Origin of the sequence: Opacimonas viscosa, assembly GCF_024199005.1 — a bacterium.
In the GTDB taxonomy this organism is placed as follows: domain Bacteria; phylum Pseudomonadota; class Gammaproteobacteria; order Enterobacterales; family Alteromonadaceae; genus Opacimonas; species Opacimonas viscosa.
In genome coordinates this window covers 1-57,671 of the sequence record NZ_JANATA010000012.1, presented here as the reverse complement: position 1 = coordinate 57,671, position 57,671 = coordinate 1, and the positions used below count along the sequence as shown (strand labels likewise).

Below are 57,671 nucleotides of genomic sequence, written 5' to 3'. Positions count from 1 at the left end.
TTAAAGAAAAATAATACTTTGTTGGAGACAACCATGGATTTCTCTCATGCACCCAAAACTCAAGAATACCTTGCTCGTTTAACTGCGTTTATCAACGAACATATCGCTCCTATCGCGGATGATGTGTATGAATTTATGCATACCCACAATGCCCATGGTGATTGGCGAAATTGGCGGTTACATCCACAAATTGAACAACTCAAACTACTCGCCCGACAAGAAGGTTTAGCCAATTTATTCTTACCAGATGCTGAATACGGTCAGGGGCTGACGACTTTGGAGTACGCACCACTTGCCGAAGAGATGGGCCGATATTTGTTTGCTCCTGAGATTTTTAATTGCAATGCACCAGATACTGGCAATATGGAAGTGCTATACCATTTTGGTACGGATGAGCAAAAAACCACTTGGTTGATGCCTTTATTGAAGGGGGAAATCCGCTCTGTTTTTGGTATGACCGAACCCGATGTTGCCTCAAGTGACGCCACCAATATGCAAGCTCGGATTGATTTTGATGGTGATGACATTGTTATCAATGGAACCAAATGGTGGTCGACAGGGCTAGGCCACCCAAATGCAAAAGTTATTATTTTTATGGGACTATCTAACCCTGAAAACGACCGTCATGCGCAACACTCTATGGTCATTGTTCCGTTGGATAGTCAAGGGTTAACGATAAAACGTATGTTAACGGCTTATGGCGATTATGATGCTCCTTATGGGCATGGTGAAATGGTTTTAGATAATGTCAGAGTCCCCAAAGAAAACCTGATTATGGGTCCGGGCAAAGGTTTTGCTATTGCCCAAGGGCGTCTCGGTCCAGGTCGAATTCATCATTGTATGCGCTCTATTGGTATGGCAGAGGAAGCTTTGGCACTAGGTATTAAACGCGCATTGTCGAGAACGGCATTTGGTAAGCCTCTTACCGAGCTAGGTGGTAATAAAGAACGCATCGCTATGGCTCGGATGAAAATTGAACAAGCTCGATTATTAACCCTACAAGCTGCCTGGAAAATTGATCATTTAGGGGTCAAGAATGCAATGACAGATATCAGTGCTATCAAAGTTGTCGTCCCACAGATGCTCCAAGAAATTATTGATATGAGTGTACAACTTCACGGCGGTGGTGGTATGTGTCATGATTTTCCGTTAGCGCGATTTATGGCCGGCGCTCGGAGCTTACGACTTGCCGACGGCCCTGATGAAGTGCACATGGCAATGGTTTCACGTTTAGAGCTAAAAAAATATAAATAAGGGACGCCATGACACAGCCTAATTCGGTACTCGATAAAGCCCGCAATGTGCGTCCCGGTGAAGAATTACCGTTAGTTACACTGACACCATGGTTGACCAAACATATCGGGTTATCAGGAACACCATCCGTCACTCAATACGCAGGTGGGGCATCGAACTGGACCTACTGTTTAGAGTATCCAAAGCAGTCTGTTATCCTACGCAGGGCCCCTGCTGGTACTAAAGCCAAAGGCGCCCATGACATGGGGCGTGAGTATCGCCTACAAAACGCGATTAAAAACGTGTATCCCTTGGTGCCCAAAATGTTGGGGCACTGCGCAGATGACGATGTTTTGGGTACTGAGTTTTATGTCATGGAAAAACTCTCGGGCATCATTCCACGAAAAAACATGCCCAAAACGCTACAACTTTCCACTCGCCAAGTAAATACCCTCTGCACCAACGCTATCGATGGGCTAGTTAGCTTACATCAAGTGGATTATAAAGCTGCAGAGCTTGATAAATTGGCCAAGGGCAGTGGTTATGTAGAAAGGCAAATTTCAGGTTGGTGTAACCGCTACAGCAAAGCCAAAACCTGGAATGTCCCAAGTGCAAACGGTATCATGAAGTGGTTAACCGCAAATATGCCAACTACGGAAACCATCTGTTTAACTCACAACGACTACCGCTTTGATAATCTAGTTTTAGATCCTTCTGATCCGACCCAAATCATAGGGGTGTTAGACTGGGAATTAGCGACCTTGGGGGATCCGCTAATGGATTTGGGCAATACCCTAGCCTATTGGGTCCAAGCCGATGATGACTTTATTGCCACCAGTACACGCCGTCAGCCCACTCATTTAGAGGGGATGTTGACACGTAAAGAAGTCATCAAATATTACGCTAAAAAAACCGGAGCTGATGTTAGCAATATTGCTTTTTATGAAGTCTATGGTTTGTTTCGCCTAGCCGCAATTGTATTACAAATCTATTATCGCTATCATCACAAACAAACTCGTAATCCAGCATTCAAACACCTGTGGTTCTTTACGCAATACCTTCTCCACAGATGCCGTAAAATCATTCGTCAAGCAGGATAATAAGAATAATGACAAGACAAAATATACTCATCACTGGTGCCAGTTCTGGTTTGGGCAAAGGCATGGCTATTGAATTTGCAAAGTTAGGGAGAAATCTCGCGTTATGTGCCAGAAGAGTCGAACGCCTTACCGAACTACAAACTGAACTGTTGGCGATTAATCCAAATATTAAAGTGTTAATTAAAGCACTTGATGTCAATGACCATGACGCTGTCTTTTCTGTTTTCAAAGAATTTGATGCAGAAATGGGTGGACTGGATAGAATTATTGTCAATGCAGGGATGGGCAAAGGTGCCTCTATCGGTACTGGGTATTTTTATGCCAACAAACAAACTGCTGAGACCAATTTCGTAGCAGCTTTGGCGCAATGCGAAGCCGCTATGGAAATATTTCGAGCTAAAAATGCTGGTCACTTAGTAACTATATCATCTATCAGTGCAGTAAGTAGTTATCGTCGAGCGATGACCGTCTATGCTGCCACCAAAGCCGCGCTATCTTCAATGTCTGAAGGTTTGCGAATAGATCTGCTGGGCACACCAATCAAAGTGTCTACCGTACATCCCGGTTTCATTCGCAGTGAAATCAATGAAAAAGTGAAAAAAGTCCCTTTTATTGTGGATACCGAAACAGGTTGTAAAGCCATGGTAAAAGCCATCGAAAAAGAAGGGGAAAACTCTTATGTGCCTACTTGGCCATGGGCATTTTTACAATGGTTCTTGCGGATCGCTCCTAAATCTATACTCAAAAAAATGAGCTAGGAGCCAGACATGGAAGCATCAGTTTTTACTGAAATTTTATTACCAGCAAGCCTCGTGCTCATTATGTTCGGTATGGGCATGACCTTGACGGTAGCGGATTTTCAACGCTTATTAATCACACCAAAAACCGTATCCGTTGGCTTACTAGGTCAGTTGATCGGTTTACCCTTGGTTGCATTTGGTTTGGCCCTGGCCTTTTCCTTGGAGCCACACATTGCGATTGGTTTGATGATTTTAGCGGCTTGTCCTGGTGGTACTTCATCCAACCTGCTAAGTCATATCGCCAGAGCGAATATTGCTTTATCGGTCACCCTCACCGCAGTGACATCTGTGATTTGTATTATAACCACCCCCTGGCTGATCCGTTTTAGTATTGATTATTTTGCTATTACTCCGGATGAAACATTCTCACTCATTAAAACCTCATTAAGTCTTCTGGTTATCACACTGATTCCAATCGGCGTGGGGATGTTAGTGCGTAAATTCGCTCTAAACTTTGCGCTTCGTTCAGAGAGTTTTTTTAAGCATTTGTCGACGTTTTTCTTATTTTCTATGATTGCGATTATTGCTTACAAAGAACGGGAAATTCTCTGGGAAGCTTTCCCTAATATATTTATGGTCACGCTTAGCCTAAATATTATAGCTACGGCTATAGGCATTATGTTTGCCAAACTCAGTCGCTTAAATGTCCAGGATGCATTAACTATCGGGATTGAAGTAGGCACACAAAATGCCACAGTAGCGATACTTATCGCGGTCACATTTTTGGCTAAACCTGAATACTCAATAGCTGGCGCTGTTTATGGCGTTGGTATGTATATAGGTGCATTTGGTCTTATTGTATTGCGTAAAAAAGGGTGGCTTGGCTTCAACGAATAAGGCACTAAGGATAGTAAAGCGGTTCTTGATATTGGGACTTGATCTTTATTGACTATCAAGTAATGTTAAATAGTCTTTCTTTTATTCTGTGAGTCTCTTTTGTTCCGATTTCAGCTTACCACTTTTCTATTTGTCGGATTGATTTGCTGTTACTGTGCATTGACTCAGCCAGTGTTTGCAGGTGAAAGTCGTCCTGCTAATTCTGAAGCAAAGAATGTTTACCCATACATTCCAACCGAGCAAAAAAATAACAATAACCCCCCAGAAGAAGACTTAATACCTTCCTATAGCCGTGTGGCATTAGAAAACGTGATCCACAGTGCTCTAAAAACGTTTGTCACACCGGGAGTAGCAGTTGCTATCGTCCACCAAGGTGAAATCATTCATCAAGGAGGCTATGGTTTACGCCAGCAATCTGCGCCAGAAACAGTAAATCCCTATACCTACTTTCGTTTAGCCTCGTTATCCAAGGCATTTACCGCGGCTAGTGTCGCTAAATTAGTGGATATGGGTAAACTTGACTGGCAGGACAAAGTCATCGAATACCTACCTGAATTTACACTTTACAATAAAAAAGTCACCAATAGTTTCACAATATTAGATCTCCTCACGCATCGTTCTGGGTTAGTTTCTGGGGCCGGTGACAGTATGCTGTGGCCTGAGCCTACTGGGTTTTCTCGACAAGAAATCATTCACAACCTCCGTTACCTAACACCAAAGTTCTCTTATCAAAAGACGTACAGCTATTCCAATGCGTTGTATATCACAGCAGCAGAAATTGTCGCAAAAATAACAGGTGTACCATGGTCACAATTTGTCGATGAACAGGTATTTCAGCCACTCAACATCCAATGCTATGCTGGCGCGATGCCGCAGAGCTTACTGCGTAATGTGGCGTTGCCCCACGGACACAATGACACCCGAGGTATTTATCCTATTCCGCGTAATGCTATTACCGGTAAAGAAATTGTCTCGGCAGCGGCAGGTGGTGTCGTGTGCAACGCAAATGGCATGGCTCAGTGGCTAAAAGCACTGTTAAATGAAGGTAAAACAGCGCGTGGCGAAGCTTTATTTTCACCCTCGCAATTACAAAAAATGTGGCAGCCACAAACCCAAATGCCTATTTATCCTCGCAGTCGATTGATGAATAATACGACCCAGAAATTTTACGGAATCGGTTGGCGTATTGAGGATATCGACGGGTATGCACTCATCTCACATACTGGGACTTTATCAGGATTTCAAGCTTATGCAGCGATGATCCCAGAATTAGAACTCGGTGTTGTCGTGTTAAATAATGGGTCAAATTATGGTGTGCGCTCCACCATCGTCCAAACGATACTCAAAGCATTTATTAACGCGGATATTACTAAACATGATAAGGGGGAGAGTATTGATACTCGCAACTGGGAAGCCTTTTTTGTTAAAGCACAAAAAGAAGCTGAACAGCGCTACCTAAAAAGAACGTACCCTGAACCAAAAGGAACAGGTAAGACACTATTCTCACCCGAAGCATATGCGGGTTACTTTGCTGACCAATGGTTTTCAGGTCTATTAATTGATATGGATGAACAAGGACAGCTGCGGATCACATCCGAAAAAATGTCTTCACTTACAGGACGCTTAGAGCCATTTGCAGAACACACATGGATTATTCGTTGGGACAACCAAAATGCTGCCCAAGACGCATTTATTTATTTCAAAGCTGAACGCAATAATATCGTCTCTTTCACATTACACCCCTTTCAAAATAAACTAGAGGATGATCATGAGTGGCGAGATATGGTATTTTATAAGTAGTACCACTCTAAAATGTAACAACGTATCTAGAGAGTCATTCTTGATTCAATAAAACAAGGAACTGTTTTTATTCATGCTCACTTATGTAGCGCTTTTCTCTGACTGCTTTGCGAAAGTAAAACATAGCAATTCGCTCATGCGTATTTTTTACGCCTTGTTAACCTTGGGCAGCATTTTTGCATTTCAAGCAACGGCAAAAACCACCATATCTTTCCCTGAGGATGCGCTCATCCCGAAATCGGTCCAAACCAATATTGCACTCTCATTAGCGAACTATACCGGCTACCCTGACTGCTCTGCTGTAACGCCGTTAAATGCCCAAAGGCAACAACGGGTACTGGGTAAAATCATACTTGAGGCATTTCATAGTGATGGCTTATTTGCGACCCAAATAACACAACTCGAATTAGAACATGCAAGTAATTGCCAGAATTGGCAAGCTGAGGCCATTAACATCGAACCAGCTTTACTGCAGAAAGTGACCTTTTCGGACAGCTTGATAACTTCTGACGACCCCGTGCTCCAAGCGCAGATAAAAGCATTTGAAGCGATGCTAAATCGGCCGTTTCAGCAATCAGAATATCAAGGATTTATTGATAATATTTACACACAGGCTATCGCTCGTGGTTACTTTGATATTGAGCTAAATGAACAGGTTGTTGCCGTCATTGACGGAGGACGAGCGGTAACTGTCACGTTCAATATCAAACTAGGACAGCGCTATAACATCCAAGAGATCAAATTAATCAACACCACTATCAATCCAGAATTAATCTTTGATCTGATAAAGTTTGCGCCGGGTGATGCATACAGTATTGGCCAACTAAACACCCTGACCAAAGCATTACAACAAACCCAATATTTTTCGCAAGTCTCGATTCGGCCTGATATTGCGTCACGAAATACCCAAAATCATACCGTAGATATCCATGTTAATGTCACCGAAAAAGAAAAGCACTGGATTGATCTTGGGGCTGGAATATCAACCGACGATGGTTTGCGCACATCACTCACATGGACTCGTCCGAGATTAAATGATGCGGGCCATAGTTTGCGTGCTTATGCCCAGTTATCTGTACCTGAACAACAAGCGACCTTTACTTATAAAATCCCTTTTGCTGATACCAACAAAGATTATTTAGGGCTGCAAGCGGGTGTGCAAAACATTGACCGTAATGATACGCAAAGTTTGACCTCGTCGATTGGGGTACAGCGCTACTTTGCTTGGGGGGATAATGAATGGCAGCATAATTTATTTACCCGTTATGAATATGCTGAATTTCGCCAAGGCTCTGCATCACGCAACTATTCTGAACTCCTATTTTTCGGAGCTAGTACGACCTTGTTAAAAAGTGATAATCCACTCTACCCGACCCAAGGTACACGAAAAACAATCACATTCGCGACAACTCAAGATAGCTTGTTAAGTGATCAAACACTGTATAAATTCTCTGCTAGAGGCAAATGGCTGGTCCCTCTTGATGCGACAGATAATCGTCCTGCTTTTAGCTGGCTCAGTATTGTAGATTTTGGCATGGTGGCAGCGGATGATTTTTTTACTGTCCCTTCAACTATTCGCTTTTACGGTGGGGGAGATCAAAGTATTAGAGGCTTTGCTTTCCAGGCACTTTCTCCAGTGGATGCTACAGGAGTTGATACCGGAGCAGAACAGATAATAAGTACCCAACAAGAAGTTTTCACAACGCTTAACGATGACTGGCATATTGCATTTGGAGTAGATGCCCTACGTGCACGTACATCATTAGACACTATCCAAGCATATAGTGCCAACATCGGTGCACATTGGCGTTCACCGGTTGGCCCAATCCGCTTTTATGTGTCTAGGGGACATAGCGACCTAGAAAATACGTGGCGCGTTCATTTGCTGATGGGGCCATTATTATGAGTTCACCAACAATCCACAAGACTCCTATTTGGCGCCGTCTACGATTCAGTCTCATGGTGTTGGTTAGCACAGTAATGATCTTACTAGCCATAATGGTGGGTTTATTGAATTCCGAGGCAGGGACAAAATGGCTCGTCAGTACTGCCAATAAAATCCCAGGCTTACACATTAAGAATGTCACAGGTACGATATTTTCTGAGCTAGAGATAGCCTCTATGCGTGTTTCCACAGAAATACTCGATATAGCCGTTCAAGACATCGCACTCGGCGTGGAGTTATCATGTATATGGCAAAAGAGGATTTGTCTAAGTAAAACTGAGATAGGCTCCATAAATGTCTTAGCAACAAGGCTTCAAGCCAGCACTGCACAAGAAAAGCCCCAATCATCGTTAACGCTGCCGTTGCCGATTCAGCTTCCTGAGATAAAGCTTGGTACATTGATTTTTTCACGCTTGGATAAGTCGCAATTACAACTGTCTAACTTGAATCTAAAACCTATCCTTATCTCCACGTCAGAGACAACGCATTTACTCCATTTATCTGATATTGATTTACATCTTGAAAGTTTGAGTATTCTTCTCCCTCCTTCCGCTAAAAATGCAAGCGGGGCGCCGACCCAGAACACAGTATCAAATACCTATAAATCGATCGATCCCCCCCAAGACTTGACGAGTTCTTTTGATTTGAGCCATTATTTACAAACAGTCACAGGTCAAATTCAAAACGCGCAAACACATATTTATACTCATGTAGATAAGCTTTTTAACTTGCAAAAAGCATACAGCTCAACGTTACAAAATATACAGCTACCTGAACTCCAAATACCCATTAATTCAGTAGAGGTAGCGTTATTGGTTGATAGCATCAACATTATGCAACATGACCAGTCTCCTTTGTTAGAGCATTTGACCGTCAAGTTAGATCTCATACTCAAACAGATAAAGCCCGGTCAAACAGAGATCTTAATCCCCACATTTACTGGACAACATCAGGATTTCGCTTGGACGGTAAACGGTTCAATCAACGACCTCTACAACCATGAATTGACCTTTGATGCTCAGTGGTTTTCTCCAGAAGTCGTCTCAACAAAAATGGTAAACCCGATTGAGCATGTCGTATGGAAATCGTCGGGATTTATTTTGAATCCAACGATTAATATCGCTACAACCGGCTTAATCAACACCAACGTCAAAATAGCAGGAGATTTACGCAAAGCACATGTTCCCTTGGATATGAGTATCAACTGGGCACCTTTTCAATACTCTTATCAGAATATACAGGTTGCACTTGGAGCAGGTTTTTTACGTGCAAATAGTCACGAAAATACGTTCAGTGCTGCTTTCGACATTCCGCTAAAAACATTGGTATTTACTGACACACAGTCCCATGATGCAACCCCCGAAATTCAACTAAATGATATTTTTAGTCGCTGTGCTATCACGCTAGAACTCACCCAAATGACTAGTCAAGATTGCTCCCTAAATTTTGCCAGCAACCCTTATAACATTCAGATTTCAGGTACCCCTGATACTGGAATACAGGTCGAAACGGCGTTGCAAATTGACGATATTGCCGCGCTCACAGAATGGGTATTCAATGGTAAAAAATTGAGCCAACACCTCACTGCACATGCTGTTGATGTACGTGAAGATAGTGCGTTGAAATTATCCACAAATACAACAATTGGCAAAGATAAATTGCAGCTAACAGCCATGGTTACACTTGACGGCGTAGTCGCACAAGGTATGGCTATAGATGACTTCAATACTGCGCTAGAGGTTTCTGCAGATGTCAGTAGTCTACGTGCTAACTTAGGTCAGACCCAAGTCCAACTTGCTCTGCCTAAAACGCATTTACACATTACCCTTGCCCCTAGCCTATTTTCGCTAGACTACGCTCAAGGGCTATTACAGACTTCTGCTCTGGATATATCGTTAGCGTCTGCTGCGTACAGTACTTCTCAAAACCAGGCAAGCACCACTACTCATCTGATTCCTCTTGGCACAATCCAATTTGCGCCACTGACGTTGTATAGCTCAGAACCAACCCTAATGACACAACTCAGTGTTGATGCACTCAACTTACAAAGTATGTTCGATTTTGTGCAACGGGTAGTACCCTCTCCTATTTTAGCAAATCTACAAACAGATAGCGTGATGACGCTTCAACTCAATGCCTCGCTCTTAGCGAAACAAGCTCTCAAAGTTCAGCTTGGGGCTAATTTATCACAAAGCACTTGGGAGTATGACAACTTAGGCTTAACCTTGAGTCCTGCGCAACTTACGGGAGATATGATTTGGGATATTTCACAACCTATATCGACTCTTACCGGTTCACTGCAGACAGAAGTCTCTGGGGATAGGTTAGGTAAAATTGCACTCGAGATAGAACGCACTGAACAAACGAAATTATACGCAGAATTGTTTTCAGTGAATTTAGGTGTGTTTGCACCGTTTGTTCCTCAGTTTAAAAATCTAGCTGGTCTAGCAAGTGCTAATTTAGCACTGGTGCAAAATGCTTCGGATATTGACATTACGGGTGTAGTCATTATCCCTGAATTAGCGATTAATATTGAAAAATTGCCGGAAAGTGCCAAAACACCCCATCCTGATATTCAATTCACAACACCACTGGAACATGTATTTGATACCCAAAACCAAGACTCTGAACGCTTAAATATCACTACTAACGTCAATGTTTTTGTGGATCCCTTAAAACAAAATACAGTGACACTATCTGCTTTAGATTTTGCCAGTGCACTCAATGGTTATGTGAATGTCAGTGGCAATATCCAGAGCCCACTCGTTATGGGAGAAATTAATATTGTCGATGGGAGTTATGCGGCCTATGGCCAAGATCTACTTATTCGTAAAGGCAGTTTAAACTTTACTGGGCCAGTTAACTTACCCTATGTGGATATTGAAGCGATCCGTAATCCCAAAAATATGGCTGATTCTACTATAGCTGGATTACAGATCACCGGTAACCCTAATCAATTAAAAGCAAGTTTGTTTTCAGAGCCCATGCTCGAAAACCCCAATATATTGTCTTATCTGATCCGCGGAAAGGGGCTAGATGCCAGTTCTGATGAAGATAACTCAGTGTTATTAACCAATGCTTTATTGGGATTTGGTTTGGGACGCAGTGAAGATACGGTCAGTAAAATTGGTGATGCATTTGGGGTGGATGATTTACAATTTGCCACGCAAGGCAGTGGTGAACAAACCCAAATTGGCGTGTCTGGTAAATTAAACGATCGCTTGAGCATAGAGTATCGGGTGGGTGTGTTTTCAGCTATCACTGAGTTTGGTTTACGCTACCAATGGTTACCTAACCTTTATCTAGAAGCGACCAGTGGTGCAAGCAATGCTTTGGATGTGTTTTATGAAATCAAATGGGGAGAACGTGCTGTATCAGATGAATCAACCACTAAAAAAAATAACGAAGCATCCGCTCAGCTCCCTCAAACACCAGTCCCATAGAGCTCTCGTATAAAGTTCTTATATAAACTTCTCATATAGAGTCGGATGAAAGAGTCACTTGATAGAACACCCCAACAAATAAATACTAGTACCGACTTACTATGGCTGTTAATCTAGCCTGTAGCTCATGCTTTTCTAAAGATAACTCAAAAAAAAATAATAATTATGGACAAAACCCATTCAGCGAAACGTTTTACCTTTTCTTCTTTTTGGTATCGTTGGCATAAAAGATTCATGCTGCTGGTGGGTTGGCAATTCTTTGTCTGGGCCCTAACCGGTCTTTATATGGTAAGCATAAATATCCATGTTATCCACGGTGAAACATACCTTCCTAAACCATCGAACTTAGATCTTACTCAATTCACATATCCCATAAACACCTTGCATACACGCTATCCTGATGCAGTCGCGATTTCAGCGGAATTCCTTAGAGGAGAACAAGTATTTAAGGTCAAACATAGTATTAACCCCTATGCCGCAACGCTTGTTTCTGCATCGACAGGTGAGACACTGCCCAAGCTTACTGCAACGCAGATTAAAGAGATTGCAGTCACTTTAAGTACAGATCCAATCAGAGAGATCCGATTCTTAGATAAAGCGCCAAAGGAGGTGTCTTCTCGCTATACCAATGTCTATCAGGTGACTTTTGACCGCTTTGATGATCTGACGTTGTATATGCATGAGTCAACAGGCGAAGTCGTTACGGTTAGACACCTTTGGTGGCGTATTTTTGATGTTTTTTGGCGCTTACACATAATGGATTATGACGATGGTGAAAACATCCACAATATTTTATTAAAGTTCGTCGCTGTAGTTGGTTTTATTGCTGTAGGAATGGGGCTGGGCACGTTGTATTTTCGGTTGCGAAAACAACAGTGGCTGAGGCTTAAAGTACATAAAGGAAAAATTCAAAAAATCAAACAAGCCCGCTTAAAACACTGGCAAAAAATCCACAAAATGAGCGCTTGTGTTGTTGGCGTTCAAATGATGATTTGGTTAGGTTCAGGTATATATCTCAGCTTTATTCCATTAGCGATAAAAGATTATCCGAACTTACCAAATAATTTATATCGTTCTAATTCCATAAATACATCTTATTTAGCGAATACAGATGCTACCAGCCCACAGACTTTAGCTGCGTTATCCACTACGCTTTTGTTTGGTGTCGATACTGAGTTTAAGAAAGTCACCTGGCAACCTGCGACAAACTTCCAAGAAACACTGATACAATGGCACAGCACGGCCACAAAACACCCTTATCAAAAAAATGATATCACACTGACAGATAGTGCTGGGATGCCCATATCTTGGTCAAAAGCAGATTTAGAGAATAGATGGTATACACTGACATCGGATCCAGATTTTACCGGTATAACGTTCCATGAAGAGGGGAAAGATGTGTTAAGGGGCGAAGAAAATAGCATCTGGGAAATCACTTTCAAAACTTATAGCGCTATCTATCGCGCTCATTCTGGAGAACGTATTCGAGTCTTAGATGAGTATTGGGATTGGCATGATTTAATGCTAAAACTGCACTTTATGGATTATCCAAATAACGGTTCATTCAACAGTATTTGGAATATTATTCTCGCTTTATCCGCATTGATACTGAGTATCACAGGGTTGCGATTTAGCATAAGAAAATGGGCTAAAAGCATTTCACAAAATGCATATATACCCCGCTAGTTATTTCAGCTTTTAGCTAAATAAGTGTATGTCTCACAAGCGAAATTTCTGTTCTCCATTGACCCACGTTTCCAATACTTGAGTATCTCTAATTTTACTGGGATGGATGCTAAAAATATCACGGTCGATAATAATAAAGTCGGCTTTTTTACCCGCTTCTAATGTCCCCAAAATATCATCTTGGAAAGCAGAATAGGCAGCGTCAAGGGTAAAACCTCGTAAAGCTTGTTCCAAGGTCACCCTTTCTTCTGGGATCCAGCCTGACTCTGGGATGTTGTCGCCAGATTGACGTGTTACAGCAGCGTGCAAACCATGAAACGGATGTGCTAGCTCTACTGGAAAATCCGAACCAAAGGCAATTCTAGAGCCTTGTGTCAGGAATGTCTGCCAAGCATAAGCGCCTTTTAAACGCGCTTTACCGACCCGATCTTCGGCCATATTCATATCTGAAGTTGCGTGAGTCGGTTGCATAGAAGGGATAATTCCAAGGGTTTTAAACTTTGGAATATCCTCTACCGCTACAACCTGGGCATGTTCTATACGATGGCGTTCAGTATTCTCTGGAAAAATCGCGAAAGTTTTTGCAAATTCATCCAATGCCAAACGATTTGCTCTATCCCCTATCGCATGGAAATTTAATTGAAAATTAGCACCCAGAACTTCCCTAAACAGTGAGGGTAATTGTTCTTGAGGGGTCACTAATAAACCGTGGTTGTCGGGATCATCACTGTAAGGCTCCAACAAAGCCGCCCCTCTGCTACCAAGCGCCCCATCACCATATGCTTTCACACTGCGAATGGAAAGCATTGCGTTGGCATCCGCAATATGCCCTTGGGATAGCATGGCTGATAAGTTTTTGTCTGTCGCAGCTAGCATCGCATAAATTCTGACGTGTAGCTTATTTGCAGCGGCTTGGGCTTGATAGAATTCGGCGACATGTTGACCAATGCCAGCATCATGCATACTCGTAATGCCGAGCGATAATAAATGTTCATTTGCTGCTTGGAGTTGTTCAGCTAATTGGGCTGCATCAGGTTTTGGGATAAGTTTTTCAACCAAATACGAGGCATTATCAATCAGTAACCCCGTTGGGTTACCCGCTGCATCTTTAACAATCTCTCCACCTGAGGGGCTAGGTGTTGTGGCCGTTATTCCCGCTTTTTCCAAGGCTACAGTGTTGACCCAAACTGCATGACCATCGACTCTGGATAACACAATCGGTTTGTCGATATTTAATGCATCCAGACTCGCTTTGGTTGGGAATTGTTTGTTGGGCCACAAAACTTGGTTCCAACCACGCCCAATAACCCACTCAGAAGCTGAGTCCGTGTGCGCCGCAATAAAGTTTTGCACTAATTGTGCAGCCTCTGCTTCACTTTTAGCCGAGCGCACATCAACTGATAATAAGTTTTCACCTAAACCCAGCATATGTCCATGCGCATCAATAATCCCAGGCAGCATGACTTGACCCTGTGCATCAATCGTACGATCAACTGCCCCTACACTAAACGTGTTACCTACAGCGATAATTTTGTCATCTTTAAACGCTATCTGTGAAAATTGCACCAAGTCCCCTTGGGTATTCAATGTATAGCCGTTCACATTTTTAATTAAAGTAGTGTTTGCTAGACTTATTGGACTCGTCACGACAAGTGTCAAAGTCAGAATGGTATAACGCAGGAAGTTACGGGTCAGCATGGGAATTCTCATTTTTTTAGGTAATTATAAAAACCTTTCATTACCGTGCAGTGAAAGGCTAAAACTTTTTGGTAATCGCTTTTTTCATCTTGTTACCTTTAGCCAGTGCCTCATCTATAGTTTCACCTCGGGCTAGCATTACCCCCATACGGCGAGTACCATTCACCTCAGGCTTACCAAATAAACGCAGGTCAGTGCCAGGCTGAGCTAAAGTCTCCGCAAGATTACCATAACTCATTTGTTTGGATTGACCAAAGGCCACTAACGCAACAGATGCTGATGGACCATAAAAATCGATGTTGGGAATAGGTAAGCCCAAAAATGCCCGTGCATGCAGTGCAAACTCAGATAAATTTTGTGAAATCATGGTGACCATACCGGTATCATGCGGTCGAGGAGACACCTCACTAAAGATGACCTTGTCACCTTTTATGAATAGCTCCACACCAAATAACCCCCACCCACCTAATGCAGTGGTAACCTGCTCGGCAATCTCTTTAGATTTTGCCAACGCTTTAGGTGACATCTGTTGTGGCTGCCAAGATTCTTGGTAATCCCCCTCTAACTGGGTATGCCCAATTGGTTCGCAAAAAGACACCCCATTGGCATGCTGGATAGTCAACAGCGTAATTTCATAATCAAAATCGACAAAACTTTCTACGATGACTCGACCAGCACCTGCTCGACCACCGGCCTGAGCATATTCCCAAGCCTCTTTTATGTCTTGAGTTGTTTTGATCAGGGATTGTCCTTTGCCTGATGAACTCATGATGGGTTTGACAAGACAAGGAAGCCCTAAAGTATCAATCGCTGCAGTAAACTCAGAAAAGTCATCGGCAAATACAAACTTTGAAGTTTCTATCCCTAGTTCCTCAGCAACGAGCAGTCTGATACCTTCGCGATTCATTGTGAGATGAGCTGCATTAGCTGATGGAACTACATTAAAACCCTCTTTTTCGAGCGCCAACAAAGCACGAGTGGCAATGGCTTCAACTTCTGGCACTATGTAGTCTGGTTTTTCGGTTTGTACGACATGCAGCAATTTTGCTTCATCTAACATAGAAAAGGTATAACTGCGGTCAGCGACTTGCATAGCAGGTGCGTGGTCATAACTATCACAAGCAATGACTTCACAACCAAGTCGCTTTAATTCAATGACTACTTCTTTACCCAGTTCACCCGCACCACAAAGTAAAACTTTGGTTGCAGAGTCCGTGAATGGAGTACCAATAACTGACATATGGGGTCCTATTTATAGTTATTTTACCGCTAAACATCTCTCTGACTAAACGTCAGAGTGAACACTATTATCCCTAATTCACTAAAAAAATTTACGACAGTTTCATCCTGCAACTGACCAACAGAATTAATATGACACCGATTAAATGAGCTGTAAATAGCTAAGCATCTTTAGTTGAAACATTTTGTAAAATCGCTAGTAAAATTAAATCTTCGTGGACACCACTAAATTAAAAAACATACACTTTAGTTTAATTTAAATAGAATTAATATTCGGCCTCGAAGATACTTTAAGTGGGTAAAAAAAATACCAAAATATATATGTCTCTTACTCTACACCACCCCTGCTGCTTTAAATAATTGTAAATGCACATCGACCAAAGCGGGAATGTCGCGTTGGTAACCTCCTCCGATGACTGCAGCAATAGGGATATCTAAATCTGCTGCCCGGGCAAAAACCATGGTATCTCGAGCTAACACTCCGGGAGTAGTAATATCCAAATGACCTAAATCATCGTTTTGATGAATATCCACCCCCGCATCATAAATAATGGCATCGGGAGTGTGCAAACGACACGCTAAATCTAAAGCCTGTGCCACAGTTTCCAAATAGATCTCGTCAGTAGTCCCTTTGGGTAAAGGAAAGTCCATATCGGATATTTGTTTCCGATGAGGAAAGTTTTTTTCGCCATGCAAAGAGACGGTGATGACATGCGGATTATTTTGTGCCAGTTTGGCGGTTCCATCTCCTTGATGCACATCACAATCGAATATTAAAACGGTCTCTACTGCGTCATTTTGTAGCATGGTCAATGCTGCTAAATACAAATCATTGACCATACAAAAACCCGAACCAAAATCGGCAAACGCATGATGATAACCACCAGTAAGATTTAATGCTTTACCATGTTCCAAAGCTAATTGGGCGGTCAAAACGGTACCAGCTGCTGCGGTCAAAGTACGCTCGACAAGTTGCTCGGACCATGGAAAACCAATGCGCCGCATAGCCTTTGGATCTAGACCACCACTGACAAGTTCTTTTATGTATTGGGGCTGATAAACTTGTTGCAGACGTTTGGGCGATAACGGCTCAGGAGTATGGAAATGGGTTTTGGACACCCCTTGCTGAATCAATGCATCATATATGCCCTGATATTTTTCAATCGGAAAACGATGCCTTTCTGGAAGATCTAACTGAGAATAAATAGGGTGAAAAACCAGAGGGATCATAATGTGCACTGTCACTTTTATAGATACATACCGTCCTTTAGATGGTAACAGATCAACTCACACAAGAAAAAATCTTGTTTTTTTATGATGTCTAAGTGTAATTAAGCGTCTCATTGTATGAGCATATGTAAGTGTATGGACATATTTAGCTTGTTTACTTAATTGGTTAATTTAAACAAAAACAAGCATATAAAAAAATAAAGGACGATGGAGATAGGTTTTTTTGTTACATCCAGTGATATTTCGTTTACAACAAAATCTCAAATACACGCCATGATAAAAGAGCATATCGCAAACAACCAAGGAAATTCGACCATGCTTAAAACTACACACTTTATCAAAGCCGCCGCTACTGTTCTTGCAATGACAGCAGCTTCATCTGCATTTGCTCAAACCACTTACCTCGCTGGAGATGATAGTAAAGCGAGTCAACTCTGTGTTGCTGTTGCAACGGGCAACAAACACCAAGTTCGCAATCAAGTATCAGGATTTAAACCGACAACCATGATTAGACAAAACTATCGCATGGTCGTTAACAATGTGACCTGTAATGGTCAAGACCTCGTCAACTTTGCTTTAAATACTGGTAACTACCCTATTGCTGAAAAGTTATCAAAATATCGTCAGGGTAATGTCCAAATTAAAGATATCGCCAAGCAGCAAAAAATGAACGGCACGGTCATCACAACGGCTAGTTAACCGATGCTGTCAATAATACCAGTGGCAAGTGTGTAGTCTGCCACTGATATTCGATTTTCAATGCTTAATTGCCGATTTATTTCTACTCATAATCCTCTATAATCAATCCTATACCCTGCTCAAATTTTCTCTTTTTTGCAACTACGCACATATAAAAAGGACGCACACAGTGAAATTCATTCACACATCGGACTGGCACATTGGTCGCCAATTTCACAATGTTTCTCTCCTCGAAGACCAACGTCATGTTCTTCAGCAAGTGGTAGCATATATCAAAGCTGAGGAAGTGGATGCTTTGGTGATTGCAGGAGATATCTATGACCGCGCAGTGCCACCGGCCAGTGCAGTAGAATTGCTAGATGAGATAATGCAAACGGTGTGTATTGACTTAGGCGTTCCCATAATACTGATTCCGGGTAATCATGACAGTGCGGAAAGAGTCGGCTTTGCTGCCAAACTAATGAAAGCATCTGGTTTGCATATCATGGGCAATTTGTCCGATATTTATGAGCCTGTGGTGCTAGATGCAAAAGGTTGTAGTGTTGCTTTTTATGGGATCCCTTACTGTGAGCCACTGCAGGTAAAAGATAACTTTAACCAAGACGTAAAAAGTTATGATGCTGCGCATACGTTTTTGGTCAATGAAATCAAAGATGTCATGTCGGATAAGCACGTCAATGTCCTCCTCAGCCATTGTTTTATCGACGGTGCCAGTGAATCTGATTCTGAACGTCCCTTACAAATAGGTGGCGCAGATAGAGTCAGTTATGAGCCCTGTTTAGATTTTGCATATGTCGCTTTAGGACATTTACACAGCCCCCAATACAAGGGAGCTGAACACATCCGTTATTCTGGTTCACTCATGAAATATAGCTTTTCAGAGCAGCACCAGAAAAAAGGAGTTACACTTGTCGAAGTTAACCAATCAGGATTAGTGGCTCAAACCCATTTACCACTTCGCCCTCTGCGCGATATGCGTATCTTGGAAGGTGAATTAGACACCCTACTAACACAAGGACAGGTTGACCCTCACTATGAAGATTATTTGTTGGTGAGATTGACGGATAAGCATGCCATATTAGACCCGATGAGCAAGCTACGCGACGTCTATCCGAATGTTTTGCACCTGGAAAAACCAGGCATGCTTGATACCAAAGCGACCGAACTCCAGCGAGCCAGTCTGAAACACAGTGAGTTTGATATGTTTCAAGACTTTTACACGCAAATTGCAGGAGAAAACATGTCAGACGAACAAAAAAAGTTAGTCTCAGGACTCATTGACCGACTTACCCAATAAAGGCGTTTTTCTTATGAAACCCACTAAATTAATCATCCAAGCTTTCGGTCCTTTTGCTGGCACAGAGGAAGTAGACTTATCCGTTTTAGGGGATAATCCTTTATTTTTAATCAATGGCCCCACCGGGGCGGGTAAGAGCTCCATCCTTGATGCAATTTGTTTTGCTTTATACGGTCAAACGACGGGTGCTGAACGTTCTGGTACACAGATGCGCTGTGACTTTGCGGATGTCCAAACGCTCACACAAGTAACACTAGAGTTTATTTTGGGTGACAAACATTACCGCATTACCCGTAAACCCATGCAGGAACGCCCCAAAAGTAAAGGTGGGGGATTTACCGTGCAGAACTCTGAAGCGGCAATATGGGAAATAGATGGTAGTGACAATGATCGTCTGATGGTCTCTTCGAGTGTCAAAGAAGCAGATGTAGCAATCAAAACACTCATAGGATTAGATGTTGAACAATTCCGCCAGGTCATGGTCCTACCCCAAGGCAAATTTAGAGAGTTGTTATTAGCTGACTCCAAGGACCGTGAGAAAATATTCAGCCAACTGTTCCAAACTTCTATTTACAAGAAAATCGAAGACGCATTAAAAGAGCAAGCAGCAGGAATTAAAAAAGCCGTAGATGAACACAACATCAAAATCAAAGGGCTACTAGAGGGAGCAAATCTTCTTACAGAGGCAGAAATTGAAACCTCATTAAATCAGCTGACCCCCAAATTAGCAGAGGCTGTTAGAGCCAAAAACACGGCCGAATTTCGGGTCAAGGAATACGATAAAAACTTGCATGATGCTAACCAGCTTTTACTAAAGTTTGCGGACATGGATGCTAAAATTATCGCTTTACAACAGCATGAGATGCAGGCTGCTAACATCACTGATAAAAAATCACAGCTCAAACTCGCCTCGACCGCACAAATCATCCAGCCAAACTTTGTCGCTCTGGATGCTGCGAATCAATCTTTGCACGATATAAAGCAACAATATAACCAAAGTGAACAACGCTTAAATGAAGCGCAGAGCCAAGTAGAGATTGGACTAGCCACCTTAGAACAAGCGCAAAATGCGGCCCAAAATATTCAAGATGACCGTCAAAAACTCACCGAACTGCAGCGCTATGCAAAACTTAGCGATAAGTTAAAAGCGGCACAAAACGTATTAGGACTAGCACTTACCGCCCAAGAAACCAGTCAAGTAGCATTCGATACCAAACAAAACGAGATTGCGACATTAAACGCGGCAATAGCCCAAAAGGATGCTGATCTGAAAGCACTAAATATCACTATTCAGCCTCTCGCGCAGGAGCAAATCAAACTCAATGGCTTAGCACAAGTATTAGCAAAACGTACCCAACTAGACACCGCACAACAAGAATTAAGTTCTTTAGAGCAAGCGACCGCCAACGCCAAAACTCATTTCGATAACGCCAATGCTGAACTCAGTAAACTCAATATTCAGGCCATGCAAACAGAACTGACATGGCATACTAACCAAGCGGTGTTATTGGCAAGTGAGTTAGCAGATGGTGAACCTTGTCCGGTGTGTGGTAGTCTTGAACACCCCCACCTTGCCAGTCAGAATAATGCGCTAGATGTCGTCACCAAAGAAGAGGTGGATGTAGCTAGAGAACAAGTAGTGCAAGCAGCAGCTGCCAGAGACATAGCCAAAGCGACTTATGATGAGGCATTATCAAATGAAACAGTCCAAGGTCGACAGATCAAAGCCTTACAAGAGGAACTTGGCGAAGCTGCATGGCTGTCACTGGCAGTAGTAACTGAACAGTTCAACCAGCAAAATACAAAGGTCAAAGGCTTGGTCAGCCTGCAACAGCAAATAGTAGACATAACGAAAGCGCTGACAGAAGAACAATCACAACTAAGTACAATAGAAGAAATCTGTTCTACTCTTCAAGCACAAGCCGCGAGGGATAAAGAACAATGTCTACTAGCCCAATCCAAAGTGACGCATTTAGAAGAGCAAACACCCCTAGAATATCGAGACGCTGAGCTACTATCCTCAAACATCACGACATTGACTCAGCAAATCGAGAACTTAGACACCGCGTTAACCACCGCTAGAGACCAAGAAAAGCAGTTACAAACCGAGTTAGCTACTGCCCAAGGCACTCATCAGTCCGTGGCTAAGCAGTTAGATGATATCACCAAAAACCAAAAAACAGCCCAAGCAAAGTGGCAAGCGGCGCTTAGTGCTAGTGTGTTTGACGATGAAGAGAGTTTTTCCCAAGCTTTACTAAGTCATGATGAACAAGAACAATTACAAGAGGAGATTGCGACGTATACTGCAACACTCGCTGAGTTGAATGGTGCCAAAACACAACTTGCTAGCGAGTTAGCAGATAAGGAAAAGCCCGAACTTAGTGATATCCAAAACGCACTTGAGCAAGCAACCGCCGAATTATCTGAGCAAGAAGCGCATTGGCGAGAACTCGACCAACGGAACAACCAACTGCTCGAACTGCAGAAAAAATTAGCAGAGGCTCATACCAAAAATGCGGCATTGGATGAACAATACAAAGTCATCGGCACCCTCTCTGAGGTGGCGAATGGTCAAACCGGTGACAAAGTCAGTTTACAGCGGTTTGTCCTGAGCGTGTTACTCGATGATGTGTTGATCCAGGCATCACAGCGTCTCATGCATATGAGTTCAGGACGTTACCAATTAATACGTAAAGAAGAACGGGCCAAAGGTAACAAAGCGTCAGGATTAGAGTTAGAGGTCAATGATACCCATAGTGGCAAATCCAGACCGGTTGCTACGCTATCTGGCGGAGAATCATTTATGGCTTCATTATCACTAGCGCTGGGCTTATCAGATGTCGTCCAAGCTTATTCAGGTGGCATCAAGCTCGACACGTTGTTCATTGATGAGGGCTTTGGTAGTTTAGACACAGAATCACTGGACTTGGCTGTGCGCACACTGATTGATATCCAAAATGACGGTCGCATGATCGGGATCATCTCACACGTCTCAGAGCTAAAAAGCCAAATGGGACATCGCATTGATATTACATCAAGCACAATGGGAAGTAAGATAAGAGTAATAGCGGCATAATGGACAATGTAGGTTTTGTAAGTAGAGCTCATTAAGAATAGATGCTTTTATCCTTCCTCATGTAGCATGTCCATTTTACCCACTAAAAAGGCGAACCATCCTGATTCGCCTTTTTCATATCTAAGTAGTTATAATCTTAATAACAGATCGCCAACAATCACCTACTCGTCGCGATAGCTATCCAAATCAGGACAACTACAAACCAAGTTTCTATCTCCGTAAACATCATCAATACGATTCACTGTCGGCCAGAATTTATTGCGTTTCACCGCTTCCACAGGATACGCAGCTAGCTCCCGCGAATAACTACGGTTCCATTCGCTATCGATAATATCGTCCAAAGTATGCGGCGCATTATGCAGTGGATTATCAATGCTATCCCACTCACCTGATTCGACTTTAGCGATTTCTTGACGAATACACACCATCGCTTCGATGAAACGGTCAATCTCAACTTTTGCCTCTGACTCCGTCGGTTCGATCATCAACGTACCTGCCACCGGGAAAGACATGGTTGGCGCGTGGAAACCATAGTCATTCAGACGCTTCGCCACATCCATTTCAGTCACACCTGATGCTTCTTTTAATGGACGCAAATCGATAATACATTCGTGCGCTACTCGGTCATTGTTCCCTTTATATAAAATCGGATAATGCCCTTCTAGCTCTTTAGCAATGTAGTTAGCCGATAAAATCGCTACTTCTGTTGCACGACGTAAGCCCGCAGAACCCATCATCTTAATATACATATAAGAAATCGGGAGAATGGATGCGCTGCCCCATGGCGCAGCAGAAACTGCACTGTTAGTACCTAAATCATCATTGGTACCTGCTGCTTCTAATGGCACTAAAGAGTGACTTGATAAGAACGGGGCTAAGTGTGCTTTCACACCAATCGGTCCCATACCTGGACCACCACCACCGTGCGGGATACAGAACGTTTTGTGTAAGTTCAAATGTGATACATCAGAGCCAATCAAACCTGGTGACGTAATGCCGACCTGAGCGTTCATGTTGGCGCCATCCATATACACCTGACCGCCGTGCTCATGCACAATGTTACAGATTTCTCTCACCGTTTCTTCATACACACCGTGCGTGGATGGATACGTGATCATGGCACATGATAAGTTTGCTGAGTGCTCTTCTGCTTTGTTACGTAAATCGACCAAATCGACATTGCCGTCTGCGTCACAGTTTACGACCACTACTTTTAGGCTCACCATTTGTGCCGATGCTGGGTTAGTACCATGCGCAGATTGTGGGATCAAACAGATATTACGGTGATCATCACCACGACTCGCATGGTAACGCTTAATCGCTAATAAACCGGCATATTCACCTTGAGCACCTGAGTTAGGTTGCATCGACAAAGCATCATAGCCCGTAATATCAATCAGCCAATCAGATAACTCGTCAATCATCTCCTTGTAACCTTGTGCTTGCTCCACAGGTGCAAATGGATGTAATTGACCAAACTCAGGCCATGTTACGGGGATCATCTCTGCTGTCGCATTGAGCTTCATCGTACATGAACCCAACGAAATCATAGAGTGATTCAACGCCAAGTCTTTATCTTCTAGAGACTTGATATAACGCAACATTTCAGTTTCAGAATGATAAGAGTTAAACACTTCGTGAGTTAAGAATTCTGATTCTCGCTGCAACTCAGCTGGAATGCTTGATGTGCCTTGTACCTGCGCATCTAACTCTGCGATGTCTAAACCGTGCTCGGCACCGATAAACGCTGTAAATAAATCAGCAACATCAGTTCGTGTGGTGGTCTCATCAAAACTCACTCCCACTAAACCGTTTTGGTCGATACGCAAGTTCATATCCATCGCTTGAGCAGCGGCAACAACCGCATTTTTATCATTAGGCGCCACGGTAATTGTATCAAAGAACGTGTCATTCACGACTTTGATACCTTTAGCCGTTAAACCGGCTGCAAAAATTTGGGTTAGACGATGAATACGAGAAGCAATTTGCTGTAAACCGATTGGACCATGGTAAACCGCGTAGAAAGAAGCCATATTGGCAAGTAACACTTGCGCAGTACAAATATTAGAGTTCGCTTTATCACGACGGATATGCTGTTCACGCGTTTGTAAAGCCATACGCAAAGCTGGACGACCACGAGTATCTTTAGACACCCCAATAATACGGCCTGGTAAAGAACGTTTGTAACTATCACGAGTAGCAAAGAATGCAGCGTGTGGACCACCGTACCCCATTGGCACACCAAAACGCTGAGCGGAACCAAAGACCACATCAGCACCTAATTCACCCGGTGACTTGATGAGAGTCAAACCCAGCAAATCGGTAGCAACGGCCACCACAGCTTTGTTGGCTTGTAGTGCGGCAATTATTTCTTCTATATTATGCAGCTCACCTTGCGTCCCAGGATATTGTAACAATGCACCAAACACATCATATTCAGCAGCATTTACAACAGGCCCCGTAAGCAACTCGAAACCAAACATCTCTGCGCGTGTTTTGATGACATCAAGTGTTTGCGGATGGACATTATCAGCGACATAAAATGCGTTACATTTTTTGTTTTTAGAAACACGCTTGGCCAAAGCCATCGCTTCTGCGGCTGCAGTGGCTTCGTCCAATAATGAAGCCGATGCTAGCTCCATCCCGGTTAAATCAATCGTTGTTTGTTGGAAGTTTAAAATCGCTTCTAAGCGACCTTGAGCAATCTCTGGTTGATACGGCGTATAAGCAGTATACCAACCTGGATTTTCTAAGACATTACGCAAAATTACATGCGGAGTATGTGTATCATAATACCCCATACCAATAAATGAACGCTTAACTTGGTTCTTCGCAGCGACCGCTTTTAATTCAGCTAAAGCATCCACTTCTGATTGTGCTTCTCCCACGTTTAACCCTTCTGAAAGGATACTCGCTGGGACCGTTTGTTGGATTAGGTCATCTAAAGAATCTGCACCCACAGTGTCAAGCATAGCTTGGATTTCTGGACGGCCAGGACCGATATGACGACGAATAAAATCGCTTTGTTGCTCTAAATCAGCAAGAGGTTTTTGCAATAATGGCATAGTTAAGCACTTATTTTGAAAATTAAACTTACAACGCCCTCACCCACCGGCATGTGAGTGAGGTAACGAACATGAAGACCTATTCGTCTTCAATGTTTTGCGCATATCCTTCTGCGTCTAACAATCCTTCGACTTCGCTAATGTCTTCCGCTTTTACTTTAAACATCCAGCCATCACCATAAGGGTCTGAGTTCACCAACTCTGGGGCATCCTCTAAGTCTTCGTTCACAGCAATCACTTCACCAGTAATCGGAGCATATACATCAGATGCGGCTTTTACAGATTCAGCGACAGCAGCATCATCGCCGGCAGCAACGTCATCACCAACATCAGGCAAGTCAACAAATACCATATCGCCTAACAAGTCTTGTGCGTGCTCAGTGATACCAACAGTGAAAATACCATCACCTTCAGGACGAACCCATTCGTGTGAGGTGGCGTAACGTAAATCAGCAGGGATATTACTCATATTCATTCCTAACAATGTTGTTTAATTAAATAATTTTGAAAATGTTTTGTTATAAAACGCTTTTGCCGTTGCGTACAAAACTGGGCTTAACCACTTTAACTGTAACCCACTTTTTGCGCATTTCAACTTCTGCGTAATCTGTCACGGTATTGGATACCCGAGCCATTGCAATACTATGACCCAACGTTGGTGAAAAAGTACCGGATGTAATCACACCTGTACCCCCTTCAACTTTGACATTTTGGCCATGTCGCAAGACACCTTTTTCGGTCATCACGAGGCCTACTAACTTTTCAGATCCTTCTGCTTGTATTTGTTCTAACGCTCCACGACCAACAAAATCACGGTCTTTAGGTTCCCAAGAAATTGTCCAGCCCATATTCGCAGCCAGTGGCGAAATAGTTTCATCCATATCTTGGCCATATAAATTCATTCCAGCTTCTAAACGCAAAGTGTCACGAGCCCCTAAACCACAAGGCGCAACACCTGCCTGAAGCAAAGCATCCCAAAATTCCGCAGCTCGCGTATTTGGCACCATAATTTCATAACCGGCCTCGCCAGTATAACCTGTAGTAGCGATGAATAAATCTTCGGCCTGCACACCATAGAAAGGCTTCATTCCAGCCACTGCTTCTTGTTGTGCTTCTGAGAATAATGACGCCGCTTTGGCTTTTGCATTAGGACCTTGTACTGCGATCATCGCAAACTCATCACGTTCCGTGATAGCTACAGTGAAACCAGCCGCTTGCTTGTTTAACCAATTTAAATCTTTTTCTTTTGTCGCAGAGTTCACGACCAAACGATAGTTTGTCGGTTCAAAGAAATAGACGATTAAATCATCAACAACACCACCCGCTTCGTTCAACATACCTGAATAAAGGGCTTTGCCTTTGTCTTGTAGCTTGTCTACATCATTCGCCAACAAATATTGTAAATAGGCTTTAGCATCGTCACCTACCACATCAACAATGGTCATATGTGACACATCAAACATGCCAGCATCACGACGTACCGCATGGTGTTCTTCAATCTGGGAGCCATAGTTGATCGGCATTTCCCAACCAAAAAAATCAACCATTTTGGCACCAGCTTCGATGTGTTTAGGATGTAAAACTGTTTTATTTGTCATGCTGTATCTCTGTATTTTTGATGGTCAAATATTACAAAAGCCCCTCATTTAGAACAAATTAAAAAGATAAATACATAGATAAGAATTTTAAATGTATATATAATTTGATATAAATATTATAAATAACTGAAATGCTCTAAGTCACACTTATGAATAATGTTCAGCACAGTGCGAAATAGATACTTTATGTTATGGATGATGGGCGTGAGGAATTATGAAACAACTTTCTTTAGATACATTGCGTACGTTTGTAACGGTAGTTGAACTTGGCGGTTATGCCAAGGCCGGTGATGTACTTGGTCGTTCGCAGCCGGCGATTAGTTTGCAGCTCAAAAAACTGGAGCAACAACTCGATAAAACATTATTCGTCAAAGTCGGACAACGGCATGTGTTGAGTAATGATGGCCAATGGTTAATGGGCTATGCCAAGCAATTATTAGAGATCAACGATGAAGTCTTTCGCGCCGTCCAACAAGATCCCTTAAAAGGCCGTTTGCGTCTTGGGATCCCCAGCGAATTTGCCTCTACATTACTCCCCAGTATTATTGGTGAATTCTCAAAACGTTACCCTGATGTTTCCCTCGATGTGACGTCTTCACTGAGCCAAAATTTGTTAGGCCCACAACACAAAGACGATTTTGATTTGGTCTTGGCATTGGTCGATCCAGCAGTTTCTACGGATGGCGAAATACTGCGCAAAGATGAATTGGTTTGGGTGGGCGATATTAGACAACCCCTGAAAACGGATCCCATATCTTTAGTGCTAGCGCCGAATGGCTGTATGTATCGTTCTCGGGTCATTGATCGTTTAAAACAACAAACCAATATGTGGAAAATTTCTTATACCAATGCCGATCTCTATGGTTTAATTGCAGCTATCCAACAAGGATTAGGTATTACTGCTCTGGCTCGCCAATCTGTGCCAAATTCATTGACGGTACTGCAACACCCAGATCTACCGCACCTTGGTAAAATCAATATTTGCTTGTTCAATTATGATACTCAGCATCCTGAAGTTTCTAAAACCCTCTCCGAATATATTCGTATGCGCTTGCGTGACTAAAAGTACATTTGACAGTAATGAAACTTACTATGAGTATGAAACTTATTATGAATACTAATAATTCAATTAATTAGTACGACGTTATTAATACCTTAATTAAGTGCATCCAAACGTGCTTGCTTTTCTGGATGGGTTGAAAATAAACTTAACCCCTCTTTTTCTGGTGAGTTTGCCAACAATAATGCCAAAGACTCACTAACGGCAGCGGAATCGCGGCCCGCTTTCATCAGCAGATCAACTGCATATTGATCTGATGCCAACTCAAATTTCTGAGAATGTTGAAAAGCATAAAGGTTTACCACGGCTGCTACAAGCTCTTCAGAGAGCCCCTCTTCTGCTCCGAAAATAACCGAAGCCACCGCCAAAGTCCCAGCAACAATCACCACTTTCTGCAAACTGTGACGGTGTTCTACATGCGCTAATTCATGGGCAATGACAGCCTCTACCAAAGCTTCGTCTCGCAACAAGTGTACTAATTCATCAGTGACAACTATCGGCCCACCAGGAAAGGCCAAAGCATTTGCACCGATATCTGGTGCTTGTTTGAAATGCAAAGTCGGTTTGTGCTTCAAGTTACTTACCGCCCATAATTCATCATAAGCACGCTGTAAACGTTTACGTTCGGCAATAGATAACTTCGATGGCAGAAAATGCTGATCATACATGGCTTCATAGGTTTCTTGCCCTAGTGCAATTTCAGCATCGACAGGGACAAAATCTGTTATCACCGGCGCCAGTACTTCAATAGAAAAACGCAGCACGACCACACATAAAATAAAACAAGTCCCCAAGACTAGAGATTTTTTGACCGAAAAAACCTCTAATTGACGGATCCAATTGAGAATTGAAGGCTGATAAGCAGCACAAAAATCAGTTGGCAAGGTCGCATCGCCCATGAATGAGGTGCCATCTTTGAAAAAAACCTGAGAACCTTGGATGGAGGTTACTTCAACACTTAAACTCAATGCCTCATCCGGTAACAACACCAAAGGACTCGCCAAGGTCGACCAAGATAAACGAGCCGTTTTACCTTGTGCGCTTGTACCATCAAAATATTGCCCTTTGATCATATGCTATAGACCCAAATCCACACCATCAAAATCAGCAAACTCTTCACCAAATGCAGACTGTTTTTCTGCTGCCTCAGCAACAAATTCAGCAAAATCAGTACTGGCATGTGTCGCTATATTTTCTGTAATGTAGCGATGTTGTCGAATTTGCGCCCAGGGGATCAATAAACCTATACTAAGGATGATGGCTAAGAAATTTGTGATCAAAATGAAAAGCAGTCGTCCAGGATGAATGGTATTACTAAAACGAATGGCCCCTGGTATAGCGATACCTTTGAACAATAGGGTCATACAAAAAATACGATATACAAAGCCGATGAAAAAGATATACACGTAAAAACCCAGTAAAAATGGAGCAATACTCGCCATAGCATAATTATCACTAAACGCACTTTCAGGACGAGTGAAGCTCAATGTCATCAGTACAGTCGCCAGCACAAATAAGCCCGTCACTGGCAATATCACACTGACACCAAATAGTTTATAAAAATCACTTAGTGATAAATGTGTATCAATACTGTGACCACCATAAGAGATCCGACTCCAGACGTAATTCAGCAAGAATCTTACTGCAACTGGTGCTAATAACCCCAAGGTAATAACCGACAGGAAAGGCATGACGATATAAGCTAAAAATGCTTCCCAATAACTCCCTTCAAAATGAAAACGAACATTGCGATAAGAGGTCACTCGTGCATTAAATTGCAAGGAAAGGTTAATTAGGTACGGGCTTAAAAAAAACAATGCCAAACCGACAAAACCATACAGGACGGGTAAGAATGTGGCGAGTAAATTCAACAGGAGGAATCCGGCCAAGACTAATAGACGCCCTTTTAAGATTTGCAGGCCTGTTGCGTGATAACCAAATCCAGCATCTTCTAGATAGGTGTTATTATAAAAATATTGTTTTCTGCGGACTTTGGCCCAAGCACTATAAATACCCAGTGTAACGATAGTTAACAGAAGGTTGGATAACCAAATACCAAAATACTCAGAGCTTTGCCCTTTAAATTCGAGAGGTTTCGCGAAGATCGACACCAAAGATCCTTGTGACCAGAATAAATATGATTTTAGAATAACACTGAAAGTATCACAAAAACAAACTCGTTAAAGATACTCAGTGTTGTTCTAAAAACGGTAAGACAGAGTTATGCAACGGAGTGTTGAACGGTTAATTCTCGAGCCAAATATTTATGAGTAAGGACAGTTAAAATATCAGTTTCTTGCTCTGAACGTTCGCCATCGATACCAGTGATACCCATAGCCACTTCCACTACTTTTTCAGCGTCAAAGGTGAGATCATCTACCATCTCTTTTACGAATGCTAAGGCTTCGTCGTTGTCCACAGCGACTCTGGCTTGGTGTATAGCATCATTTGTAAAAGCGTCTATAGAAATAGGACTTTGCCAAGTAAGATCTGCTATGACATCTTCGAGGTAGTCTTGTTCTGACAGAGTGATCTTGCCGTCTATTTGGTACAATAAAACGGAGAGTTTAATTAGTGATTCATTGAATCTTTGTAAGGGAGATAACTGCATTCTACTGACCTCGTTCATTTAATAATCCCTATTAAAGCGGAAGTGCATTTCTTGCTGTGTAGATACCACGCAAAGGTTGAGTTTCTTGACGTAATTATTGTTATTTTGTTTTTTCATGTTCTTATGAGCCTCGATTATACAGATAAGTTCAGAGTCTCGTATTATATTTTCTCCCTGTAACAATAAATCGCTGATCTCTAAGCAAAAATACATTAACAATTTTCCAACATTATTAACCAATTTCCATTAAATGAGCGAAAAACAACCATCTATTAGCAATATTTATTGAGTTGTAGTACAAGCGATTCTGTTCAGGGCTGTGCGGTATAAATTTTGGTGACAGATTCTGATTATAAGGTAAACTATATTATTATTATCTTTCACATATCGAATCATTCCAACATGAGTGAGTCACCCAAAGAGACTGAACACACAATTAACGTATTTTCCTACGGCACTCTCCAACTACCTAAGGTGCAACTTGAACTGCTGGGTAGAGAGGTCACGTCATGGCCGGATAGTCTATCGCGTTTCAACATGGGTGAAATTACCATTATGGATGAAACTGTGATTGAAATTTCCACGCAATCTACTCATCAAATCATTAACTTTACAGGGAATGCTAGCGATATTATTGAAGGGGTCGTGTTATCTATTTCACCTGACGAACTCAGTATCCTTGATAAATATGAGACGGATGAATACAAACGTGAAGAACTCACTTTAAATTCAGGCAAAAAAGCGTTTGTTTATGTTGCGGCCAACAATTCTGAAATGCCTGATTATCATTTTGAAATTATTGCCAAAAGCTGGGCAAAAAGAAGGCGCTTTACTCAATTACCGAAGCCAGTTCATGTGCAGATCCCTGACTTTAAGCTAAAAGAAAATTTTTATTGCAACATGATTGTCCAATATGACGATGGCAATGAAAAAGAATATTTTTCGCGCGTTTTGCGCAATCACATTACTGGCCAATGGACCGTTGACGGGATGCATGTTGCGGTTAAGGTCATCTTTCCTGAAGGTAGTCAATAACCGTTCACTCAGAAATGACTTGACCTCAAGCTAACTAGACTCGCTTGAGGGCTTTCTTCGCTTCTTTTTTCAAGCGTTTAATGTCGCTTTTACTCAACTTAGTATAAATCAGTTTTGCCTCTGAGTTCTGACCTAGCCCCTCTAAAATATTTGCTTTACGAAATTTTGCCCATTGAACAAACTCAGCAGAATCGGGCAACGTGGTTTGCTCCAAATAAAACTCAATTGCCTGCAAACCTTGCGCATACTCTCGGTTAGCCAAAATAGTTGTTTTGGCAAACTGGTACTTAGCAGATAATAAAGTGTCTTGGTTCTCTGGGGTCAATGAGATCTTGGCTAAATCTTGAAAGATACTCAGCGCCGCAGTGTAGTCTTTTTGGTTTTGTTTGATCATTGCAGCATTAAAGAGAATATCCACATCTTCTGGATATACTGTTTGACCCTCTTGAATAAGCCTATCTATGCGTGCGCTATCTTCTTGTTTTGTCGCTAATTGTAACTTCGCAATTAACGCTCGCTTAGGGTCCAACGACTCTAAAACTGCCACCTGCTCAAGTGCTTTATCATCATCACCACCGGCAATGGGTAGCGCTTCTATGTAAAAAGTAAATAGACCTATGCGGTATTCTGCGTTTTTTGGCTCTAACGCCACGGCTTTCTCAAAGCTTTCTAGGGACTTTTTTGCATAACTCATCGCAGAAAAAATACTTTGTGAAGCTTGTTGCCCCATGATTAAACCACGTATAAAAAAAGCATTTGCATTATCAGGTTCCAGCTGTACAGCTTTATTAATATAATCTTCAGCGTCATCCAAATCATCTGCCCTTACGAGCAGAGCCAACTGAATATTCGCCTCGGCGTCATGCTCGATGCTCTGTAAAAGTTGCATCGCTTGTTTTGTTTCACCTTTATCAAGATGTTGCTCAACTGCCGTGAAAACGGCTTCGTTTGTGTTTGTATTTGCTGTCACACCTGCCGTAAACAAAAATAATAAACACAATATAGACTTGGCAATAAATCGAATTTTAGATGCAATTTTTGCTTTTAATACTGTAGGCATCAGAGTTCCTTTCTGGAGATAATTAACGTCTTATGAATAATTTATGTATAAACATATCATGGGTTTTGCACCAATGCCAAGTACGTCTTTTGTATGATTTCAGCATCATTACTAGCTCGATGCCGTTTTAATTGTAATTGTTTTTGTACTTGAGATTTTTTACTCGCCCACTGTATTAAGTGTTCTTCTTGTAAAATAAGTTCAATCGCAGAAATTCTAAAATCCATTGTCACATGAGCATGTTCAAATAAACGAATCATCCATGGGTAATCCACAGACCAACCATCACAATACAACGTTTGTTTAGTGAATAGTTTATTCAATTCATGACAAACTTTTTGTCCAGACACCCCTTTTGATAACAGTAAGTCTCGAGAAATACCGTGGATAATTTCAGCAGAACCATCCCAAAAATCCCAATCTGCATAGGGTTTTATCAGCCGGCAATAGCGAGAACCATCTGCCGTCACAATACCGACTTCAATCGGATAAGAACGAGATCCGAAACCACTAGCTTCTATATCTATGATACTTGGCGTAAAAGACATGAACAACTTAACTTTTGAAAGACATACTCTAAAGCTAGACTGCATATTAAAAAGGCGCAAATCTGTATGTTGATTTACGCCTGTTTTGTTGAACTTTTACTAAATGGTTTGTGTATTCAACGTGTCATAACAAAAACAGTAAGACCACTACTTCATTTTTAATTTACTCAATGTCGCGATGACTTTGTTGGCCAAGTTACCATAGGGGGGATATAAAAACTTTAAGCTTGAAATAGGGGCTTGTTTGAAAACAGGACGCAATTTAGAAAACGTCAAGAATCCCTCATAACCATGATAATGCCCCATACCACTAGGACCGATACCACCAAAAGGCAAGTCATGTTGAGCCACATGGAATAAAGCATCATTCACCGACACCCCACCAGACATTATTTTTTCAATATAAAAATCAGCTAATGCGTTATCGCTGGTAAATGGATAAAACGCTAATGGGCGGTCACGTTTTATCACATAATCTACAACATCTTGTTTATCTTGGTAGGGGAACACCAACAATAACGGCCCAAATGTTTCACGAGTGGCTATCATCATGTCATCAGTGATATCCATAATAATGGTGACAGGATACTTTCTCAGTTCTGCATTTGGTTCTTGGTCATTAAGATTAATGACGGTCGCCCCCTTTGCTTTGGCATCTTCTACCGTTGCCACAATGCGATTATAAGATGTCTCATCAATCAAAGAAGTGTAATCCTTGGACGTAATATCAGGCAGGTGTTTCTGAACCCAATTTTTAGCCGCAGTGAGATAATCGGTCATCTGGCTTTCGTGTACAAACAAATAATCGACGTTCGTACAGATCTGCCCAGCATTGTATTGCTTGGCAAACATGATGCGCTCTACAGCTTTTTGTAGGTCGTAATTTGGATCTATCACCGCCGGAGACTTCCCACCTAATTCGAGTGTAACTGGAGTTAAATTTGCCGCAGCGTTAGCCATGACTTTTTTGCCCGTTGCCCCTGAACCTGTAAACATAATATGATCAAAAGGTACACTTGAGAATTGTTGCCCCACTTGCCCTGTTTCATCGAAGAACTGTAGCTTTTCCGGTGCAAAATACTGCGGAGTCAACTCGATTAATAACTGACATAAGTTACGTGAGTTTTCTGACATTTTAACCATCGCTCTGTTACCTGCAGCAAATGCTGATGACAAACCTGCAAATGTCAGATTAATTGGGAAATTCCAAGGAATAATAAACCCAACTACACCAATGGGCTGAGGAATGACTTTGTTTTTTGCTCCCGCAAACATCGTCCAGTCAACACTGCGCTTTTGCACCTTTGCCCACTTTGCTACTTTTTTGCTTGATGCCGTAATGTCGTCAACCGCTACGAAAAATTCAGCTAACATGGTTTCGTGATAAGAACGATTGCCGTAGTCCTGATTAATTGCCGCAACAATAGCGTCAACATTGTCGGTTAATAGTTTTTTTAAATTAGCAAGATGAGCTCTTCGTTCCGCCACTGTTTCATAAGGATGTTGATCAAAACTATTTCTTTGAAGAGTAAAATGCTCATGCAAATGTGCATAGATAGATTCAGGACTACTAGGGTCGTAAGGCAACTGGTCATTGACCGGAGTGTCTACATGGACTGTATCAGTAGCAGACTCGGTTGACGTTGTGACATCATTTTCTAACATGTTCTTATCCTTTTCAAAAGCAACTTTTATGTTTTATGACTCTGTAAACGGAGCTTAAGTTTTATTGTTCTTGTATATAAATAGGGCAGTACAATTCCATTATATAAACATTTTATTTACATTTAAAATATATATTTATATACGTTTACCAGAGGTAGCACTGAGTGAGTTTTGACTGAAAACATGCATCGTGGGACGGGTCCCAAAGAGGGAAAAGAAGTGGAAGTTGGCCGATAAGCCGGGTTCTGTCGTGGACAATCATTCGTCTAGGCCTGCAATCACTCACAGGCTCAAGCAACCTACCCGTTCCCGATGCGGGTCACACCAAGGGAACCTATTTGGTCTTGCTCCGGGTGGAGTTTACCTTGCCGTTTTTGTTACCAAAAACGCGGTGCGCTCTTACCGCACCCTTTCACCCTTACCAGCCGAAACTGGCGGTCTCCTCTCTGCTGCACTGGTCGTCAGTATAAATACTGCCCAGGCGTTACCTGGCACCCTACCCTATGGAGCCCGGACTTTCCTCCCCCGCAACAAGCACACAAAGCGCATATTGCGGCAGCGATTGTCTAGCCAACTTCCATTTATAATTGTACGTTGTTCCTAATAGCTAAGCTAGGTAATTCGCTAATTATCATCGTTTGCCCAACAATTTGACAAAAATCAGACTCATTTTTTTTACCCAGCATGACGCCTTGTTGTTTTTGTGATCATTTGCTTTACTTAAATCGTGTTTACATTTTAAGGAAAAAAAGATGAATGTCGTAGGCTGGTTTGAAATATATTGCTCAGATTTAGAGCGCGCTGGAAAATTTTACAGCACTGTCTTAGATGTCCAATTAACAGATAATCAAATGGAAGACTTTTCTATGAAAATGTTTCCAGAAGATATGCAGAGTTATGGTTCGGCTGGGGCGTTGGCATACGAAGCGAATATGGCACCTGGAGCTAATTCTACAGTTGTCTATTTCAATTGTGAGGATTGTGCTGTCGAAGCCAGTCGAATAGTTGCCGCTGGCGGTAGTGTTTTACGAGAAAAAATGAGTATTGGCGAACATGGATTTATCGTCATGGGGCAAGATACTGAAGGAAATATGTTTGGACTGCATTCTATGCAATAAACAAAAAGTGGGCTTGCCAAATTAAAAAGGATAGCGCATTGCTATCCTTTTTAATGATTGAATCGAGCTATTCAGATCGGTTTATTCAGGTAAGATGGCGTTGTGATACACATTTTGTACATCGTCGCAATCGTTTAACATATCCATGAATTTTTCGAACATTGGCATATCATCTGCTGTTAATTCAACATCTGTTTGAGGTACAAAAGTTATTTCCTCCACCTCTATCGTCAGCTCTGGAAAAGCGTTTTGCAGCGCTGTTTTGACTTTAAAAAATTCAGTATGTGGGGCAAACACAGTAATTTTACCATCGGCTTCTTCCACATCAGTTACATCCACATCCGCTTCCATAAGCGCTTCAAGGATGACATCTTCGTCATCACCTGCAAAACCAAAGACCGCAGCATGGTCAAACATATGTGCAACGGCACCTGGCGCACCGATTTTTGCGTTTGTTTTGGTGAAACAGTTACGTACATCTGTGATCGTGCGGTTGTTGTTATCCGTTAAACAATCCACAATCACCATGCAGTTACCCGGACCAAAACCTTCATAACGCGCTGGAACGAAATCTTCGCCAGCACCTCCGGCGGCTTTGTCGATCGCTTTGTCGATGACATGGCCTGGTACTTGGTCTTTCTTGGCCTTTTCAATGAGACGCTTTAGAGATAAGTTAGCGTCTGGATCGGTGCCGCCATTTTTAGCAACAACATAAATTTCTTTTCCGTATTTTGAATACACTTTGGTTTTTTGTCCGGCTGTTTTCGCCATTGCGTTTTTGCGGACTTCAAATGCTCTTCCCATGGGATACTCTTTTGTTCTTAATATTAGTTTTATTATAACCAGAAAATGCACAACTCTCTATGGCAAATGTAGATTTGCGAGGCACTACCGTATATTTACCTTAAGGAAGGTGTTGTGATGCTAGATAATCATGTGACTGCATTTCTTGTAAACGTGACAAACAACGTCTAAATTCAAAATTTAATCGTCCATCCGTATATAACTCTTCTAAAGGCACTTGCGCTGAAATAATCAATTTTACATTGCGCTCGTAAAACTCATCGACCATAGCAATAAAGCGCCGCGCAATATCATCAACAGCTAAGCCCATTTGCTCTACATCTGCTAACAACACCGTATGATAGATACGACTTAACTCCATATAATCGGTTTGCGAACGAGGACCATCACACAAAGCTCTAAAACTCACCATCAAAACCCCATCGGCATCGCGTAAAGCAGGTATCATTCGACCTTCAATCTCTATTGCTTTACCTATCGAACCTTCATCTGGCGCTAATTTGACAAAGTATTCATCCAGGTTTTGCTGGGCTTTGTCATCCAATGGGTAATGAAATATTTCTGCTTGCTCGAGTGTACGCAGACGATAATCAACACCGCTATCGACATTGACTATACGTGTATTTTGATTAATTAACTCGATAGCAGGTAAGAAGCGTGCTCGCTGTAAACCGTTGTGATAAAGGTTATCGGGAATAATGTTAGATGTCGCCACTAATACAATACCATGGGCAAACAAGGCTTCCATCAAGGTCCCTAAGATCATAGCATCGGTAATATCGGATACGAAAAACTCGTCAAAACAAATGACTTTGGCTTCCTCAGCTAGTCGAGCCGCCACGATTTGCAGAGGATCAGATTGACCATCCAACGTTTTTAACTCACTGTGCACACGATGCATGAAACGGTGAAAGTGAATACGCATTTTCCGTTCAAAAGGCAAGCATTCAAAAAAAGTATCTACTAAATATGTTTTACCGCGCCCCACTCCTCCCCAAAAATAAATACCTTGAATAGTAGGTTTGGTCATTCCCTTACCAAACTTAGCTTTTATCTTTACTCGCCAGGTCAGTTTCTTTGGTGGCTGTGTAAGTTCCTCATATAAACGCTGTAACTCTTTAACGGCGTTCTCTTGTGCTGGATCATGTGAGAAATCGTCGCGCAAAAGATCTTGCTGATATTTTGCCCATGGTGTTATTAGAGATTCTGTCACAAAGTTCACTTGAAAAAATTAATCATCATACCGATATAATATAATGAATCTGTAAAAGATGAAAATCCGACTCACGTAGCAAAGACTTTGCATGAAAACTTTGTTATCCTAAAAACTGTCATACATAGGGTCAACACAACATGCAAGAAATCATCATCTATAGTGGTCTACTTCTGATTGGTTTAGTAATTGGATTAGTTATAGCAAAGGCATCTTTTAGTCAAACTGTATCGAATCAACCAGATGATAGTGTAGCGGCTGAGCACAAAAAAGTGTTACTGACTCAAATGCAAACGCAAATGGAACAAGCGAAGCAAACACTTTCTTCGCTAGAGTCTCAATGCTCTGCTTTACGCGAACAAGTTACTGAGTGTGAATATATACTTGCAGCATATGACAAATCGGACGAAGCTGATGATAAAAAAATCACGTTCTTTGGTGAACATGCCTCTCCGTATTTACGTATGAAGAAAAATGAAAAGCGCGAAACGACGAGTGCTGAGCACCAACCGAAAGATTTTTCAAATAGTAGCTCTGGTCTGTTTAATGGCAGTGAAATAAAAGAAAAATAGTTCGGAACTTAATACGCCAGCACTAGGTCTTTTAGTAAATTGTTGAATTTATTAATAAATAGGAGTGTTGTTTTTGATGAAATCCTTCCTCAAAAAAGTTGCCATTGTTGGCGTTATTTCCAGTTCCATCATTTTTACCCAAAGTTCAGCGCTAGCGAACATGGGGCTACCTTTTTTATCGTCTTCTGACACCACCCCCTCTCTAGCTCCCATGCTAGAGGAAACCATGCCCGCAGTGGTTAGTATTTCTGTTGAAGGCAAAACAACGGCACGTCAAGAAATTCCAGAAATGTTTCGTCCTTTCTTTGGTGGACAAGGTCGACAACCCCAAGAACGTCCCTTCCGCAGTCTCGGTTCCGGCGTAATTGTTGATGCTAAAAAAGGCTACATTGTGACTAATGCTCATGTGGTAGACAATGCAGACAAAATTTTGGTGACCTTGACGGATGGGCGTGAGTTTTCTGCATCCAAAATTGGGACTGATAACGAAAGTGACATTGCATTATTAGAAATCGAGCCTGAAAATCTCACCCAAATTGAGCTCGCGGATTCTGACAAATTGCGTGTCGGTGATTTTGTTATCGCTATTGGTAATCCTTTTGGCTTATCACAAACCGTGACCTCTGGCATTGTATCTGCTCTTGGCAGAACTGGAGTAAACGTGGGTGGTTATGAGAACTTTATTCAAACCGATGCGGCAATAAACCGAGGTAATTCAGGCGGTGCATTAATTAACCTCAAAGGTGAATTAGTCGGTATTAATGCGGCTATCTTTGCCCCAGGCGCAAATGCCGGCAACGTAGGTATCGGCTTTGCTATTCCCAGTAATATGATGAACAACCTTATCAACCAAATGATTGAATTTGGTGAAGTCCGTCGTGGTCTACTGGGTGTCGTTGGTAATGATGTAGACGCCGGTCTCGCTGAAGCATTTAATTCAGATGTAAATAAGGGCGCTTTTGTCGCAGAAGTGTCAGAAGACTCCGCAGCAGAAAAAGCAGGCATTAAAGCAGGTGATATCATTACGAAAGTTAACGGTAGAACCATCTCTAGCTTTGCCGAACTGCGTGCAAAAATTGCGAGTATGGGTGCAGGTGCATCCGTTAACTTGGGATTAATTCGCCAAGGTGATGTGTTAGACGTTGATGTAGTGTTAGGTGATGCAGGCTTCCAAGAAGTTACCGCAGCCGAAATTCATCCAGCATTTGCTGGAGCAACCTTTGAAAACGGGACTGATTTAGCTGGTAATAGAGGTATCACAGTCAGTGAGATTGAAGCACGTAGTCCTGCGGTCAGTATAGGTTTAAAGAAAAATGACGTCATCATTGGTGTGAATCGTCAACGCGTGAACAATATCAAAGAATTAACTGACATGCTCAAAGACAAAGAAGACGATGTCATTGCTTTGAATGTCAAACGCGGGAACGCTTCACTGTATATTGTTATCCGATAAGTCTATACATCACTGATGTTGGATTTAGATTCCAGTTACTCAATGATGAGTGAGCAGGAATATAAATAACAGGAAAACAAAATAATCCGTAAAAGCCGTAGTATAACCTTGGTAAGCTACGGCTTTTTTGTTGCATGTTTGAACAACGACAATGTGACAAACATTCGGCTTTAATTGAGTTCATGATATGATGTCTTTAACGATGGAATAAATATAGGTTATTCATGGCTGGTCAACGTATTTTATGGTTTTTCTTTCGGTCCATTATTATTGGTGCGATTGTCGCTTCTCTGATCCTTTTATTAGTCCCTGAATTACGTCATGGCAGCGGTGTTGCCTTTTCTTCATTATTTAAAAATGAGCCTGTGAGTAACCGGCTCAGTTATTATGATGCTGTTTCCCGATCCGCTCCTTCGGTCGTCAATATTTACAGCGTCAGTATCGAAAACAACAATTTATTTAGCAGTACTTCTCGAGAAAGAACAAACTTAGGTTCTGGCGTTATCATGAGCGAAGATGGGCATATTTTAACGTGCTACCACGTTATCAATAATGCCGCATCTATATTTGTTGCTCTGCAGGATAGTCGAATTATCGAAGCTGAAATTGTGGGTTACGATGTCTTTACCGATCTAGCTGTACTAAAAATCAATGCTGAAAATATCCACCCAATCCCACAACTCAGTGAACCCAATACACGTGTCGGTGACTTTGTTATGGCTATTGGCAATCCTTATAACCTAGGCCAAACCATCACCCAAGGTATAGTCAGTAGAACTGGACGCAATGGCCTAGCTAATTACGTTGATTTCATCCAGACTGACGCGGTATTAAACCAAGGTAACTCTGGAGGTGCACTGGTCGATTCAGAAGGTTATTTGTTGGGGATCACAAATGCCAACTTCAAAACATTTGATGCACAACGCAGAGTCAGAGATGTTGATGGAGTGAACTTTGCAGTCCCTTACACACTCGCCAAACGAGTGATGGAAGATATTATCGTCAACGGCAAAGTGACACGTGGACAGTTAGGGTTTTCTGGTACTGAATACCAAGATAAACCAGGGATCCTCATCAGTAATGTAGCATCAGGTTCCCCTGCTGATTTAGCCGGTGTTCAGGTTGGTGATGTGTTATTGGCTATAGATGATAAGATCATTTCAAATGCGGCTAGCACTTTAGATTTTATTGCAGAAACTCCCCCTGGCACATTATTACAGTTAACTATTGTGCGCGAAGATAAGTCATTGACTATCCAAGTGAAAGTCGGTGAATTAGGAACTGATTAAATGACCAAAGCACCATTTTAATGTCAACAAAAACAAAATCCCCTGAAGTCATGCTGGTCAATCAGCAAGGCGAGTTTATTGCGCTAAAAGAGAAACTCCAAGCGCATCGAGATGGTGACTTACATTTGGCTTTTTCAGTACAAATTGTGCGTTATCGAGAAGGCCTGTATGAGCTTCTTTTACAACAACGAGCACTGCACAAGTATCACTCTGGTGGCCTCTGGGCGAATACCTGTTGCTCCCATCCGACCCTAGGCGAAACCCTAGCGGTTGCAGCTAAAAGACGTTTATATGAAGAACTCGCTATACATGTCGAGGCAGTAGCCCAGGACATTGGCCAATTTATTTACAAAGCCAAACTTGATAATGATTTGTATGAGCATGAACTAGATCACGTACTGGTTATTGAAGGCGATGTACAAACTATTCCTGGAAACCCAGACGAAGTCATGGCAACCCAGTGGCAAAGTTTACAAACGATTGAAGAAGCACTCACTGCTCAGCCGGAAATATTTTGTGTTTGGTTTCCTGAAGTATTTAATCTAGTAAAAAGTCATCTCGCAACAAAGACGAATACTTAAGTAACAGCTCCGCTATTTGTATGCTCCATCGAGATTTTCTGACGAGGTATTGAAGTAGCGCTCCACAAGCAACATATGCGGCACAGTTAAAGCAAATAAACCTACGAATAGCCAAGTGTAAAAATGACTTTCTATACCATACACATTGCTAAAGAAGATGATAATTACGCCTAAAATCGTAGTTAACAGCATGATGCCAAAAATTTGAGTCAGTAAATGGCGTTTTTCACTCGTAATATTTTTATAATATTTTTTTAAGTATGTCGCACTGTGTACCACACAAAAATAAACGGTAAAAAACACTAAAATATGACTGAATAGGAGTAGCAACAAATACGCAGCAATTTCAAAACAATAAGCGTAACCTCTATTCAATAGTAAGCGCCAATTTAGCAAAAGCAATATCGAACAAATGATAGTTAGTGCACTAAATATCGAACCTAATAGTTGCCCTTCGGCAGATGAAATCCATAACATAGCCAAAATACTAACAAAAGCGTCAGGTTGCAAAAGTGCAGGTAAAGTCAGTATCCACACTGCAGTCAGTAGACTGAGATTAGTCGGTAAATATGTTTCCCAATCTTTAGCAAAATGCCAAATAGAGATAGCTAAAAACACACATAAAGTGAAAGCAGGAAAACAAAACCAAAGTACAACACAAATACTAGCGATCAGAATGTATAACAGTATAAAGCTGCATTTTCGGGTCCATGTTTGTAAAGGTATTTTGCGGATTGCCAGATCAAAATCAAGTGCACCATGAGGAACACCAAAGCACATAATAAACCCGCCTAATACATACATTAGCCAAGTAGGTAAAAAAGTTTCTAAATCTGTAGGACTAAAAAACTCAGAAACCAAAACACTCACCCCCAAGTTTAACCCAAACAAATTACCCGAGATAACCAAGATTGCACAAGCACACACCAAGTATGTTTGTATTTTTCTACTCGAGATTTGCTTGAATGCCTTAGCCATTACAAGTTCTTTATTTTCCTGCAACTCATCCACCATGCTTTGATAAAGGGTAACTTTGGCATCGCCCAAATCACTTTCAACCATATCCACAAACCAGCTTGATGATTCATAAAGAGCGCGAACTGTTTTGCTGATAGTATATTAGCCATACTCAAGAACATCTTAGGTATCATATCAGGGTAACGTTCTAATACAGCCAAGAAAATATTGTCTAAATATACTGTGATGTTGGCGTAATGCCTGTATGTGTCAAATATAGGGGCTTCTTGCGCAACCACAGATAAAGTCACCTTATTGGCCCAATCTTGTATAGCAGCAAAAGCATATCCCGATGAGGGGCGCAAAGCTCCTGCTGTGATCCCACCATAAATGATACTTCCTCGCGCTTTTTTAACAAAGCCTTCAGTACAGGCCTGCATAGGCAAGTGGCCTTCCTCACTCGCAGTAAACGTTAATTCCAGCTCATGATTACGCACTTGTTTTTTATCAATACTTAGCGCAAATAAATGCTCAGCCGCAGCGATAGATTGTTGTTGTAAAAATATAGAGTTGAGTGGTTTTTGGGTGAAAAATGTTGTCTCAACCAAAGCCGAGTGTTGAGTTAAGGGGAGCATATAATGAAAACAAAAACCATGTTCAGTATTTTGCATATCATGCATGAGAGCTGCATGATCTAATCCTTCAGGTGAGAATAAAGGCTCGTTTGAAGAGACTGTCACACCGACAAAGCGCTGCCATAAACCACTAGGTTCAAAGATACATTGCTTAGGATTTGGTTCTTGAGTGACACCCTCTGCTAACAAATGTTTTTGTAAATTTCGGGAAATCCCAATGGTATCAACTACGACTGTTTGCTCATCTTTCTCAGTCAACAAACGTTCTACATCCCTTAGCTGTAAAGAGGTATTCAACTGTAGTTCCACTATCGGACTTTGCTTCAAGAGAGCCAAAGAATCAGCGTAGAAATCCTCACTTGCAATACTTAGATAAGCCGACTCCTTGGATTCATGGGTTACTCGCTCTAAATCGGCAGTGAAAGACCATGATGTATAAGTACGTTTAGGTATTGCCTCTAAACCTTGCATCTGTTTTTTTGAAAACCAACCAGACCAAGTTCTATCGTGCTGATATTTGCTTCTTTGTTCAAGTATAAGTATAGGTAAACTAAAATGTTGTTGTACCAATTTACGAGCTAAAGAAAGGCCTGCACAACCACCACCAAGTATAATAACACCATACTCATTAATTGGATGATTTGGCATATAAAGACCTAAAACTTTTATGCAAGGAGGACTCGTGCGGCTCCACTGTTGGTGGCAACATTAATTTATAGCTATGACGCAATACAACAAATAACTTGTCCCATATAGGGACATAAATGCGCCCAACTTGATAATCAAACTCTTTTTCTGCTAATACTAAACCTATCTCACGATAAATAAATAACGCTTGGTGCATCGCAATCCGATTTCTCCAAGGAACAGATTGCAATCCTTGTAAAGCAGAGAAATAGTAGTCTTCAGCCAAGGTTAAACAACGTTTAATGGCAGCACAAATAATTATTTTTTGTGATGGTGATGGGTATAAAATAGTGTTAACTGACATTCCCCCTAACCATTCCTGTGGTAAATAAATACGTCCATTTTGCGCATCTTCTAAAACATCACGAGCAATATTGGTTAACTGCATTGCAATACCCAAATCCATCGCATAGGGTTTAGCGACATCTGGTGCCTCTAAAATAGGGCACATTAATTCCCCTACTGTTCCAGCGACTCGATAGCAATAGATTAACAAGTCAGTTTCGGTAATTTTTACTTTTTCGGTTAAGTCACTTTGTATTCCAACAAGTAATTGGTGAATCGCAGACTGTGGCAAATCATATTCTTGTTTCAGTTTAAAAAAAGTGATTAATGCATCTGGGAAAGATTGGTACTGCTGACCCCTAGCTGCATTGATATTTTCGGACATTATATCTAAATATTTCAATAAACATTGGATACGACTGCTAGCGTGTGTTTCTGAAGGTGCTTCATCGACCAAATCATCACAGATCCGGCAAAATTGATATAACTGTGCAGCCGCTTGGCCCGTTTTTTTACTCAGAAAATGTTGAGCAAAACGGAACGATTTACCATTCACGGCTAAAGTTTCTTGAGCATTAGCAAAGCTAGCCAAAGTTGCTAAGAAGTCTGATTGCGAATCAAAGTTGTTGCTGTTTCCCGAAAGGACTCCCTGTCGTTCCACATCCTTAGATGAATTTGATGTGGCTGGTGCTTCGTCAGCAAGCACTGGGATTTTTTCGGCGATAATCGAATCATAATAGCCTTTAGATGCCATGTGAATGTTCCAATGGCAATTCAGTTTCAGTGCTTTGACTATGCACAGGCTCAACTAGGTGCTCAATCACTTTTGCAGAACACAAAACACCCGGCATGCCCGCACCAGGGTGAGTTCCTGCCCCAGTTAAAATGACGTTTTCTAAACCCTCTGCTTTATTGTGATACCGAAACCATGCAGACTGAGTGAGAGATGGCGCAATAGAAAACCCAGCGCCATGTAACGAATTATAATCACTGACAAAATCATTCGGCGCCATATGGAATTGAACTGTAATGTGTTCTTTTAGACCCGGTAACATTGAACTATCAAGCGCAGTGATAATTTTTTCGGCATACTCTTCACCTATTTCATCCCAATTTTGTCCCCCTTGTAGATTAGGTACTGGTGCTAATACATAAAAGGAATCACAGCCTTCTGGAGCAAAACTTTTATCCGTCGCCGTGGGACGATGCACATACAAAGAAAAATCGTCGGCTAAAATTTTCTTCTCAAAAATGTCATGGAGAAGTTCACGGTACCTTTGTCCAAGCCAGATCGTATGATGAGCGACATCTTCATAAGTATTATCTGTCCCAAAATACAGGACGAATAATCCCATGGAATGTTTAGAAAATTTCGTTTTTAATTTTGCAGACAACGATTGTTTGTAATTAGGAATGACTTTGGCATACAGATAAGATGGATCCATATTGGAAACCAGGATGTCACAAGGAAAACGTTTGCCAGATACACAAACGGCTGCTTTGACTCTCTGATTGTTGTATTCGAATTCAGTTACATCATAACCGAGCTCTATATTTATGCCCTCTTCATGCATAAGTTGCTCTAAGCCTTTGACAATCGCTCCTGTTCCCCCCATTGCAAAATGAATCCCCCATTCACGTTCTAAAAAATGAATAAGATTATAAATGCAGGTAGTATCAAAAGGATTCCCTCCAACTAACAAAGGCTGAATAGAAAAGGCTTGACGTATTTTATCGCTTTTCAAATGATGACAAATTAATTGCCAAACGGTTTTGTGACTCTTCAATTTTATCAGCTGTGGAATTTGTGCAACCATATCAGAAAAATTATGGAAAGGTTTATCTGCTAATTCTGTAAAACCGATATCGAATATGGCTTTAGATGCTTTTAAAAGCGCTAAATAGCCCTCTTTATCGTTAGGCGCGATACGTTCTATTTCTGCCAAGGTGTCTGCTACCGTTCCACCATAATTAAAATGGTCACCATCAGGGTATTCAAACCGATACCATGGCTCAACGGGAACAAACTCAATATAATCTTCTCTGCGCTTGTTAAACAAGCTAAAAAGCTCATCAAATAAAAAAGGAGCTGTTACCACAGTAGGTCCAGCATCAAACATATAACCGTCTTTTTCGAATGTCCTAGCGCGTCCACCTAACTGTTTTTGCTTATCTACCAGAGTAACATTGTAGCCCTTGGCTCGCATTCTTAATGCAGCTGCAATCCCCCCAAAACCAGCTCCAACGACTAAGGCATTATTCATGAAGTCACCTGTAAAGATTTATGACGTAACTGTTCAATACAATATTCAAGATACACCCCTGCGTGATTGGGAATGAGAGATAATTGACGTTTAGCTGCTCCTAGTAAGAGTTCAGTTCGAGAATAAGCATACGCTTTTGCTTCTTTCAGACTCATTTCTTGGGCAAGCACATTGACTAAATTGAGACAGTCATGCTCTGCGTCAGTAACGACGTCGTGCAAATCATCAATAATTTGGTAACTCAATGAAAATGGTTCTATGCATGGTCTAAGGAGAGAGTGAATTTCTGCCTTTTTATAGCCAAACAGCAGTAAAGGTATTGCTAGAGACAAACCAAGCAAAGGACCAGATTTAGCAATGGCTGTCATTTCATAATGTTTTACCGAAGTAGTCACTGTCGTACAATTTATATCAACAGTTTGCCCTGCAATCGTTTCTTGGACGGCTTCATGGACTAATTCGATCAATTCTGGGATCAGTTTTACATCCGAAATTTTAGCGCATTCTGCATACGCTTTTGCAATTAGAAAATCACCTGTACAGATTGCCGTTCCAACATCATATTTTTGCCACAGGGCGGGCTGACCTCGACGCTCAATCTCATCGTCTTGTATATCATCATGGATCAGGGAAGCATTGTGTAACGTTTCCACAATCGTTGCCGCCACAATCGCGTCAGACTGTCTAAGATGCAACGCATCACTGGCATAAAGACTCATTAAAGCTCGAGTTTTATTGCCACCTGTTTGGACATGATATGCAAGCGATGACTGCAATGTGTTGGTTGCATCATCAAGTTGTGTCACTGGGTACGCAGCTGTGATTGCACTCATATTTTGTTCAACTGTGGATAATGCCGAGCCAATATGATTTTTTATCGTTGAGCAAACATGCATGACATTTACCTCTAGGTTACCTCAGAATTTTTATTATTGTGCTGTTGTAGCCCTTATAAAAAGGGGCATATCGCCCCTTTTTAAGCAAAGCTTATGCTTTTTCGTTGGTTGCCGCTGTAGCCGCTGCCCAGATTACGATACCAAACGCAATCTTATTCACGAAATCTGCCAAGTTGTACACGATGTTTAACGCAGCATCATCGACACCACCAGCCATATAACCTAATACATAACCAATGGGATAGATTGACCATCCTATTGTTACAATCAGGCGCAGAGCATTAAATGCTTTCTGACTTGACGGTGTTCCTGACTCGGCATTGATTTGACTAGCCTCGCCAACAAAGATTTCATAAATAATGTACAACCACCCTGCCATACTGATAACAAAAGCGATGGTGACATCCATAGAACCAATTTCACCCATATACCCGAAAATTAACATTACTAGAGAAGCAACTAATAATTTCCAGAACAGAGCAGCTCTGACTACTGCGATTGCAGTCAGAATCAAATAAAACTCTATGATTTGCAAAGGTACTGTCAACAACCAATCTACATATCTGAATGTAGTTGGGCTCTCGCCAGTCATCACCCACACTTCACGCATGTAAAAATAGTGCAGTGCAGCGATACCTGTTACTAGGGCAGCAACAGATAATGAGGTTTTCCACTTACCTATAGCACGGTCCCTTTCCATAAAGAAAAAGAACGTAGCTGCAAGCATTGCGGCTGAAATAATCCAAAACGACATACCTACGTAGTCGGTTGGATTCAACATTACTTCTTTCATAATAACTCCAGAGTATATTAGTGAATCCGAATTTCGTTATTCTTATTTACACGAAACTACGGAGAACTCTTATGCAGACAACCAACACCTGCATATTTTGGGTTATCACCTTAGAATTTTTCCAAGAATGACAACTAATATTACGAAGTTATTTTTCTATGGGATCATAGACCAATATAAATTTTTTACAAATATTTCACATAAAATATACAAAAAGTCTACAACCCAAGTTTTTTACTGAGTTTTTTAAATTTCAAATTTTTGTGAAGCGATCCAATCTTTAAGCACATTGACATCATTTTCAATCGCAGCACTTAGCTCATCAACCCACTCATTGACGTTTTCCCACCACGCAGGATGATCACCTTGTTGTATTTCGTTGGCTATACGTTGAATGCGAATCAGCCCCATGGAACTTGCTGCGCCCTTAATTTTGTGGGCTTGAGAACAGACTTCGTCTTTTTCCTTAGCCGTTAAATTGGACACTAATATTTCCAAATATTCAGGAATTTTGTCCTCAAAAACACCCAAGCTTGTTGTTACCATTTCTGCGCCAATGGTATCTACTAGGGTTTGAATAAGTTCAACATCCATGATTTTATCCAAACCTTTATCGTCTTTTGGTTCTTCAATGTCAATCGGTGGTAATTCTTCTAATTCGTTCGCAAATAATTCATTAAATACTTGTATGACTCGAGACTTTTTAACCGGTTTAGCTATCACATCGTCCATACCCCGCTGTAAATACTCATCACGCTTTTTGATCACGTTTGCTGTCAAAGCAACAATGGGGGTTTGCATTACTAGATCTTCTTGGATAATCGTATCCGCAACATCAAAGCCGGTCATATCTGGTAATTGAATATCGAGTAAAATCAAGTCATAGCGTGTGCTGCGTACTTTATCTATCGCTTCTTGACCAGTCATAGCGACATCAACTGTCTGACCTAATTTTTCCAATAATGCCTTGGCGATCATCACATTCAGTTCAATATCTTCGACCAACAAGATATGTAAACCAGTCACCTCAAGCTCTTCTCGTACTCTTTGTTTTTGACTTATCTCGAGTGGGATATCGATATGAAAACGCGTGCCCTTACCCATTTCAGAAACCACTTTAATAGAACCATTCATCCGTTCTACCATTTCTTTACAGATCGCTAAACCGATGCCGGTACCCGTCGCCGATTGATGGTCAGGATGGTCTACTTGATAGTACATCGCAAAGATTTTATCGACGTCTTCTTGGGGGATCCCCACACCGGTATCTTCTACAGTAAATCGTACATTCGCGATTTTATTGTCGGTAGTTTTCGCGCTTACCGTCAAAGAGACATGCCCTTTGACAGTAAACTTAACGGCATTAAACAAGATGTTCCATAAAATTTGTCTTAACCGAGTACCATCAACTTGGACATAGCTTGGTAAAGGTTCGTGTACCGTTGCTCTGAAGCCTAAATTTTTATCCGCTGCTAATAATTTAATAACACTGCCTAGCTCTTCAGTAAAACTAGCTAGCGACAACGTTTTGTAAGATAGTTCGATTTTATCTCGACCTAACTTATCTAAATCAATAATGTCATTGAAGATATTACCTAGTGTTATAGCACTGGCGTAGATTGTGCTCACCCAAGAAAACTGTTCATCATTTAGTTTTGTATCGCGTAACATACGACTCAAACCCACGATGCCATTTAGAGGAGTTCTCAACTCGTGAGAAATCGTTGCAATAAATTTAGTCTTATCTTTACTTGCTTGTTCTGCGGCCTTTTCTGCTTTCATTCGTTCAGTCATATCTCGCCCAAAAGCAAGTAAACCAAGGCGATTTCCGTCATGATCAAAGAACGGAACTTTCCGCATTTCAAAGTAGCGACGCTTGCCATCAGGGAAACGCAACCACAGTTCTTCGGTGATAGAAATGTTGTTTTCTAATACTTCATGATCAGATGCAGCAACTTCTCTCGCCAAATCTTCATCATAGACTTCATGCGGCGTTAACCCTAAAAGCTCATCTTGGGTTCGTCCTGTTAATTGTTCGGCGACACGGTTACAGCCGGCAAATTTGCCTTCTTCATTTCGGTAATAAATAAGATCTGGCGAGGCATCGATAATAGAACGCAGTAGCATAGATAAACGACGTGCTTGGATTTCCTGCTCAGACTTGTCACGGATTTCTTTTTCTAGCTCTTCGAATACTTTTTCTCTTTCTAACTGGGCATTTCGACGTTTTTCAATTTCAAAATTAAGCTGTTTTATATTGTTTTGCAGCTCTTTGTTTAGCAATACATCTTCTTCACGAAGACTTTCAAGTTCTTCAATGACCTCTTGTAGATGCGACCTAGACATCTCTAACTGCTTGACTAACTCACTGAAAAAATACAGTAACCAAGGCGCACTGAGCATGACTAAAATCACTGCACTTATATAATCTTCCAAGGTAGAGGTGCTACCCAAACTTACGCGGATAATATAAGAACCGGCAATAGTAAAACCCAGAGTAATAAAAACAAATATTAAGCTCAGCTTGACTGTGCCATGCTTTTCAACAAATTGTGCGAAACGAAAAGCCCAAGTATTAGTAGAAGGAGATTCTTGCATAATGAACATCAGAAAGTTTGAATTGTGTCTAGTTTACCAAACTCTTGATATATGTGTACTTTCTTTCCATTATGAGAAATATCCAAAAAAGTTGTTAAGAATAATTATGCTAACACGGCTGGTGAAATAGGTGTTTAAATACATTTTCCTGCATAATTATGCGAACAACTATGCCAATGTAAATAAAATGTTAATACTCTTTATGTGAAACAAATATGCTAATATGGTCTTATTCTGAGTATATTCATTGCTTTAAATACTTTGCAGATATTTTTGTAACCTATTGAATTACCTACCAATAAAACAGAAGGTTTACACTTTTCATAAAATGACAAATAAACTAATAATTGACGTAAAATCGACTTCGTTGTATTTTGTGCAACCTGCTAGAGAAAACTGCATAAAAATTCTAAAAATCTCAGCTAGTATTAAGAAAGTGTTAATGGATAACACGACGCTTTATTCGCTCGGAAAGCAACCTGTTTAATATTGGATTAACGCGTTTCCTTATTAAATAATCAAGTACCCTAGACAGTACCGGCAAGTCTGGCTTCATATATTGTATATCAGGCCACTTTTTCTATTTTGATGGAGAGTGCATTAATGAGTTTATTTCATCCAACTGATTCCAAGGATAATTGTGGATTCGGTCTTATCGCCCATACTCATGGAGACGCTAGTCATCGCCTAGTCACAACCGCTATCGAAGGTTTGGACCGGATGCAACACCGTGGCGGTATTGCAGCCGATGGTAAAACAGGTGATGGTTGCGGATTGTTAATAGCCAAGCCTGATTCTTTTTTTGCTGAAATTGCAGCAGAGAACGATTGGCGATTAGCGCCAAATTATGCTGTTGGTATGGTATTTTTAAACCAAGACCCGATTTTAGCAAAACAAGCGCGTGAAGTATTAAATGAAGAGCTAACCAAAGAAACATTAAATGTAGTTGGTTGGCGTGAAGTCCCAGTCGATAAATCAGTACTGGGCGACCTAGCATTGACAGGTGTCCCACAAATCGAGCAAGTCTTCGTGAACCCGCCAAGTGGCTGGGAATCAGCAGATATCGAACGTCGTCTATATATGGCTCGTCGTCGTACTGAAAAACGTTTAGCTGAAGACGCAGATTTTTACATTGCATGTCTTTCTGGATTAGTGACAGTCTACAAAGGCCTAGTCATGCCCAAAGACCTTCCAGCCTTCTATTTAGATTTAGCTGATGAGCGTCTAGAATCCAGCATTTGTGTCTTCCACCAACGCTTCTCAACCAACACTTTACCGAAGTGGCCTTTAGCACAGCCTTTCCGTTTCCTTGCGCACAATGGTGAAATTAACACGATTAAAGGTAACCGTGATTGGGCTATGGCACGTACTGGCAAGTTTGCGACACCGATTATTCCTGATTTGAAAGATGCCGCGCCTTTTGTTAACACAACGGGTTCGGATTCTTCGTCTTTAGACAACATGTTGGAATTATTCCTAGCTGGCGGTATGGATTTATTCCGAGCTATGCGTTTACTTGTGCCACCGGCATACCAAAACAATGAAACGATGGATCCTGATTTACGTGCTTTTTATGAGTTCAACTCAATGCACATGGAACCATGGGATGGCCCAGCGGGTATCGTATTGACGAATGGTCGTCACGTTGCTTGTAACTTAGATAGAAATGGTCTGCGCCCGGCGCGTTATGTGTTAACCAAAGATGGCTTAATCACTTTAGCATCAGAAATTGGTATTTGGGATTATGCACCAGAAGATGTGGTTGAAAAAGGCCGTGTTGGACCAGGTGAAATGCTAGCTGTAGATACCAAAGAAGGTAAAATTTGGCGCTCTAACGAAATCGATGAAGTGTTAAAAACACAACATCCATATCGCGAATGGTTGGACGAACATATCCGTCACCTAACACCTATCGAAGAATGTAATGCTGAACTCATTGGTACTCGTGCATTTGACAATGATCAAATGGCGATTTATCAAAAGTTATTCAATTATTCATACGAAGAAATTCAACAAGTCATAAAAGTATTGGCCAAAGATGGTCAAGAAGCGGTTGGTTCTATGGGTGATGACACGCCAATGGCAGTCATGTCATCCAAAGTTCGTACGGTATATGATTACTTCCGTCAACAATTTGCTCAAGTTACCAATCCTCCTATTGACCCATTACGTGAGAATCACGTAATGTCACTAGCAACATGTATTGGTCGTGAACAGAATGTCTTTAGTGAAACTCGAGGTTATGCGGATCGTGTAGTATTTGAGTCGCCGATTCTGATGTATACGGATCTAAAACAACTACGTGAGTTAGATGATAAACACTATCACTCTGAAATCATTAACCTTAATTATTTGCCTGACGAAGGCCTAGACGCTGCTATTTTACGTGTATGTGATGAAGTTGAAACCGCTGTGCGCGACAATAATGCAGCCTTCGTTATCTTATCTGATCGTGCTATCCAAAAGGATCAATTACCCATCCCTGCAGCAATGGCAGTTGGGGCTGTACAAAAACGTCTTGTTGAGCAGCAGTTACGTTGTGATGCAAATATTGTAGTGGAAACTGCTTCTGCGCGTGATCCACATCACTTTGCAGTACTGATTGGTTTAGGTGCTACAGCGATTTACCCATTCCTAGCTTACGAAACGATTGAGCAATTAGTCGATAACAAAGAGCTCGATATTACTCCTATGCAAGCTATGTTGAACTACCGCAAAGGTATCAACAAAGGCTTATATAAGATTATGTCAAAAATGGGTATTAGTACGGTTGCGAGTTACCGTTCCGCAAAATTATATGAAGCGATTGGGATCAACCAAGAAGTCATGGAACTTTGTTTCCCAGGCGTTCCTAGCCGTTTGCAAGGTGCTGGTTTTGAAGAATTCCAACAAGACATTATCAACAACCAACGTATTGCATGGATTAAGCGTAAACCGCTAAGCCATGGTGGTTTACTGAAATACGTTCACGATGGTGAGTATCATGCTTATAACCCTGATGTAGTGAAAAACCTACAAAAAGCGGTAATGAGTGGCAACTATGAGGACTACAAAGCATTTGCCTCATTAGTCAATGACCGTGCGCCTTCTAACCTTCGTGATTTGTTAGGTTTAAAATTTGCAGATAAAGCGATTGATATCAGCGAAGTTGAACCTGCAGAAAATTTATATCCTCGTTTTGACACCGCAGCGATGTCGATTGGTGCATTATCACCTGAAGCACATGAAGCGTTGGCAATTGCAATGAACCGCTTAGGTGGTCAATCAAATTCTGGTGAGGGTGGTGAAGATCCTGCGCGTTTTAACACAGAGAAAAACTCTAAAATAAAACAAGTCGCATCAGGTCGATTTGGTGTAACACCACACTATTTAATGAATGCAACAGTCATTCAAATCAAAGTCGCACAAGGCGCTAAACCAGGAGAAGGTGGTCAGTTACCAGGTGACAAAGTCAACAAGTACATTGCTGAACTGCGTTTCTCTGTGCCAGGTGTCACATTGATTTCACCACCGCCACATCATGATATTTATTCCATCGAAGATTTAGCACAGCTTATCTTTGATTTAAAACAAGTGAATCCAAAAGCATTAATTTCTGTGAAATTAGTCTCTGAGCCGGGCGTAGGTACCATCGCAACAGGTGTTGCAAAAGCTTATGCAGATTTAATTACTATCTCTGGTTATGACGGTGGTACAGGTGCTAGTCCATTGACGTCTGTAAAATATGCAGGAAGTCCTTTTGAATTAGGTCTAGCAGAAACTCAACAAGCTCTGTTAGAAAATGGCTTGCGTCACAAAGTACGTGTACAAACTGACGGTGGCTTAAAAACAGGTTTGGATGTTGTTAAAGGTGCCTTACTTGGTGCTGAGAGCTTCGGCTTTGGTACTGGTCCAATGGTCGCTTTAGGTTGTAAATATCTGCGTATTTGTCACTTAAACAACTGTGCGACAGGTGTTGCGACTCAAGACGAAAAACTGCGTGAAAATTATTTCATCGGTTTACCTGAGATGGTCATGAACTATTTCAAATTTATGGCTCAAGAGATCCGTGAAATTATGGCACTGATGGGAGTCCGTAAATTCGAAGATTTAGTTGGACGCACTGAGTTACTCGAATTGGTCACTGGCCAAACGGCAAAACAAGCACGTCTTGATTTATCTCCGTTGTTACACAAACCAGAAGCTGCAGAACATACCAAGTTATTCTGTTCAGAGACAACCAATGCTCCCTTAGATAAGGGTGACCTAAACTTACAGATGATTGCTGATGCTCAAAGCGCAATTAATGCCAGTCAGTCAATCTCGTTGAGCTATAATGTGCGAAATACCGACCGCTCGGTAGGTGCAACTGTATCCGGTGCTCTAGCACAAAAACATGGTAACCAAGATGGTGAAGACTCACCCATCCGCGTTGCGCTTAAAGGAACAGTTGGCCAAAGCTTTGGCGTATGGAACGCAGGTGGTTTGTACATGACCCTTGAGGGTGATGCCAATGACTATGTAGGAAAAGGTATGACCGGTGGTGAATTAGTTATCTACCCACCACGCAACGTAACTTTTGACCAACACAGTGCGGCGATTATGGGTAATACCTGTTTATACGGTGCGACTGGCGGTAAATTATTAGCCGCAGGTCGAGCTGGTGAGCGTTTTGCAGTACGTAACTCAGGAGCGATTGCCGTAGTCGAAGGCTGTGGAGACAACGGTTGTGAATATATGACCGGTGGTATTGTTGCTGTCCTTGGTAGTGTTGGTGTTAACTTCGGTGCAGGTATGACAGGTGGTTTTGCATACATCCTAGATGAGCACAATGACCTTGATAGCCGTATCAACCCAGAGTTAGTGGATGTCATGTCGATTGAAGACAAAGGCATATTATCTGAGCATTTACGTGGTCTAATCAACGAGCATTATGAAAAGACAGGTTCAGAACACTCATTATCATTATTAACAAATTTTGCTGAAATGCTTAAACAATTCCGTTTGATTAAGCCTAAAACCAGCGATGTGAAGAATTTATTGGGGCATATTAGCCGCTCCAGTGCTGAACTTCGCGTTCAAGCACAATAAGCTAAGAGGTAATTATGGCTAAGAATGTATACCAATTTGTAGATGTTGCCCGTATTGATCCGCCAAAAAAGCCGATTACAGTACGGAAAGAAGAGTTTGGTGAAATTTATCAACCATTGTCACAGTCCCAAACCGAAGGTCAAGCAGACCGCTGTTTAGACTGTGGTAACCCTTATTGTGAATGGAAATGTCCAGTGCATAACTTCATTCCTCAGTGGTTATCGCTGGCCAACGAAGGTCGTATTTTAGAGGCGGCTGAACTGTCTCATCAAACTAACTCTCTGCCTGAGGTTTGTGGTCGAGTCTGTCCACAAGACCGTCTTTGTGAAGGTGCTTGTACTTTGAACGATGACTTTGGTGCTGTCACCATCGGTAGCATCGAAAAATACATTACAGATACAGCATTTAAAATGGGCTGGCGACCTGACATGTCTGGAGTAGAGTGGACGGATAAGAAAGTAGCTATTGTTGGTGCGGGACCTGCTGGTCTAGCATGTGCGGATATTCTCATCCGCAATGGTGTGAAACCCATCGTATTTGATAAATATGAAGAAATTGGTGGCTTGTTAACATTTGGTATCCCATCTTTCAAATTAGAAAAAGATGTGATTCAACTGCGTCGTCAAATTTTTACTGAAATGGGTATCGAATTCCGTTTAAATACGGAAATCGGTAAAGATATACCATTTGGGCAATTACTTGAAGATTATGATGCTGTGTTCCTTGGTATGGGTACTTACACCTCAATGAAGGGTGGTTTTGAGCATGAGTCTGCACCTGGTGTGTACGAGGCGCTACCGTTTTTGATTGCAAATACAAACCGTACTATGGGTTTAGAAAAAGATCCGGCTGATTTCATCGATATGGCAGGTAAGAAAGTCGTCGTACTCGGTGGTGGTGATACCACTATGGATTGTGTTCGTACATCTATTCGTCAAAATGCGACGCAAGTCACTTGTGCCTATCGTCGTGACGAAGAAAGTATGCCAGGTTCCCGTAAAGAAGTGGTCAACGCCAAAGAAGAAGGTGTCGAATTTGAATTCAATGTAATGCCTTTGGATATTGAAGTTGATGCAGCTGGGAATGCTATTGGTGTTCGTTTTGTTCGCACAGAAATGGGTGAACCTGATGCCGCAGGTCGTCGTCGCCCAGTAGAAATTGCTGGTAGTGAATTTGTCATGGAAGCAGATGCCGTTATTATCGCATTTGGTTTCTCACCTTCTCCTGCTGGTTGGTTCGGTGATTTTGGTATCATCTTGGATGAGAAAGGTCGAGTGCGTGCGCCAGAACATGGTACGTTCCCCTTCCAGACATCAAATCCTAAGATTTTTTCTGGTGGTGATATGGTGCGTGGTTCTGACTTAGTTGTTACAGCTATCGCAGAAGGTCGTAAAGCGGCCGAAGGTATCATGGACTACATGGGCGTGTAAATACGCCCTATAGTTGCTATCAACTATAGCCATCTATCAGAAATAATATCTATTAGCTAGGCCTGCGTCCCTGTACATGACGGATAAACCTTGTTTATGAAGCAGCGGGCGCAGGAAACATCTTTGCAAACGTAAATGCAGAAGCAGTCGGTCCACACTCTTGCAAAAGGGATAAGCGCAGCCTAGCTTCTTCTGCTGTAGGCAACCGTCCCTCTTCAATCCACCACATAACCAAGTGAAAATCCATTTTATCAAAAATTTGCGAGAAAACCCCGTGATCAGAGTGACAGCGATGTCGCGG

Annotated in this window: 42 protein-coding genes and 1 other RNA gene; 20 read left to right on the top strand and 23 right to left on the bottom strand. The window is 41.7% G+C overall.

From position 1 onward, the window contains the following. The first annotated feature begins 33 nt into the window (after nucleotides 1-33). From NLF92_RS07955 to NLF92_RS07920, 8 genes are all read left to right on the top strand, one after another. Nucleotides 34-1,254 (top strand): acyl-CoA dehydrogenase family protein, encoded by a 1,221-nt coding sequence (locus tag NLF92_RS07955; RefSeq protein WP_254100599.1) that lies wholly within the window; start codon nucleotides 34-36, stop codon nucleotides 1,252-1,254. An 8-nt stretch (nucleotides 1,255-1,262) separates the two neighbouring features. Beyond that, nucleotides 1,263-2,333, top strand: coding sequence for a phosphotransferase family protein (locus tag NLF92_RS07950; RefSeq protein WP_254100597.1), 1,071 nt, complete (start codon nucleotides 1,263-1,265; stop codon nucleotides 2,331-2,333). Between the two features lie 8 nt (nucleotides 2,334-2,341). Then, a complete protein-coding gene (locus NLF92_RS07945) occupies nucleotides 2,342-3,091 on the top strand; it encodes an SDR family oxidoreductase (RefSeq protein ID WP_254100594.1) in 750 nt (249 codons plus the stop codon). Between the two features lie 9 nt (nucleotides 3,092-3,100). Further along, entirely contained in the window at nucleotides 3,101-3,970 is an 870-nt protein-coding gene (locus tag NLF92_RS07940; protein ID WP_254100591.1) for a bile acid:sodium symporter family protein, read from the top strand. 159 nt (nucleotides 3,971-4,129) lie between these two features. After that, nucleotides 4,130-5,770 carry a serine hydrolase gene (locus tag NLF92_RS07935; protein WP_254100588.1) on the top strand — a complete coding sequence of 547 codons (1,641 nt, stop codon included), beginning with the start codon at nucleotides 4,130-4,132 and terminating at the stop codon, nucleotides 5,768-5,770. Between the two features lie 136 nt (nucleotides 5,771-5,906). Further along, on the top strand, nucleotides 5,907-7,676 hold the full coding sequence (locus tag NLF92_RS07930) for an autotransporter assembly complex protein TamA (RefSeq protein WP_254100585.1): 1,770 nt from the start codon (nucleotides 5,907-5,909) through the stop codon (nucleotides 7,674-7,676). Beyond that, nucleotides 7,673-11,158: a translocation/assembly module TamB domain-containing protein gene (locus NLF92_RS07925; protein ID WP_254100582.1), complete on the top strand. Its 3,486-nt coding sequence runs from the start codon at nucleotides 7,673-7,675 to the stop codon at nucleotides 11,156-11,158. Before NLF92_RS07930 ends, NLF92_RS07925 begins: the two co-directional genes overlap by 4 nt. 165 nt (nucleotides 11,159-11,323) lie before the next feature. Then, the gene (locus tag NLF92_RS07920; protein WP_254100579.1) at nucleotides 11,324-12,844 is read left to right on the top strand and encodes a PepSY domain-containing protein; all 1,521 of its coding nucleotides are present in this window, start codon (nucleotides 11,324-11,326) and stop codon (nucleotides 12,842-12,844) included. A 33-nt stretch (nucleotides 12,845-12,877) separates the two neighbouring features. Here NLF92_RS07920 and NLF92_RS07915 read toward each other — a convergent pair whose 3' ends face one another. From NLF92_RS07915 to NLF92_RS07905, 3 genes are all read right to left on the bottom strand, one after another. Beyond that, on the bottom strand, nucleotides 12,878-14,542 hold the full coding sequence (locus NLF92_RS07915) for an amidohydrolase (protein WP_254100576.1): 1,665 nt from the start codon (nucleotides 14,540-14,542) through the stop codon (nucleotides 12,878-12,880). Between the two features lie 58 nt (nucleotides 14,543-14,600). Next, nucleotides 14,601-15,782: a formate-dependent phosphoribosylglycinamide formyltransferase gene (gene purT, locus NLF92_RS07910; protein ID WP_254100573.1), complete on the bottom strand. Its 1,182-nt coding sequence runs from the start codon at nucleotides 15,780-15,782 to the stop codon at nucleotides 14,601-14,603. A 332-nt stretch (nucleotides 15,783-16,114) separates the two neighbouring features. Continuing rightward, on the bottom strand, nucleotides 16,115-17,011 hold the full coding sequence (locus tag NLF92_RS07905; protein ID WP_254100570.1) for a histone deacetylase family protein: 897 nt from the start codon (nucleotides 17,009-17,011) through the stop codon (nucleotides 16,115-16,117). Nucleotides 17,012-17,326: 315 nt separating this feature from the next. Between NLF92_RS07905 and NLF92_RS07900 the strand changes: the two genes are divergently transcribed. From NLF92_RS07900 to NLF92_RS07890, 3 genes are all read left to right on the top strand, one after another. Next, nucleotides 17,327-17,710, top strand: coding sequence for a DUF3718 domain-containing protein (locus NLF92_RS07900; protein WP_254100567.1), 384 nt, complete (start codon nucleotides 17,327-17,329; stop codon nucleotides 17,708-17,710). A gap of 169 nt (nucleotides 17,711-17,879) precedes the next feature. Continuing rightward, nucleotides 17,880-19,007: an exonuclease SbcCD subunit D gene (locus NLF92_RS07895; RefSeq protein ID WP_254100564.1), complete on the top strand. Its 1,128-nt coding sequence runs from the start codon at nucleotides 17,880-17,882 to the stop codon at nucleotides 19,005-19,007. 13 nt (nucleotides 19,008-19,020) lie between these two features. Beyond that, nucleotides 19,021-22,083 carry an AAA family ATPase gene (locus NLF92_RS07890; protein ID WP_254100561.1) on the top strand — a complete coding sequence of 1,021 codons (3,063 nt, stop codon included), beginning with the start codon at nucleotides 19,021-19,023 and terminating at the stop codon, nucleotides 22,081-22,083. 161 nt (nucleotides 22,084-22,244) lie between these two features. Here NLF92_RS07890 and gcvP read toward each other — a convergent pair whose 3' ends face one another. The 3 genes from gcvP to gcvT all read right to left on the bottom strand — a co-directional run bounded on the left by gcvP (nucleotide 22,245) and on the right by gcvT (nucleotide 26,746). Continuing rightward, nucleotides 22,245-25,148, bottom strand: a complete 2,904-nt coding sequence (gcvP, locus tag NLF92_RS07885; protein ID WP_254100559.1) for an aminomethyl-transferring glycine dehydrogenase — start codon at nucleotides 25,146-25,148, stop codon at nucleotides 22,245-22,247. 79 nt (nucleotides 25,149-25,227) lie between these two features. After that, nucleotides 25,228-25,617, bottom strand: coding sequence for a glycine cleavage system protein GcvH (gene gcvH, locus NLF92_RS07880; protein ID WP_254100556.1), 390 nt, complete (start codon nucleotides 25,615-25,617; stop codon nucleotides 25,228-25,230). Between the two features lie 49 nt (nucleotides 25,618-25,666). Continuing rightward, nucleotides 25,667-26,746 carry a glycine cleavage system aminomethyltransferase GcvT gene (gene gcvT / locus NLF92_RS07875; RefSeq protein WP_254100553.1) on the bottom strand — a complete coding sequence of 360 codons (1,080 nt, stop codon included), beginning with the start codon at nucleotides 26,744-26,746 and terminating at the stop codon, nucleotides 25,667-25,669. A 214-nt stretch (nucleotides 26,747-26,960) separates the two neighbouring features. Here gcvT and NLF92_RS07870 point away from each other — a divergent pair, with 214 nt between their 5' ends. Continuing rightward, a complete protein-coding gene (locus NLF92_RS07870) occupies nucleotides 26,961-27,809 on the top strand; it encodes a LysR substrate-binding domain-containing protein (RefSeq protein ID WP_254100550.1) in 849 nt (282 codons plus the stop codon). Nucleotides 27,810-27,901: 92 nt separating this feature from the next. Here NLF92_RS07870 and NLF92_RS07865 read toward each other — a convergent pair whose 3' ends face one another. The 3 genes from NLF92_RS07865 to NLF92_RS07855 form a co-directional block, all read right to left on the bottom strand. Continuing rightward, nucleotides 27,902-28,879, bottom strand: a complete 978-nt coding sequence (locus tag NLF92_RS07865; protein WP_254100547.1) for a M48 family metallopeptidase — start codon at nucleotides 28,877-28,879, stop codon at nucleotides 27,902-27,904. 3 nt (nucleotides 28,880-28,882) lie between these two features. Further along, nucleotides 28,883-29,917 (bottom strand): YjgN family protein, encoded by a 1,035-nt coding sequence (locus NLF92_RS07860; RefSeq protein ID WP_254100544.1) that lies wholly within the window; start codon nucleotides 29,915-29,917, stop codon nucleotides 28,883-28,885. Nucleotides 29,918-30,027: 110 nt separating this feature from the next. Then, entirely contained in the window at nucleotides 30,028-30,417 is a 390-nt protein-coding gene (locus tag NLF92_RS07855) for a tellurite resistance TerB family protein (protein WP_254100542.1), read from the bottom strand. A 402-nt stretch (nucleotides 30,418-30,819) separates the two neighbouring features. On the opposite strand from NLF92_RS07855, the gene NLF92_RS07850 reads away from it, so the two are divergent. Beyond that, nucleotides 30,820-31,452, top strand: a complete 633-nt coding sequence (locus tag NLF92_RS07850) for a gamma-glutamylcyclotransferase family protein (RefSeq protein ID WP_254100539.1) — start codon at nucleotides 30,820-30,822, stop codon at nucleotides 31,450-31,452. A gap of 34 nt (nucleotides 31,453-31,486) precedes the next feature. On the opposite strand, the gene NLF92_RS07845 is transcribed toward NLF92_RS07850, so the two are convergent. The 4 genes from NLF92_RS07845 to rnpB form a co-directional block, all read right to left on the bottom strand. Continuing rightward, nucleotides 31,487-32,512 (bottom strand): tetratricopeptide repeat protein, encoded by a 1,026-nt coding sequence (locus NLF92_RS07845; RefSeq protein ID WP_254100536.1) that lies wholly within the window; start codon nucleotides 32,510-32,512, stop codon nucleotides 31,487-31,489. Nucleotides 32,513-32,568: 56 nt separating this feature from the next. Beyond that, complete coding sequence (locus NLF92_RS07840; RefSeq protein WP_254100534.1) at nucleotides 32,569-33,060, bottom strand: hypothetical protein; 492 nt, start codon at nucleotides 33,058-33,060, stop codon at nucleotides 32,569-32,571. Nucleotides 33,061-33,207: 147 nt separating this feature from the next. Continuing rightward, the gene (locus NLF92_RS07835; protein WP_254100532.1) at nucleotides 33,208-34,725 is read right to left on the bottom strand and encodes a coniferyl aldehyde dehydrogenase; all 1,518 of its coding nucleotides are present in this window, start codon (nucleotides 34,723-34,725) and stop codon (nucleotides 33,208-33,210) included. A gap of 218 nt (nucleotides 34,726-34,943) precedes the next feature. Further along, nucleotides 34,944-35,303, bottom strand: an RNA gene (rnpB, locus tag NLF92_RS07830) — RNase P RNA component class A. A 174-nt stretch (nucleotides 35,304-35,477) separates the two neighbouring features. Here rnpB and NLF92_RS07825 point away from each other — a divergent pair. After that, the gene (locus NLF92_RS07825; RefSeq protein WP_254100530.1) at nucleotides 35,478-35,843 is read left to right on the top strand and encodes a VOC family protein; all 366 of its coding nucleotides are present in this window, start codon (nucleotides 35,478-35,480) and stop codon (nucleotides 35,841-35,843) included. An 81-nt stretch (nucleotides 35,844-35,924) separates the two neighbouring features. Here the strand turns inward: NLF92_RS07825 and NLF92_RS07820 are convergent, their stop codons facing one another. Next, nucleotides 35,925-36,647, bottom strand: coding sequence for a YebC/PmpR family DNA-binding transcriptional regulator (locus NLF92_RS07820; RefSeq protein ID WP_254100528.1), 723 nt, complete (start codon nucleotides 36,645-36,647; stop codon nucleotides 35,925-35,927). A gap of 100 nt (nucleotides 36,648-36,747) precedes the next feature. After that, nucleotides 36,748-37,845, bottom strand: coding sequence for a cell division protein ZapE (zapE, locus tag NLF92_RS07815; RefSeq protein WP_254100685.1), 1,098 nt, complete (start codon nucleotides 37,843-37,845; stop codon nucleotides 36,748-36,750). A 155-nt stretch (nucleotides 37,846-38,000) separates the two neighbouring features. Here zapE and NLF92_RS07810 point away from each other — a divergent pair, with 155 nt between their 5' ends. The 4 genes from NLF92_RS07810 (at nucleotide 38,001) to idi (ending at nucleotide 41,755) form a co-directional block, all read left to right on the top strand. Next, nucleotides 38,001-38,432 (top strand): ZapG family protein, encoded by a 432-nt coding sequence (locus NLF92_RS07810; protein ID WP_254100526.1) that lies wholly within the window; start codon nucleotides 38,001-38,003, stop codon nucleotides 38,430-38,432. A gap of 76 nt (nucleotides 38,433-38,508) precedes the next feature. Then, nucleotides 38,509-39,885 (top strand): DegQ family serine endoprotease, encoded by a 1,377-nt coding sequence (locus NLF92_RS07805; protein ID WP_254100683.1) that lies wholly within the window; start codon nucleotides 38,509-38,511, stop codon nucleotides 39,883-39,885. A gap of 224 nt (nucleotides 39,886-40,109) precedes the next feature. Then, a complete protein-coding gene (locus NLF92_RS07800; protein WP_254100524.1) occupies nucleotides 40,110-41,174 on the top strand; it encodes a trypsin-like peptidase domain-containing protein in 1,065 nt (354 codons plus the stop codon). A gap of 20 nt (nucleotides 41,175-41,194) precedes the next feature. After that, the gene (gene idi, locus NLF92_RS07795; RefSeq protein WP_254100522.1) at nucleotides 41,195-41,755 is read left to right on the top strand and encodes an isopentenyl-diphosphate Delta-isomerase; all 561 of its coding nucleotides are present in this window, start codon (nucleotides 41,195-41,197) and stop codon (nucleotides 41,753-41,755) included. A 12-nt stretch (nucleotides 41,756-41,767) separates the two neighbouring features. Here idi and NLF92_RS07790 read toward each other — a convergent pair whose 3' ends face one another. The 7 genes from NLF92_RS07790 to arcB all read right to left on the bottom strand — a co-directional run bounded on the left by NLF92_RS07790 (nucleotide 41,768) and on the right by arcB (nucleotide 50,870). Beyond that, nucleotides 41,768-42,733 (bottom strand): Brp/Blh family beta-carotene 15,15'-dioxygenase, encoded by a 966-nt coding sequence (locus NLF92_RS07790; RefSeq protein ID WP_254100520.1) that lies wholly within the window; start codon nucleotides 42,731-42,733, stop codon nucleotides 41,768-41,770. Next, nucleotides 42,733-43,995 (bottom strand): lycopene cyclase family protein, encoded by a 1,263-nt coding sequence (locus NLF92_RS07785; RefSeq protein WP_254100518.1) that lies wholly within the window; start codon nucleotides 43,993-43,995, stop codon nucleotides 42,733-42,735. Before NLF92_RS07785 ends, NLF92_RS07790 begins: the two co-directional genes overlap by 1 nt. Next, on the bottom strand, nucleotides 43,976-45,073 hold the full coding sequence (locus NLF92_RS07780; protein WP_254100516.1) for a phytoene/squalene synthase family protein: 1,098 nt from the start codon (nucleotides 45,071-45,073) through the stop codon (nucleotides 43,976-43,978). Before NLF92_RS07780 ends, NLF92_RS07785 begins: the two co-directional genes overlap by 20 nt. Continuing rightward, on the bottom strand, nucleotides 45,063-46,583 hold the full coding sequence (gene crtI / locus NLF92_RS07775; protein ID WP_254100514.1) for a phytoene desaturase family protein: 1,521 nt from the start codon (nucleotides 46,581-46,583) through the stop codon (nucleotides 45,063-45,065). Before crtI ends, NLF92_RS07780 begins: the two co-directional genes overlap by 11 nt. Further along, entirely contained in the window at nucleotides 46,580-47,479 is a 900-nt protein-coding gene (locus NLF92_RS07770; RefSeq protein ID WP_254100512.1) for a polyprenyl synthetase family protein, read from the bottom strand. The genes crtI and NLF92_RS07770 overlap by 4 nt, the downstream gene beginning before the upstream one ends. Before the next feature lie 91 nt (nucleotides 47,480-47,570). Then, nucleotides 47,571-48,272 (bottom strand): bacteriorhodopsin-like, encoded by a 702-nt coding sequence (locus NLF92_RS07765; RefSeq protein ID WP_254100510.1) that lies wholly within the window; start codon nucleotides 48,270-48,272, stop codon nucleotides 47,571-47,573. Between the two features lie 246 nt (nucleotides 48,273-48,518). Then, on the bottom strand, nucleotides 48,519-50,870 hold the full coding sequence (arcB, locus tag NLF92_RS07760; protein WP_254100508.1) for an aerobic respiration two-component sensor histidine kinase ArcB: 2,352 nt from the start codon (nucleotides 50,868-50,870) through the stop codon (nucleotides 48,519-48,521). Nucleotides 50,871-51,473: 603 nt separating this feature from the next. Here arcB and gltB point away from each other — a divergent pair. Further along, complete coding sequence (gene gltB, locus NLF92_RS07755) at nucleotides 51,474-55,940, top strand: glutamate synthase large subunit (RefSeq protein WP_254100506.1); 4,467 nt, start codon at nucleotides 51,474-51,476, stop codon at nucleotides 55,938-55,940. Nucleotides 55,941-55,954: 14 nt separating this feature from the next. Continuing rightward, a complete protein-coding gene (locus NLF92_RS07750) occupies nucleotides 55,955-57,370 on the top strand; it encodes an FAD-dependent oxidoreductase (protein ID WP_254100504.1) in 1,416 nt (471 codons plus the stop codon). A 94-nt stretch (nucleotides 57,371-57,464) separates the two neighbouring features. On the opposite strand, the gene NLF92_RS07745 is transcribed toward NLF92_RS07750, so the two are convergent. Beyond that, the coding region (locus NLF92_RS07745) for a DUF3291 domain-containing protein (RefSeq protein WP_254100502.1) at nucleotides 57,465-57,671 on the bottom strand (207 nt) is incomplete at its 5' end.

Bases quoted from the DNA above. Each gene is read 5' to 3' on its own strand.
- NLF92_RS07955 (WP_254100599.1), top strand. From the start codon at position 34: ATGGATTTCTCTCATGCACCCAAAACTCAAGAATACCTTGCTCGTTTA.
- NLF92_RS07950 (WP_254100597.1), top strand. From the start codon at position 1,263: ATGACACAGCCTAATTCGGTACTCGATAAAGCCCGCAATGTGCGTCCC.
- NLF92_RS07945 (WP_254100594.1), top strand. From the start codon at position 2,342: ATGACAAGACAAAATATACTCATCACTGGTGCCAGTTCTGGTTTGGGC.
- NLF92_RS07940 (WP_254100591.1), top strand. From the start codon at position 3,101: ATGGAAGCATCAGTTTTTACTGAAATTTTATTACCAGCAAGCCTCGTG.
- NLF92_RS07930 (WP_254100585.1), top strand. From the start codon at position 5,907: ATGCGTATTTTTTACGCCTTGTTAACCTTGGGCAGCATTTTTGCATTT.
- NLF92_RS07925 (WP_254100582.1), top strand. From the start codon at position 7,673: ATGAGTTCACCAACAATCCACAAGACTCCTATTTGGCGCCGTCTACGA.
- NLF92_RS07920 (WP_254100579.1), top strand. From the start codon at position 11,324: ATGGACAAAACCCATTCAGCGAAACGTTTTACCTTTTCTTCTTTTTGG.
- NLF92_RS07915 (WP_254100576.1), bottom strand. From the start codon at position 14,542: ATGCTGACCCGTAACTTCCTGCGTTATACCATTCTGACTTTGACACTT.
- purT (WP_254100573.1), bottom strand. From the start codon at position 15,782: ATGTCAGTTATTGGTACTCCATTCACGGACTCTGCAACCAAAGTTTTA.
- NLF92_RS07905 (WP_254100570.1), bottom strand. From the start codon at position 17,011: ATGATCCCTCTGGTTTTTCACCCTATTTATTCTCAGTTAGATCTTCCA.
- NLF92_RS07900 (WP_254100567.1), top strand. From the start codon at position 17,327: ATGCTTAAAACTACACACTTTATCAAAGCCGCCGCTACTGTTCTTGCA.
- NLF92_RS07890 (WP_254100561.1), top strand. From the start codon at position 19,021: ATGAAACCCACTAAATTAATCATCCAAGCTTTCGGTCCTTTTGCTGGC.
- gcvP (WP_254100559.1), bottom strand. From the start codon at position 25,148: ATGCCATTATTGCAAAAACCTCTTGCTGATTTAGAGCAACAAAGCGAT.
- gcvH (WP_254100556.1), bottom strand. From the start codon at position 25,617: ATGAGTAATATCCCTGCTGATTTACGTTACGCCACCTCACACGAATGG.
- gcvT (WP_254100553.1), bottom strand. From the start codon at position 26,746: ATGACAAATAAAACAGTTTTACATCCTAAACACATCGAAGCTGGTGCC.
- NLF92_RS07870 (WP_254100550.1), top strand. From the start codon at position 26,961: ATGAAACAACTTTCTTTAGATACATTGCGTACGTTTGTAACGGTAGTT.
- NLF92_RS07865 (WP_254100547.1), bottom strand. From the start codon at position 28,879: ATGATCAAAGGGCAATATTTTGATGGTACAAGCGCACAAGGTAAAACG.
- NLF92_RS07855 (WP_254100542.1), bottom strand. From the start codon at position 30,417: ATGCAGTTATCTCCCTTACAAAGATTCAATGAATCACTAATTAAACTC.
- NLF92_RS07850 (WP_254100539.1), top strand. From the start codon at position 30,820: ATGAGTGAGTCACCCAAAGAGACTGAACACACAATTAACGTATTTTCC.
- NLF92_RS07845 (WP_254100536.1), bottom strand. From the start codon at position 32,512: ATGCCTACAGTATTAAAAGCAAAAATTGCATCTAAAATTCGATTTATT.
- NLF92_RS07840 (WP_254100534.1), bottom strand. From the start codon at position 33,060: ATGTCTTTTACGCCAAGTATCATAGATATAGAAGCTAGTGGTTTCGGA.
- NLF92_RS07835 (WP_254100532.1), bottom strand. From the start codon at position 34,725: ATGTTAGAAAATGATGTCACAACGTCAACCGAGTCTGCTACTGATACA.
- NLF92_RS07825 (WP_254100530.1), top strand. From the start codon at position 35,478: ATGAATGTCGTAGGCTGGTTTGAAATATATTGCTCAGATTTAGAGCGC.
- NLF92_RS07820 (WP_254100528.1), bottom strand. From the start codon at position 36,647: ATGGGAAGAGCATTTGAAGTCCGCAAAAACGCAATGGCGAAAACAGCC.
- NLF92_RS07810 (WP_254100526.1), top strand. From the start codon at position 38,001: ATGCAAGAAATCATCATCTATAGTGGTCTACTTCTGATTGGTTTAGTA.
- NLF92_RS07805 (WP_254100683.1), top strand. From the start codon at position 38,509: ATGAAATCCTTCCTCAAAAAAGTTGCCATTGTTGGCGTTATTTCCAGT.
- NLF92_RS07800 (WP_254100524.1), top strand. From the start codon at position 40,110: ATGGCTGGTCAACGTATTTTATGGTTTTTCTTTCGGTCCATTATTATT.
- idi (WP_254100522.1), top strand. From the start codon at position 41,195: ATGTCAACAAAAACAAAATCCCCTGAAGTCATGCTGGTCAATCAGCAA.
- NLF92_RS07790 (WP_254100520.1), bottom strand. From the start codon at position 42,733: ATGGCTAAGGCATTCAAGCAAATCTCGAGTAGAAAAATACAAACATAC.
- NLF92_RS07785 (WP_254100518.1), bottom strand. From the start codon at position 43,995: ATGCCAAATCATCCAATTAATGAGTATGGTGTTATTATACTTGGTGGT.
- NLF92_RS07780 (WP_254100516.1), bottom strand. From the start codon at position 45,073: ATGGCATCTAAAGGCTATTATGATTCGATTATCGCCGAAAAAATCCCA.
- crtI (WP_254100514.1), bottom strand. From the start codon at position 46,583: ATGAATAATGCCTTAGTCGTTGGAGCTGGTTTTGGGGGGATTGCAGCT.
- NLF92_RS07770 (WP_254100512.1), bottom strand. From the start codon at position 47,479: ATGCATGTTTGCTCAACGATAAAAAATCATATTGGCTCGGCATTATCC.
- NLF92_RS07765 (WP_254100510.1), bottom strand. From the start codon at position 48,272: ATGAAAGAAGTAATGTTGAATCCAACCGACTACGTAGGTATGTCGTTT.
- arcB (WP_254100508.1), bottom strand. From the start codon at position 50,870: ATGCAAGAATCTCCTTCTACTAATACTTGGGCTTTTCGTTTCGCACAA.
- gltB (WP_254100506.1), top strand. From the start codon at position 51,474: ATGAGTTTATTTCATCCAACTGATTCCAAGGATAATTGTGGATTCGGT.
- NLF92_RS07750 (WP_254100504.1), top strand. From the start codon at position 55,955: ATGGCTAAGAATGTATACCAATTTGTAGATGTTGCCCGTATTGATCCG.